Genomic DNA, 57671 nt, shown 5'->3' with positions numbered 1-57671 from the left:
TATTTTTATTTATAAGTATAAGTGCAGGTGAAAATATTGAGGATCCAATAGATAATACACAAAAAAGGATCACACTTGTGGGTAGCTCTCTGTACACCATTTCCAATAAATGTAATTGAGTTTTTATAAATACAGATAGATTTTTATGGAATTTCACAAATACTCTCCTACAAATATATATTTTCTGCAATTAATTTTTCACTTTAACGATTAATTGATTCCATAACACTATCACTAGCAATATAGCCCTTATCAATAACTAAACCACTGTTATTTACTCTCAGATAAAATGGAAAGCTATTTAATTTAAATTCGTTTTGAATAACGTTAAGTTGTATAAAAATCATTCTATCTTTAAGTGGATGTGTTGATAAACTGATGTTATCTTCAGTATATGTTAGTATGATCATTATATCTTTTACTAAATCCAAATTAATTACTTTGAATGCATTTAAAACTTTCGTACATTCATTACATCCTGAGTCCAAAAAAACAAATACTCGAAAACTATCAAATACAGAGTTATTAAACTCATAACTATTCCTTTTAATATCCTCAAAATTCACTTCAGGAAACTGTACTCCAAGATCAAGACCATTTCTTACTTTCTTATATTTGTTGAGTTTATTGATAATTAAAAATAATGAGAACATATGAAATATTGATATAATACTTATAGCTAAAAATAATTGTACAGACACTGACATAGCCCTCGCCCCGAACTTTATTTAGTATATATAGTCTCAATAATAACTCTGAATAATAATAAAGTTATTGTCCAAAATAACGCAAACACAATTACATTAATATAAACAAACATTGTTGTACTAGTTAATGTATGCAAGCTGAAACTATTCCAAAATAATGATGGAACCAAACTAAAAAGCAATATAGTACTTTGTAGAAAACCACCATACCCTGTTTTTGATGGAAATAATTTGCCGAAGCAATAACAGCTTTCATGTTTATTTTCTATCATCGCTTTAAAATTTATTGCAATAAATATAATAATAAGTATTATTGCTATTGTCACAACAATCATATTGCTTCCAAAAATGATAATAATTAGTGCAATAATGATTTCAAGAAAAGGCAGGGTGGCTCCAATTAACCTACTATATCTAATAGTTAGAAATCCCACTTTCTCAAATGAATGAACTGTCTCTTTTAATGCCAAAAGTTTCGATACTCCAGATAAAATAAACAAAAAGCAAACAGCAAAACTAAATACAGAAGAAAATACCATATTATTAACAATCCTCCATTTAACAACACCTAGTTCAAATATCGTATCCATACTACGAAAATCATTAGTTGTATAAGTAGTAAAGACAAATTTTTCAACAGATTTCTGACAGTAACATGCCGGGGAAGATTTAGTGAAAAACAATTGCAATTAGCATCAATTACTTTATTAAAGTTAGAAATAATTACGATAAAATAAAATATCTGAATAAGTATACCCATTATTAAAGTGATATTTTGAAACATTGTGGTCAACAATAATAATGATAGTGCTAGTTCTAAAACAATTATTGTCGGTGTCGCAAAGAAAGATATTTTTTTATTAAACACTTTGAAATTACTGAAATTAACGAAAAATAAATATGGTTGCTTTATTTTCTTAATGCTGCTTTTAAGATAAATTAATCCAAGAACTACACACAAAATTTTTGAGCAGATAGTAATTGTTTGGATCATATCTCTACCTGCCTTGAATACCTAGTTATTTCCTTGATAATTTGCCGATCAGATAGATTTTCAAAAGATAGTACTCTTTTATATATCGACCCATTTACTAAAAATACAATCAGTGGGTATCTTTGTATTTGTAAATTACTTAGAAATTCAGTACTTTGAAAATCCAAATGATACTCACCGTCTCTAGTCAAGGAAACTATGTGACATCTAGATATTTTGATTAATTTCCTAATTATTTTTCTGTATAAATCAATTTCATTCAATAAGAATTGGCTATTGGTCACTACTAGAAATCCACTATAATTCCCCATATGCTCAAGAAACTTTTTCGGATCTATGGTTTGACGAAGATACTCATCATCTTTTTTTAATAGGAAATGCAAACGGAGCAGTACAATTAATAATACAGTACAAATAATAACCAAAAGTATTCCCATAAGCTTCTCTCCTATTTTTTAGTTGAAATTAGCACAAATTTTTAAAGACCCTTTTCAGGGTCTATGGCTACTCGGTAGAACAGTATTACACTATTTATGGGGGAGTATTGTTTATTATTAGAATTATTACTGAATTACATTACTTAACAAGCATCGCCGAACGTGCTGCATTTCGTTGTATATTGACATTGATAGTGATCCATCCCACCCCAATGCCCGATGTATACCATATCTCGTCTTTGAGTTTCATACGATCCAGTTCTGTCAAACGTAAAGCCTTCACTGCCCCAATCGCATTCACCTTTAATTACATTCTCACTTCTTCCATAATCTAGCATAGATGGTTTGACATATTTCATAGATAAAATCCTCCCTATTTTCCCCAAAAATAGTGTAATAATCTTAAACCGATATAATTTTAGTATAGATTGAATACCACATTTCAATTGAAAATAGCGTCCAAAACCCTTCCTTTACATCTAGTCCATTCCTCCATTTAAGCAACTCTTCTCGCCATTTTTCTTCTGTTATCAGATTCATCTTTGTAATAATCCGAGGTTGGCTTAACTCACTAAATATTTGTGGCCAATTGTTCCGCATATTTTTATAAAAATATGCTACATGAGTTGTTTTATTTTCTCTTGTTGTTATTCTCTCTGTAAGTAGGTCTCTCATTGATTTCCTGAGTATATTTTTCTTAGTCTCCAGTGAATAACAAAGTTCTCCTGGAATTTTATAGATGAACTCTACTAACCGTTTATCTAAATACGGATGCTTAATATCCGCTCCATTAATAGCTCCTAAAACCCTGTCGGTATACAAATGAGATTTTGCACTTGAAATTTGAAAGTAAAGATTTTTTTGGTGGTAGTACTTTATGCCTTTCATTCTATTATGCATCTCCGTATAATACTTATTGGTGTCCTCAAACATATACATACTCACAACTTTAGGATTTAGAGCGTATGTCTTTAAATTTTGAATTGCAGAGTTATTCATCCTAATTGACCATTTGGTCATGTATTCTAAGAGTAAACTAACTTGAAACTTTCTTAACATGTCCCTTGCTACATACAACGATCCAGTTAATAAATGGTCCCCTGCATACCCGCTAAGGATGTTATCCATACCTCTATTAACAGATTCTTTTACTAGGGTACTTGTGAAATTATAGGTAATAGAATTCACATTCGGTTCGTATGAAAATGGAATATTTTTATTGAATCCATTAAACATTGAGACTTCATCACAGTTCACAAAGTTACCAGTATCATTATATTGATCTAACAATTCGAGAATATATTCACTTTCATCACATTCTTTTAATTTTTCAAATATTGCACTTACCGATGAGACAATATACTCATTTTTTATATTTTCTGTATTTTTGGACAATGCATATATTGATGTCGAATCCAATCCACCACTTAACATAATAGCGTTACTATTTCCTTTCACTAATCTGTCTTTAACCGCAATATTTAGTATTTCTCTAAACTCTTCCATATACTCATTTTCGTTCTTATATCTAATTACGTCAGTAACATTTGCTAAATCCCAATATTTAGATAAACTTCGAACCCCATCTTTAATCTGTAAGATACAACCACTTGGCACTCTATTAACATTTCGGTATGGAGTATTTACAGAATCAATAATTCCATTCCCATAATAAAATTCTTTGAAATAATCGTTATTCAGTAAATTCATGTTAATGAAATCTTTCATTAAGAAGATATCACTCGCAATAATATATTCCCCATTTTTTTCCATCCAAAATAATGTCTTAATACCTAAAGGATCCCTTACTAAAAATGTTGTTCCACTCGATTTATCTTGAAGAACAAATGAAAATTCTCCAATTAATTCACTAAATATTTTAAATCCAAAAATTTCATAAAGCGTTGCCACTAATTCTTCACTACTTATTTGTATTGATATCTCGCTTGATAATCTAAATTTTTCAATTAGTTGCTTTTTGTTATGTATATCCACCTCTCCAACAATTGCAACTTCATTATTTACAATTGAGTTCCCTGAAATCTCTTTGTTACAAGCAATGTAATATTCAAATCCGTCTTGAGTATTCTCTTTTGCAGTGGAAGTTTTAATCCCGTACTCATATAAAATTCGATTATTAATATCAAATTTTTTATTTTTATTTCTTAGTTCTTTAATTGATAAAAAAACAGTAAACCACTTAATAATAACCACCCTCTCTTATAACACTTGTGCGCAGAATAATATTGTATTTTTTTGTATTTTCATCGTCACAAAATACATTTTTTTCATTAATTTGAAGCCATGCATGCGCTTCAAACGGGAACTTTCTAATTCCAATCACTATTTCTACTGGGAGTGAGTATTTCTTCCTGAGTATCTTAAACCCTAGAAAAGATTTCTGTATGCAATCTGCTTTTCTGGGATACCAAGCACAAACAATATCGATCAAATTAAATAGTTCAAATATTTCCTTTGCTGTATTAGATATTGCTTCTGGGTTTCTCTCTATTGCCTTTAAAGTATACTTTTTAGAATATTTCTTAAAAACTTTGTTAAATCCATCGCGTGATAACTCAAAATCGAAAATAATCATCATTATATATATTTTAAAAAACTTCATGATCATATTAAATTTATACACTTGTTGTAATTACCTCAGCTTTCATTAGATCATTAAGCAATTCATCCAAATCAGTTTCAATTATATGTCTATCTACTTCAAACTCATTAGAAATTTTATCAATTACTTTTGAAATTTCATTACTCTCCACGATCAACTTCCAGATGACCGTCCCCATTTTATCTAATGAATAGAACTTATTCCTAGCCATATTCACCAAGATAATTTCTTCGTCCTCTTCATGCACAATGACATCTTTGTTTAAATAAACCTTCATTTTATACACCCCATATAGTTCGGTAACCACTCTTTATTATTAAATATATATTGACAAAGCGAGATAAAAAATGTAAAATCAAATAAACCGATATACTGAAATAAACCTATTTTCGGAAAATTCGGCCCATAACACTACTAATTGCGCCCGCAAAGCATACATTAGTAGTGTTTTTTATTTTTCATTTACTAGCTCAATATAAACATTACCATTTTTTTCATATTAACACAATACTTTTTTGGTAATTTATGTATATTTCAATAATACTTAAGGTTGTACCTCAATTTGCTACTGATTCTTCCCCCAATAAATGATTCCTAAATAAATTCTTGACTCCTGCAAAATCTTCTTCCCCTTGCCAAAAGAGCAGACGGTAATGTAATGGGTATTGAGGAATTATGCGTCTACCTTTAATTATACTTATACATTATGGTACAAGAGAATTTTTCCTTTTTGTCCGTAGCGAATAAGAAGTATATCATCGTTAGCTAATTATCCAATCATTTCCTTTAAAGATCTACTATTTACAATACTACTAAATAAAAAGAATATTTAAAATAGCCAATTCTATCGAAGTATGTCGAATACACTTAATTTCCAGTCAAATCGTTACAAATCGCTGGTGTATAACTGATATCTATAATACTGAGATGAGAATGAAGTTAGAAGGAATGACAAAACGCCAGATTTCTGAAGAACATGGGATTGAAGATCATGACCGTGTTAAGATCTGGATGCGTAAGTATAAGCAATTTGGTAAGTACGGGCTTATGGATAATAGAGGAAGACGAACGACGTGAAGTGTACATGGACGAAGACAGGCATCATCAAAAGCTTACTCGGGAGAATGAGATACTAAAAAAGTGCTTAGAAATCTTGACACAGAAGGTACAAATAGAAGCAGGTTAAGGTCGTAGAACAGATGGCACCTGGTTATACAGTGCATAGAATTTGCGAGGTATGCAAGTATCTAGAGCTGCCATTATTTGTATTTACATGCATCTCAACTTGACCGTGATCGAATAACCAATGAGCGAATACAAGCTATCTATGATTTAGGTAAGGGGATACACGGGTATCGTAGGATTTAAATGGAACTAGAACGTCTATAATGTGAACTTGTTAACAATAAGCGAGTATATCGACTCATGAAAGAAAATGGCCTCAGAGCCAACATTAGACATAAAAGATTCTATCCTACTACTCATCAAGTCGCCGTTTCCGATGGACACGTTGCAGACAACCTATTAAACCGTGACTTTTACGGCTAAAAAGCCAAACCAGAAATGGGTGACTGGTATTACACAATACCGCGTATTGGAGCAAAGAATATACCTATCCACCATTAAAGATTTGTTTAACACAGAAATTATCGCCTACCATATAAGTTTCAACAACGATAATCCGTTGGCAAAAGCTGCTGACAATGATGTTCCGAAGGCGGATGTGTACGAATTATTTAAATCTGTTATACGACACCTCTTCAACCTTGTGACTGCGGCCCCTCGCATGAATTCCTATCTATCCCCCTTTTGTTCTTTCGGCTCTTTTATTATCAAATCCCATCTTTAATAACGAACTTCTGAAGCAAATTGTGTACGCTAGATACCAAGGTAGACTTATTTAATAAATGATGGTTTCAATCCGTTACTTTTCCACTCACGACTTTTATGTATTCTTTGTCTATTTATTCATTTCGCTACTCCCACTATAAATTAATGTTTTCTTTCATTCACTCCTGTTTTCTTATGTTTTCAACTTCGACTTTCTTAAGAGATGGAGATATCTTGTTGAAATGACATATTTTCCAGAAGAAGCCGGCGGCGGGAATAGAGGTTGGAACCTATTTCCAATATGTGGATACTTCCTTATGATCGCACCTTGGATATCCACACCATTCCCCCTGGCGGTTTACCCTCCCATGTCACACTGGGTCTAAGCCCCTCACATTCCTTCGTTCTACCTTTCAAGGGGTGGACGCCGCTTCTTGCTCCTTTACTAGGTCGTTGCCCTTATGGATTAAAATCTGCGGCTGCTCCGTGCTTCTGTTGTCGTTGTTAAAGCCTAAGCCTTCGGTTAAAGAAATAGCTTGAAGTTTGTATTATGCAGCCATCTGAAGCTGGGACTGGCGTTTCGGCCCTAAAACATCAGTTGCGTTATAACGAATACGCTTTGTGCCTAACGTATGGAGTACCCGAATAAGTTTTCCACACAGTGCTACGATGGATTGTTTCTTTTTGAGCGGATTCTGATTGCGTTTTGTGTAATAGTGGTGCAACGCTTTAAACTCAGCGTTCTTAGCCACCATCGGCAGCACTGCACGGAAGAGCAGCGCTCGAAGCCGGGAGCGTCCGCGTTTGGTGATCGTCGACTTGCCTTTCTTCTTGCCGGAGCTGTTCCTTTGAGATTAAAGCCTGCAAGCCTTATGATTTGCTGACCATGGTCGTATCCCTGCAGATCACCTACCTCAGCAAGAAATCCCGCCAGTGTAACGATGCCAATTACAGGAACGGTTAACATTTCTTCCGTTCCAGGGATTTGCTGCAAAAGTTGTTCCACTTGAGCCATCATCTCTTCGATCTGACGGGCAAACAGCTCGTATTACTCTAGCAAAGTCTTTAACTCTATTTTGGTGGCTGTTAATCCCTCTTTCATGCCGATCGAACTGCGATCGACTTGAACCAACTTCTCTGCACGTTTCATGCCCTACGAAAAAATTGGCTTACCTCCTTAAGCCGACTGCAAAACAAGCGGACACAGAACGTACAGTAAACATCAATTGAAAGGCATGGTTTTTTTAACGAGACTCAAAGCAACCGGAATGACACTGGAAGAAATAAAGCTTTTCCGTAAGCTTTACGAAATGGGTGAAGCCTCACTCCCTCAGAGAGTCTCCACTCTAATCGAACACAAGAATAGAATTCAAAAAGAGATTGACAGATTACTGGAGACACAAAGGATGATTGATTACAAAATCGTTAATTATAAAGAGGTCCTTGTAAATCCGGATTTAAACAAAAAATGGATATCCCCATTTGCCGATGAGAGCTTTCTTATTGAACTCTTCTGCCCTTTAATCAACGGCTGCTAGTCTAATATTTTATTTTTCGGTCTAATACTTTATTTTCTTTGGACATTAATAACATTGTACTTGGCTCCTATTTTAGGATATCGAAAACATCAAGGCTAAATACCCACACATCACGAAGAACAAAGCAGCTGCAAACGAACAGATTGGCTTCTGTTTTCTCCACGCCCAGAATAAACCACCTATTAGTACAATTACCCCAACGACTGCAAGACATACACTTACCGCATTCGGGAGAATTTGCAAGTCTCCTCCTTTTCTCACATCGTGACCACTTATATACGAAAACCATGGTACCGGCGGGCCATCATCAAGAATTGCTTTTAAATTCCCATGGGGAGGCTCTTGCTGCCCCGTGAATGCGGTAACTACGAGCAGTAAAACAATAACAGTGCTTCTAGAGCAAAAAAGATGAAGCCACTCTATTATGGAGTAGCTTCATCTTTTTTTAGATTAATCTGTTACAAACAAATTGAATTTAAGTGGTTTTTCTAACTATCTATTCAAACAGTGCGTTCACTATAAATTCCCGATCAAGCGGTTCATTAATGTTACCTAACAATAATTTATCTTCAAGGATATTTCTTACAACAGAAAATGTGTCATCCGGATTTTGAAGATTCTGGGCTGTCCCCCACCAGTTTCCACCTTTTGTAGAAGCATCATATGCTACAAGATTAGCTAATGAACTAAGATCAATTTTATTAAGTGCCGCTACTCTAATAACGGAATTCTTTAAATTAGCTATTGATTTACCTGCGATTGAATAGCATTGATCAAGAAGTTCTTGACTCTTCCCATCAAAAATGACATCGATTGCAAATTTATTAGCATCCAACTCTTCTTGCTCATCGTTAGTTCGTAATAATGTTTCTGAAATATCCACAACGTCTCTTTCTAATGAGTCTGGTTCTTGTGTTGCATGCCAATACTCGTGAAGTAAATCAAACAACCATTTTGCACTAGAGTTAATTTGTTGCTTAAGCACAATTACATTATTTCCGCTAAATCTCCAGCAAGCGCCATGAAAACCACCTTTTATTTTTAAAGGAATTATGGGAATTCCCAGGTCCCAAATATGGTTTACGCAGGATTCAAGGTTGAATTCCCCATATTTAGTTAGGATGTCTTTTTTAAATTGTACTGGATCCGTTGTTAATAATAATTGAGGAGCCTCAATTGTATTTGAAACAATTCTAGCGATATGAGAAGCATACGACGTGTACGTGTAAACGAGCTCAGTTTTAGCTCCTTTAGGAACTTTGTATCGAACGGAAACTAATTGGTTAGAATTCATTATCCCACCAAATAAAATAGTATCCGATTGATCTCCAAACACTCTTTTTATCACCGTATATAATTTAAGATACCCATCAGTCAAATTATAATTTTCCTTTAACTCTTGAGGCAGTAAACTCACATATAATGATTTAATATTCTTTTTTAAATTAGTTACAATTCGTGCATATTTATTTGATAAAAATTGGATTAACGATTCTGGAACTTCTATTTTCAAGATCCCAACCATACTCGCAATTAGTCTTGGATCAGTATCCGAAAATAAATTTTCTTCATGCTCCATTAATTCTGATTCACTTACCCCTAATAAACTCGCCATTTCATTTTCTGTTATGCCTTTTGCAATTCTATAATTAATTAAAAGCTTTGGAAGATCTGTTGCTTGATTAGCATTTAACGCTGAAACTTCTCCACTTTTCAGCAAAATATACTGTTGGATTTGCATTTGTAAGTTTTCAATTTCACCCTCAACTGCAGTTCGGTATATTGCCTGTTTTTTAGTTGAAAGTTGGCGTATAGTATCATCATTTTCTAGATTTAAGAGCGTTAATTTAAATTGTTCCAATTGCTCGTTTGTTATTTCTAACTCGAAGTCATTTTTTATCATTTTTCTCACCTCAATTCTATTTGTATTATCCCTTTCTGACACTTGGTTTTTTTATCGGTCTGGAAAAAATCAAGATAAACAGTTCCGTTAGGTGCAGCCTTCACAGATGCCGGGAAAAACTCACCCTCAAAATATTTCTTCTGAATAGCTCTTCCCTGAATAGATGCATCCAATAACCTTTCATCGATTGCATCCTCATTGACCTCATCTAAATCATAAAGAGCATCAAAGTCTCCCGGTATTTTCTTATTAGTCACAAAACTGCCATCAACATAAATTTTTGTACACCCTGCATCTTTAAAACACTTTATTGCTCTTTCTAGTCCATTTAATTGAGTTCTTCTTGTATGATTAATACCATATTTATCCTTAAAATCTTCCCATGTTGTGACGTGAATTCCAGGAGGAAGAAGTCCATTAGATGAAAAGTCTGGTATTTGTTTAGTAATTATTTTATTATCAGCCATATTTTATCTCCACTTTAATAAATGGGTTCCTATAATAGTTCTATTTTACTATATGGGACTAATTAAACAATACTCTTCACTAACCATTTTTTGAATATCTCTTTAACTTCATTTCCAAAAAATTGATTAATTCTTCTTTTGTTTCTGTTTGTAGCTGGCGAAAACCATAGATAAGTTTTGATTCATCATTATCTAATATAAACGAGGATACTTCATTTACCTGATCATTAATAAATCCATTAAAATCTAGATAATAATTTTTACACAATATAATAATCGTTTCAAGTGAGGGATTTAGTTTACCTGATTCTATCTCACTTAAGTTTCCCTGCGAAATATTCAACATTTTCGCAAACTGAATTTGAGTAAAATTATGCAACTTTCTTATGTGTTTAATTTGCTCCCCTAAGTTTTTAAGCATTAAGTTCGTCAACTCCAATTATAGCTTACAAATAAACATTACATAAAATTTTGGAATGAATATGCTCTACACCTGCAAAGTCTAACAATCCTGGATCAATAAACAAAAAAGATTGCCGCGGGGCAATCCTTTTCGTTTACAATCATGCATATTTTCGCCGGACCTTCAATCATGCATATCCTTACCAATGCGGCAGAATTATGACTGATTTTACATTAATGACTTATGGGACACCCTCTTTAGCATATGGAGGTGAGGGGAGTCGAACCCCTGTCCGAAAATATCGCCACACAGGCATCTACGGGTGTAGTCACAGTTTTGATGTCACCCGAGCATCGCCCCGTAACCGGCTATGCGTTGGGTCAGCCTGATTGTCTTCCTACGTTCGACCCCAGGCGGAGACCAAACGTCGTATCCCACTATAGTTGAGCCCCTATCCCAGTCACATGGGCGATGCTGAGGAGGAGCACGCTAACAGGTTATTAAGCTGCTAAAGCGTAGTTGTTTTGTGTTTTGCCATTTAATAGGCTTTAGCGTTGTTATAGTGGACGCGTCCCCACTACCCGCAACCCGCGCTCGAACTATCCCCGTCGAATCCAAAAACACCCCCGAATTGTCTTCAACTCCGTCTGTAAGACGAAGGAAGATAAAAGGCATTACTTAGATCAAGGATCGAGCTAATCAGTTGCTTATTCGTTGCTGCTAAATTAGTATACCACAGGTGCATGAAAAGTGAACGACTATGTTCATGGAAGCTTAGGGGCTGCCTACCAGATCTGCCACTTCGTTTATCTGGCGACCTTCTGCTTCTCGCGCAAAGCACGCTGAATATCGCGCTGTGCATCCCGCTTCGCGGCGGTTTCACGTTTGTCGTATTGCTTCTTCCCTTTACCTATACCAAGCAATAATTTAGCGTAGCCATTACGAATATACACTTTCAAAGGAACTAGCGTGTATCCTTCTTGTTTGGCTTGCCCTAACATTTTAGCGATCTGTACCTTTTTCAAAAGCAGTTTGCGCGCTCTTGTAGGATCGGTCGGGTTGCTGCGATTTCCTTGCTCGAACGGACTAATATGCATATTATGCACAAAAGCCTCCCCGTTACGAATGGTGGAAAAGCTATCGCCCAGATTCGCCCTGCCCGCTCGCAAGGATTTGATCTCCGTGCCGGTCAGGACAATTCCGCACTCATACGTTTCTTCAATAAAGTAGTCATGCGACGCCTTCTTGTTCTGGGCGAGCACTTTGCCGTCGGCCTTTTTCGTTGCCACGTGAGATCCTCCTCCCGCACGTGCGTGCTGGTAAATCTAGCTACAATGTGCAACCTATTGTAGCAAGTTCGTGGCGGAAATGCAAGAAGCGGCGACTAAGTCCGCCGCTTCTTGCTGCCGCCACTTCCGCCGTCATCGCTCCGACGGCGACCGCCCTTGGCGAGCGCGTTCACGCCGCTCGCCCAATCACTGCCACCCGCAGCAGGCGATCCGCCTTCGCCACGCTTGCCTCCAGTTCTCGCACCAAAGCCTTCGCTTTGACCTGCCGAGTTTCCACCATCGGCTCTTGCACCGAAGCCCCCGCTTTGGCCTGCGGCACCTCCGCCGCCCTTGCCACGCTTACGCCCGCCTCTCGCGCCGAAGCCTCCGTTTTGGCCTGCGGCGCCGCCGCCTTCGCCACGACCACCTCTGCGACTTCCTTTTTTACCGCTTTCTTGGCCAGCGCCATCTGCGTCAGCGTTCGAGCTCCTGCCTTCGGTCCGCCCAGCACCGACAGCCTCCAATCGAGCGCTCAGATTGTCGCCTTTGAACCGCCCTCTCTCTTCCGCTGTTCTCGAAGCACTGCCGCCTCTGCCCTTCCCACGCTCTTCAGTTGCCCTCGCAGCACTATTGCCTCTGCCACTGCTTGCGCCGTTCCCGCCACCGGTTTTGCCGCCAGCCTTCCCTTTACCGCCAAAGCCACCCTTACCGGGTTTGCCGGATCCGCCGGCTTTTCCGCCACGACTGGCACCGCCATTACGACCGCGATCTCCACCGCCTGTGCCTTTGAACCCTTGCATATTCCCTTTTCTTGCAAAGTTCGGTTTGCTGCTGCGCGCCTTCATATCAACCATTTCAAAATCAATCGTACGCTCATCCATATTTACACGGGCAACGCGAACTTTGGCTTCATCACCAATGCGATATATTTTGGACGTACGCTCGCCAATTAAAGCATGCTGCATCTCGTGATAGTGGTAATAGTCATCGGTTAGATCGCTAAGGCGGATCAAGCCCTCAACCGTATTATCCAGCTCCACGAAAATACCAAAGTTCGTTACGCTGGATATGATGCCTTCAAATTCCTCGCCGACTTTATCTAGCATATACTCGGCCTTCTTCAGAGCTTCAGTCTCACGCTCTGCGTCAACCGCAACACGTTCACGCTCCGAAGATTGACGTGCAATATCATCCATCCGCGACGCAAGATATTCTGTACGCTTATCCGTCAACGAGCCGCTTTCCAGCACTTCGCGAATGACGCGGTGAATGATCAAATCCGGATAACGTCTGATCGGTGACGTAAAGTGAGAATAGAATTCAGCCGCCAGTCCAAAATGGCCCAAGCTTTGCGCATCGTAACGAGCCTGCTTCATCGAACGAAGCATCACTTTGCTGACGACCGTTTCTTCTGGCGTCCCCTTAATTTCTTCCAATAAGGTTTGCAAAGCACGAGGATGAACCGTGTTCCCTTTTCCACGCACCGTATATCCGAAATTCGTAATGAACTCCATGAAATGCATCAGCTTCTCGGCATCGGGGTCCTCATGGATCCGGTACAGGAACGGAACCTTCATCCAATGGAAATGCTCGGCAACGGTTTCATTCGCAGCTAGCATGAACTCTTCGATCATCATTTCAGCGACTGAACGCTCTCTTTTTACAATGTCCGTAGCCTTGCCTTCAGGATCGACAATAATTTTGGACTCCTCAAAGTCAAAATCAATCGCTCCCCGCTTCATCCGTCTGCCGCGCAGCCGTTTAGACAAGTCTTCCATCATCTTAAAGTCGTCCATCAAATAGGCATACCGTTCCACAAGCTCCGGCTCCGCTTCGCCTGTCAACAGCTTTCGCACATTCGTGTACGTCATCCGCTCGCTAGTCCGAATCACACTTGTAAATATATCATGCCTGACCACATTCAATTGCTCATCAAATTCCATCTCGCAGGACATTGTCAGCCGATCCACACGCGGATTCAACGAACAGATCCCGTTCGAAAGGCGGTGTGGCAACATAGGAATCACACGATCCGTCAAATAAACCGAGCAGCCGCGGTTATACGCTTCCTGATCTAACGCAGAGCCTTCCCGCACATAGTAGCTCACATCGGCAATATGAACGCCCAGCACATAGTTGCCATTCTCTAGCAGCTCTACATTGACCGCATCATCCAAGTCCTTAGCATCCTCACCATCGATGGTGACAATTCTTTTATCCCTGAGATCCCGTCGTCCCTGATCCTTGATCTCATCCTCTGTGATGGAATCAGGAGCCGCTTCCGCCTCCAGCACAACTTCCTCCTGGAATGCTTCCGGCAGCTGGAATTTACGTACAATCGCTAAAATATCAACGCCTGGGTCATCCTTATGGCCCAAGATTTCAATGACTTCCCCTTCCGCAGCCGCACGCCCTTCTGGATAGTTAACGAGCTTGACCACGACTTTCTGACCCGTCACCGCACCCATGAAAGCATGCTGAGGAATGAAAATATCCCGCGAAACCCGCTTATCATCCGGGATCACGAACGCATAGGTTTCCTGGCTTTGGAAAATACCAACAATCTGTGTATTGGCTCGGGTAACAACCCGCACAACCTCGCCTTCCATCCGGCCGCCGCCCTGGCTCTTGGAGGTAATCCTTACGAGAATGATATCTCCGTTCATCGCCGTATTCATATCATTCGCATTAATATACACATCCGGGTGCTCTCGATCATCAGGAATCAGAAACCCGAACCCTTTGGCATGCGCCTGCAGCTTGCCTCGCAGTAAGTTCATCCGCTCCGGCACGCCGTAGCGATCGTTGCGTGTGCGCAGAATAAGACCTTCCTGCTCCAAGCCATTCAATATTTTCAGGAAATCTTTGAAATCCATCGCATTCCCAATATTAAAATGCTTTTCAAGCTCCTGGTACGTCATCGGCTTATAAGCCGTTTCTTGCATAAAATTTAGTACTTCTTTCGTTGTTGTCATCCAATCTTCACCTTCTTGTTGTTGTTGAGCCTAGCTTCTATCCGCCGCTGTTGCCGATTCCCTTATCCGATAGTCTTCCACCTTAAGGGACTGGATAAACAACGAAATATCCGCGTAGATTTGCTCTCTCTCGTGATCCAGCAGCAGCCCATGCGACGACTGCGGATAATAATGAATTTCTTTCACTTCGGACCGAGTCTGTTGATGTAGAAATGCAGCACTTTCCTGCCGTACAACGGCGTCCCTCGTTCCTTGTCCGATCCAAATTGGAGCCTCTACTTGAGGCAGAAGACTTTTCACTTGCTTTAATAGTTTACGCAAACTAACGACACAGCGAATCGGCGTTTTGGTATAAGCACATGACTCATCTAACAAAGTGGGGATTTGTTTGGGTTTCTTTTCCAAATACTCGATAAAATGCTGCAGCAACGACGCCAGCACGATCTTTCTCGTTGCCAGAAATATTGGCGTAGCGAGCGATATGACGCCAGTAACATGACGTTCCACCGCTAACTTCAAGGCTAAAAGACCGCCCATCGAGTGTCCCATAACAACGACGCTTTTGCACACCGCGGCAAGCGAGTCGTGGCTCTCCAGCACATGCCCATACCAATCCGTCCATCCGGTTCGTATCATTTCTTCAGGGGTTGTCCCATGTCCGGGGAGTCTTACCGCATTAACGGTATATCCTTCATCCTGCAATTCATATCCAATTCGTCTGAATTCCGAAGGCGAGCCTGTGAATCCATGAACCATCAGAATGCCCATCTCACGGTTCGTTCCGCTGCCTTGCCAAAAGAAAGGGTCTGTCGACTTATATACTCTCTTTTCCATGGCGTCCATCTCCTACCTAGGCTGCAACTGTAACATGCGCGAAGCAATGTCAGTTACCAACCACGTGAATGGCTGTATAAAATGAAAAAACAGCAGGAGTATAGTTCCCCTGCTGCTATCGTTTTATGTGTGTTAGCCCTTCACTACGTATGCTACGACAATTGAAAGAATGAAAAATGCAGCAGCAAGCCCCATTGTTGCACGGGACAGCAATAATTCCAAACCGCGCGCTTTTTGCTTACCGAATAGATGTTCAGCACCGCCAGAAATCGCACCGGACAAGCCTGCGCTTTTACCTTTTTGCAGCAGTACAATCGCAATCAATCCGAGCGAAGCTATGATCAACAAAATTTTCATAAAGATTACCATGTGAGCACCCCAATTGCCTGAACTTTGCCTATACAACTAGCATGAGTATTTTAACACAGTTTGTCCCAAAAAACAAGATAACTCCTGCTACTCCCGATAAGAGGAAGCTGGCGTTTGAGACTTGGAAGCTCTTGCCCCCTTCTTCCGCCCCAGAAAAGCTTGAACGGCCTGCTTAGCGCACCATAACGCGAACAACGTGAAAATAGCCGCCCACACAATTGCAGGAACGCCGGTTTGCAGTGCCAGATTCGTTGCGTCCCCCGCGCTGCGGGAGCTTTGTATCGCATATATCATCAAAGAAAATGGTCCGAATACGGATTCTTCCAAGCAGATGAACGCAATCAGCAGATAATAAAAGTCACGCAACCATTTCGGGGTCAGAGCCAGCACAATAATCGTCAAGACAATAAATCCGATAAGCCAAGTCACGCCGAACATATTGCGTACGAAAAGTATAAGGGAAAGAACGGCTAATACCGTCATAACCTGAAGTCCGATTCTCTGCTGTCCTCTGGCATAGGCCGAGAAGAGGAACCAAGCGAATGAGGATGCTGTGAAATAACCCGCTAAAGATACAGGCAGAATCGCCCAAGACTTCGCCATGGATGAGTAAGTCACGCCACTATGGTTAGCGTAGAGCTCGATATACATCACTTTACCCGATAGTGCCAGCGTCATAACGGCATGACCAAACTCATGAACCATCGTATCGAGATTCCGGAAAAATGAGGAGGGGATCAGCGGCATGTGAGTAAGCACAGCTGAACCTATTATAAATAAAATAGTTTTCAACCAGTTGCTCATAGCCGCGAATCCCCTCTCGGTCGTGTATTTAATTTATCGGAGAGACTTTGAACTCCGTCCAAAGATCCCTATGTCGTGCAGAAGCTTACTTGAAGTTTCTCAAGTTGTAGAACGCTTTTTTACCAGCGTATTGAGCTACAGAGTGAAGCTCGTCTTCGATGCGAAGCAATTGGTTGTACTTCGCTACGCGGTCTGTACGGGATGGAGCACCTGTTTTGATTTGACCAGCATTCGTAGCAACAGCGATGTCAGCGATTGTGCTGTCTTCGCTCTCACCGGAACGGTGGGAAATAACCGCTGTGTAACCAGCGCGTTTAGCCATTTCAATTGCATCGAAAGTTTCAGTCAGTGTACCAATTTGGTTCACTTTAACCAAGATGGAGTTACCGATGTTTTGCTCGATACCTGTGGAAAGACGCTCTGTGTTCGTAACGAACAAATCGTCACCAACCAGTTGAACTTTGCTGCCCAATTTCTCAGTAAGCAATTTCCAACCTTCCCAATCGTCTTCGGAACAGCCGTCTTCCACTGTGATGATTGGGTATTTATCAACCCATGCAGCAAGGAAGTCAACCCACTCAGCGGATGTGAAGGATTTGCCTTCGCCTTCCAACACGTATTTGCCATCTTTGAAGAATTCTGTGGAAGCAACGTCCATACCCAAGAATACGTCAACACCTGGTTTGTAACCGGCTTTTTCGATAGCTGTAAGGATGGTAGTGATGGCTTCTTCGTTGGATGTGAAGTTAGGAGCGAATCCGCCTTCGTCGCCAACTGCTGTGTTCAAGCCTTTATCTTTCAGAACGGATTTCAAGCTGTGGAAGATTTCTGCGCCAATGCGAAGAGCTTCTTTAAACGTAGGTGCTCCAACTGGCAGAACCATGAACTCTTGAACGTCAACGTTGTTGTCCGCATGCGCGCCGCCGTTAATGATGTTCATCATTGGAACTGGAAGAGTTTTCGCGTTGAATCCGCCCAGGTATACATACAAAGGAACATCCAATGCGTCAGCCGCTGCACGAGCAACAGCCATGGATACAGCAAGAATAGCGTTAGCGCCTAATTTTGCTTTGTTAGGCGTACCGTCAAGCTCGATCATTTTGTTGTCGATGCCGACTTGATCAAGAGCGTCTAATCCAATGATTTCTGGAGCGATAATTTCGTTCACGTTGTCAACGGCTTTCAGAACGCCTTTGCCAAGGTAACGGCCTTTGTCACCATCACGAAGCTCAACAGCTTCGTATGCGCCTGTGGAAGCGCCTGAAGGGACGATTGCACGGCCGAAAGCGCCGGATTCCAGGTATACTTCTACCTCTACAGTCGGGTTACCGCGGGAGTCTAGAACTTCGCGTGCGTAAACATCAGAAATAATAGTCATTGTTAGAAAACACTCCTTTTATAATATGTGGTTCGAATATCCTTATGAGGATTATCGTTTAAGGATCGTGGCTCCGGTCATTTGCTCCGGTTGCTGTACTTCCAAGAAGTCTAGCATTGTCGGGGCAATATCTGCCAAAATTCCGCCATCTCTTAGTGTAACAGATTTGTCCGTCACAATGAAAGGCACAGGATTCGTCGTATGCGCCGTGTTGCGTGTCCCATCCGGATTCGTAACAACGTCCGCATTGCCATGATCCGCTGTAATGCAGACCACGCCGCCTTTGGCGATGATAGCATCCACAACTTTGCCTAAGCACTCGTCTGTTGCCTCGATTGCTTTAACGGTTGGCTCCAGAAGTCCGGAGTGACCGACCATGTCTGGATTCGCAAAGTTCAAAATGATCACATCTTGACGCTCCGCTTCAATTTCCTGTACAACGGCATCCGCTAGCTCGTAAGCGCTCATCTCAGGCTTCAAGTCATAAGTAGCAACCTTCGGTGAAGGAATGAGCAGACGGGTTTCACCAGGTAATTCCTTATCACGACCACCGCTGAAGAAGAAGGTTACGTGCGGATATTTCTCTGTCTCGGCTGCGCGAAGCTGCTTCAGATTGTTCTGAGCAAGCACTTCACCGAGCGTGTTATCAAGGTTTTTAGGTTTATACGCTACGAAACCGTCTACGGATTCACTGAACAACGTCAGACAAACGTAGTAGAGGTTTTTCGGAGCTTTGTCCCCACGATCGAAACCTTGGAAATCTTCGTTCGTGAATACTTGAGAAAGCTGGATCGCACGGTCAGGACGGAAGTTGAAAAATACCATCGCGTCGCCTGACTCTACAAGTCCTACAGGTTTTCCATCTTCACCGACGATAACCGTTGGCATGACAAATTCGTCAAAAACAGATTTCTCGTAGGATTCAATGATCGCTTTCATTGGATCGGAGTAGGATGGGCCATCGCCATACACCATGGCGCGGTAGGATTTCTCCGTACGCTCCCAGCGCTTGTCGCGATCCATTGCGTAGTAGCGGCCTTGAACGGTCGCAATCTTGCCTACGCCGACTTCCGAGATCTTGTTCAGCAAGCTTTCCATGTAACTTCTCGCGGAATCAGGCGCTACGTCGCGGCCATCCAGGAACGCGTGGATGTACACATCGTCGAGCTGCTCCTTTTTCGCCAAATCAAGAAGCGCGAATAAATGCTGAATGTGGCTGTGTACGCCGCCATCGGACAGCAAGCCGTACAGATGAAGCTTCTTGCCATTCTCTTTGGCATGACGTACAGCGCCTACCAACGTTTCGTTGTCGTAAAATTCGCCGTCACGAATCGATTTCGAAATCCGAGTCAAATCTTGATACACAGTGCGGCCTGCACCGATGTTCAAGTGTCCTACTTCAGAGTTCCCCATCTGGCCTTCCGGCAAACCTACGGCCTCGCCGCAAGCAGTCAAGGTTGTATGTGGATAGGTCGACCAATAACGGTCGTAGTTTGGTTTTTTCGCATGAGCAACCGCATTTCCCTGCTCTTCCGAGCGCAGTCCGAAGCCATCGAGAATGATGAGTGCTACCGGTTTGGGTCTGGACATGTTACTTCGCCCCCTGGACGAGTTGGATGTAGGAAGCAGGCTCTAAGCTCGCTCCGCCTACAAGCGCGCCGTCGATGTCAGGCTGTGCCATGTACTCGGCAATGTTGTTCGGCTTCACGCTGCCGCCGTATTGGATGCGAACTGCATCTGCTACGGATGTGCCGTATAGACCGCTCACCAGCTGACGGATGTAGCCGATAACATCTTGTGCATCTTCAGCTGTGGAGGATTTACCAGTGCCAATCGCCCAAATAGGCTCATAAGCGATAACGACTTGCGCCGCTTGCTCTGCACTAAGGCCTTGGAAAGCCGCTTCCGTTTGCACTTTGCAAACGTCTTTGGTTTGGCCTGCTTCACGCTCTTCCAACTTCTCGCCAACGCACAGGATCGGAGTCAAGCCGTGTTTGAACGCGGCTGCGACTTTTTTGTTCACGATCTCGTCGGACTCAGCGAAGTAAGCTCTACGCTCGGAGTGACCGATGATAACGTACTCTACACCAAGGTCTTTCAACATCACGCCGCTGATTTCGCCTGTGAATGCGCCATTGTCTTCGAAGTGCAGGTTTTGTGCGCCTACATGAAGGGATGTGCCTTTCGCAGCTTCAACCAGTGCAGGCAGGTTCGTGAACGGAGAGCAGATTACGCTCTCTACACCTTCTACCGTGCTGCCTTTTACTTCGTTCACGAAACTAACGGCTTCGGAAACGGTTTTGAACATTTTCCAGTTACCCGCGATAATGGGTGTTCTGCTCATGGGTGGAACCTCCTAAAAGTTTTTCGCCAGAAAAACTGACTTCGTAAGCATGTGCTCTGTTTTCGCCAGAAAAACTGGCATCGCCGAAACTATTTATCGTTCAAGGCCACTACGCCTGGCAATGCTTTGCCTTCCATGAATTCCAAGGAAGCGCCGCCGCCTGTGGACATATGGTTCATTTGCTCAGCCAAATGGAATTTCTCTGTTGCGGCAGCGGAATCACCACCACCGATAACGGTGTAACCATCCGTCGTTGCACACGCTTGCGCTACTGCAAGCGTACCGTGAGAGAAAGGCTCGATTTCGAATACGCCCATCGGTCCGTTCCAAACAACCAGTTTGGATTTTGCGATAACGTCTGCATAAAGTTCACGCGTTTTCGGTCCGATGTCAATGCCTTCCCAACCAGCAGGAATGCCGTCGATGTCAACGATTTGCACGTTCGCATCAGCACTGAATTTATCAGCCACCACGATATCCACCGGAAGCAGGAAGTTCACACCTTTTTCTTTTGCTTTTTCAATAAAGCTAAGTGCCAAATCAAGCTTCGAATTGTCCAGAAGCGATTTACCGATTTCATAGCCTTGTGCTTTCAAGAATGTATAGGACAGACCTCCGCCAATAAGGACGTTATCTGCAATGTTCAGGAGGTTCTCAATGACAGCAATTTTGTCTTTTACTTTGGATCCGCCAACGATAGCTGTGAAAGGACGCTCTGGGTTGTTCAGCGCTTTGCCTAGAACATCAAGCTCTTTCTCCATCAAAAGGCCGGAAACAGCTGGAATATACGCTGCGATGCCTGCAGTCGAAGCATGTGCACGGTGAGCAGCACCAAAAGCATCATTCACGAACAAGTCAGCCAGATCAGCGAAAGCTTTCGCCAACTCTGGATCATTCTTCTCTTCACCTTCGTTGAAACGAACGTTTTCAAGCAAAAGAACATCGCCATTTTCAAGCGCATCCACTTGTGCTTTCACGATTTCGCCAACGGATTGATCCGCTTTGATTACGTTTTGACCGAGAAGCTCCGCCAATTTCACAGCAACTGGCGTCAAGCGAAGCTCTTCAACAACTTGACCATTAGGACGTCCAAAATGTGCAGCAAGAATGACCTTAGCGCCTTCCTTTACTAAGAACTTAATCGTAGGCAGCGTTTCTCTGATCCGTGTATCGTCTGTAATTTGTCCATTTTCCAAAGGAACGTTGAAATCAACGCGGACAAATACTCTTTTACCAGCTACTTCAACATCGCGAACACTTTTCTTATTCATGGTCAAACGCCTCCTGAACATTTATAGGTAAAATCGCACATAAAGAGGAGAATCGCTTCTCCTCTTTATACAAGTTTGCTAATTATGAATTACAGACCTTTTTTTGCGATGAAAGCTACCAAGTCAACTACACGGTTGGAGTAGCCCCACTCGTTATCGTACCAGGAAACCACTTTCAGCATGTTGTCGCCAACTACCATTGTGGACAAAGCGTCGATTGTGGAGGAAGCTGGATCTCCGTTGAAGTCGCTGGATACAAGCGCATCTTCTGTATAGTTCAGAATGCCTTTAAGAGGGCCTTCGGAAGCTGCTTTCAAAGCTGCGTTTACTTCGTCAACAGTTACGTTAACTTTCAATTCAACAACCAAATCTGTTACGGATACGTTAGGTGTAGGAACACGCATTGCCATACCGTTCAATTTGCCTTTCAATTCTGGCAGAACCAGACCGATTGCTTTTGCTGCGCCAGTGCTTGAAGGAATGATGTTCTCAGCTGCTGCGCGAGCACGGCGAAGATCTTTATGAGGAACGTCAAGTACGGATTGGTCATTTGTGTAAGAGTGAACAGTTGTCATCATACCTTTTACGATACCGAAGCTATCGTTGATAACTTTCGCGAAAGGAGCCAGACAGTTTGTTGTACAAGAAGCATTGGAGATAATTGTGTGAGCTGCTGGATCGTATTTATCTTCGTTAACGCCAAGTACGATTGTGATATCTTCGTCGGAAGCTGGAGCGGAAATGATAACTTTCTTAGCTCCGCCTTTCAAGTGAAGGGCTGCTTTTTCTTTCGCTGTGAAAATACCAGTGGATTCGATAACGATTTCTGCGCCTACAGATGCCCAAGGCAGGTTCCCAGGGTCACGCTCAGCAAAAACCTTGATGGAACGGCCGTTAACGATCAATTCGCCTTCGCCAGCTTCAACTGTAGCGTCTAGTTTACCGTGAGTTGTGTCATATTTGAGCAAGTGAGCCAGTGTTTTAACGTCTGTCAGATCGTTAACTGCAACGATTTGTACGTCAGAGTTGTTCAAAGCTGCGCGAAACACGTTACGACCAATACGTCCGAAACCATTAATACCTACTTTTGTTGTCATAGCCAATTCCTCCTAAGATTAAAAAAATAATATTTCAAGACGAAGTCTAGAAGACTTACGTCATGATGTCTTAGACATGCTTCATGATTTCCAATGCGGCTGCCTCGTCAGTCACCAGCACCTTCTCCTGTCCGTGACGGAGCACAGAAGCGATCGCTTCCCCTTTGCTCTTGCCGCCAGCCACGCCAATCACCACTTCAGTGCGCTGCAGGTCTTCGAGTCGAAGTCCCACCGTCGGCATCTTGTGAACCACATTCCCTTGTCGGTCAAAATAGTACCCGAATGCTTCCGCTAGAGCGCCATCAGCTTGTAGGCTGCGCGTCGTCTCGCTATCGACCTTGCGTCTGCGAGCCATGACCATAGCATCTCCGATTCCGTGTACAACGATGCGACAACTGCGTACAGCTTCCACAACTTCACGAATCTGGGGATCCTGAATGAGCGATTGGTACGCTTCCTCGCCAAGATGATCCGGAACATGCAGTAATCTGTATTTCCCGCCAGTCTTCTTAGCCATAATAGAAGCTATCGTATTCGCCTGCATATCCACGCTTTCGCCAAGCCCTCCGCGTGCCGGTACGAACCAGCTTCCTTTCATGCGAGACGAAATCGCTAAGCTGTTTGCAATCTGCGCCATGGTCGATCCGCCGGTTACAGCGATGATATCGTCTTTGGCTACATACTTGCGAAGCGCCGCCGCTCCCGCTCGTCCGAGTTCTTTCTTCGTAAACGAGGAAACATCGGAGTCTCCAGGGACGACAGTGACTTGTGCAATCCCGAACGCCTGGCGAATGCTCTCTTCCAAGTCCGTCAAGCCAAAAGCCAGCTTAATGATCGGCTCCATCGCTTCCAGCAATTGAAGGCCGGACTCGCTGATCTTCATGCCGGTTGCATCGGTCTCAAGCAAGCCTTGCTCTTTGAGGAAATCGACCTCGCCGCGAAGCACGCGCTCTGTCATATCCAACGAAGAGGCCAACGTCCTTCGGCCTACGACACCGGAAACCAATATATGCCGCAGGATCGAGTAGCGTTTTTTCATAGTGTCCATTAAATCTGGCAAGAGCTGTTTCTGAATGTCAAGAATTTCTCTCATATGACGACGACAACGCTCCTGATCCCGTGTATTGGACGTTTTATGTCCCGGGTATACATTTTACGTCCCACCCGGACGAAAAAAAATTTCCTTACACGCTTATTATAACCAATCTCTTGCCGAGATTCAACAATTGTTCAAACTTTTTCGTCAAATAATACTGAAAAGGCTTACGTCCTTGCTTTTTTCCTACAGCTGTCTTATAATAACCCTTGCTTCGCTTTTTTAATAGCCATGCGCCCGTGGTCCAATGGATATGACGTAGGCCTCCGGAGCCTGAGATAGGGGTTCGATTCCCTTCGGGCGCGTCCACGATGAAGGAAATCAGTTGAAAAACTGATTTTTTTTGCCGTTAGTTTGACCTTTCTTGACCTTTGGACGTTTTTTCGTTATCATACTTGTAGATACTGTTAATAGTATACGCATCAACCATTTGAACCATGTACCCATTGAAGGAGGTAATTCTCATGAGTTTTATCCCTATGGTCGTAGAACAGGACGCGCGCGGTGAAAGAGGGTATGACATCTACTCCCGATTGCTGAAGGACCGCATCATTTTCCTCGGCACTGGCGTTAACGATGTTGTCGCCAATTCCATCATTGCCCAGCTGCTTTTCCTGGCCGCACAAGATCCTGATAAAGATATCAGCCTCTACATCAACAGCCCAGGTGGTTCCATCACAGCCGGTATGGCGATCTTTGACACGATGCAATTCATTAAACCGGACGTATCCACGATTTGCGTCGGCATGGCTGCTTCCATGGGCGCTTTCCTGCTTACTGCAGGCGCCAAAGGCAAGCGCTTTGCGCTCCCGAATAGTGAAGTCATGATCCACCAACCGCTCGGCGGCGCTGAGGGGCAAGCTTCAGACATCGAGATTCGCGCGAAGCGCATTTTGAAGATGAGAGACAACCTGAACACAATCCTTGCGGAACGCACAGGACAAACGTTTGAGCGGATTGAGAAGGACACAGATCGCGATAATTTCATGAGTGCTGCGGAAGCGGCCGAATACGGACTCATCGACAAAGTCATTGAGCGCGTGTAACTAATAAAAACACTGACCTCAGCATTATGCAGAGCGTCAGTGTTTTTATTTTGCCCCAAAACGGCTTACATCCCGACGATCGTATACGCTGCAACTACGTTAGAGACTGTGCTTAAATCCAATGCCACAATTGAGGGTTTGCCGGTGCTACATGCATGAACGGGAACACAAGCGACGTCAGGATAATGGCAGAATACCGGATACATTTCGGCCTCCGCATGCTTCGCAAGAAAACCGAGGAGGTACTGCCGGACCGCCTGTTCCCCATGCACAGCGTTATCGACGGAACTACGATGCCTTATTCCACGGCAACGCCCCTTTTCTCCCCCTGAAGAGGAACTAGGGTGCGTTAAATGAGCGAAAACGTGCCTAGAACCCAGCATTTCCTGCTCATAAGGTACGGTAGTTCCGCGAAACGTCCCTACAACCGAAAACACCGCCTCTTAACGCACCTACGTTCCGCTCATCCGTACAAAAAGACGTTCACTCGCAGATCGAGGTGGTATTTCAATACGCCAAACCGCTGTGGCACTTCCGGATCTTCTACGCCCATCCTGCCAAATGCTCGTGCCACACGATGCGTACGGAATCTCTCCGCTCTGCGAGCTCTTCATACACACATACCTGACGACGTATGTTTCCTACTAAAAAGAGAGCGCCTTAAGCGCCCTCCTGCTCTAAAACACAATTTATTTTTTTTCATCCAACGGATAGAAAATTAGATCGATTGGAAATGCCGAGCCCGCCGGCGGCGTAAACTCGATATCCAACGCGTCTTCCTTGCCTGTCGTGCGCGCAAGCACTTCCATGCCGTCGAACGCCGTGATAACGCCCGAGGCTGGAACCGGGATGATTTCCCCGTTAATTTTGAACGGTCCTTTGAAGACACCGCCTTTGGCCATGATCATAACAGCCATCTTGCGCGGTTTATCAGCATGAATCTTGTACACGACGCCGTAGTTGCCGCCGTTTTCTACATTCTGCTTCCTCATCACGTCATATCCCTTGACGAACGGATCCGTTTTGTTATCCCCAATCGATAGCACGGATGTCTTGTTAAAGGATGTCGCATCTATATCCCATTTGATCTCCGAAACCGGGAACGATCCCCGAACATGGCCCGTGTAACCCAACAAAGGCAGTTCCTGAACCGTAGTCGGCGTCAGCTTCAGATCAGTAACCGCGAACGAAATCTGCAGCTCTCCATCGGTTTCAATATCATAGAACAAGTTCACGCCTTGGCCTGGATAGAAATCCGGCAACTTCGCATACACATACGTTTGGTGTGGAGGTACGGTCAGTTTCTGATCATAAACATTGTTCAGCAAGAAATCTACGGACGCCTCACTGCCAATCAAATTGGCATAGACCGAAGGGTAAACCTCGCCTTTGTTCGTCGTTTGGATCGTAATCGGCTTATCGCTGTTATTGGTTGCGAAAATCGCCATGGTCATTTTCTGCTTCGTGCCATTAATATGATCAGCGTAAAGTCTGCCTTTGCCGTTGATTGTATCTTGGTAGAGAATCCCTCTCTCCGTAAACTCTTCCGGACTATCGCTTACTAACAGCTTACGGTCAGTAACTTCCGTTACTTTCTTAGGCAGAGCGGCCATTTCGTTAAAATGGGACCAAATCGTTCCCCAGTCTGACTTGATGAACCCGCCAACCGGCTTCGTATAGATCGGATACTCTACTTCATTTAGATAAGGCTCATTTGTAACCGTGACAAAGCTTTTGAAAACTTGGCTCACATGTCCATGACGATCAGACACTTGGAGGGTAACCGGATATTTCCCGGCTTTGAAAAATACTTCTTTATTGCCAACCCAGTCGTAGGAAGCAATGCCTTCGGCATCGGGATCATAGCTCAAATCGACATATTTCACAGGCTCTCCAAGTCGGTATGTCGGCTTCGCAGTCGCGAACTTCGCAACAGGCCGGGAGTTGCTGTCTTGATCGATGTAGATGCCTTCAGGTGTCTGAAAATGCACGATTTCTACACGACGCAGCTCCGTGTTATACGTGTATTTCGCACCCATGTAGTCCGCCAACCAGGTCAGCTTCACTAACAGCTTGCCATCTACGATGGCTGCTACCGAATCAAATGGTACATCTACACCATTCGTAGTCACCTTCTTATGATCAGCATCAAGTACGATATCATAGCCTGAAGGCGTCATTTGAATCGTTCGCGTAATATCGCTCCACTCTACTTTGAAACTCATCGTATCCCCGAGGAATTTAGCCGGAACAAACGTGCTGCCATTAATGATGGTAGCCGGAGCATCCAAATGAATCTGCTCCTCATTCACGAAAGCTTCTGACTTGTCGATATACAGTAAAATTAAGGACGAACTTGCTGATACGGCCTGTGCGGCAGGCGCCGTGAACGTACTGGCTATAAAGACGAGAATCGCCAGCAGCAGGGTAATCTCTTTTCTTTGCGATTTCATGCTCTTACTCCTTTGAGGGTTGAATAATATGCGGGCAAGAGTTGGCAGGCAAGAACCGCGACTTTTAAAACGGCAAAAAGCCCTATCCATCTATGACCACGTTTATTAGACGTTCGCCTAGTGAAAAGGTTTCTTATTCGCCAGTTTGTTAACAAATTTGCCACGAATTATCAAAACATTTCCAAATCATAGCATGGAACTTAAAGCTTTTACGTATTTGTCAATCGATTTAGTGTCAGGAAGCGCCTCTATTAGTGTACCCCTCTTCTTATTTAAACGAATCGCCCGAACAATTGGATACGGCACATGCAGCAGTGCGAATAACAGATGCCTGTCTTCGCTGCTTAGCGGCCTTTTACGATCGTAGTAATCAATCCATCGTACCATTTCCTCGCCGTTCCACGAATAATTCCGATGCAGAATATGAGAAAGATCCGTCATTCTTGCCTGTAAGGATGTGTTCTCAAAATCAATAAGATGGATGCTTCCCTTACGATCCAGCACCAAGTTCGGATAATTAAAATCTCCATGTGCAAAAGCACCTAAAGATGCTTCGCGATTCATCGCCTCTACACTCTTAGGTTGATTGAGATATTGGATAGCCTCATCGCAAAGGGCTGTGAATGCGCCGAGCTCCCCTAACTCTTGCTGTTCGCTTAAAGTTAGACGATACCCCTCGATCAGGCTTTGCAAATAGGCATATCGGTCTCTGCCTGCAGGCACGTCTTGGAGCACGATCCCTTCCGCATGACGATGGAAAGCAGCCAAGGTGCGAATCGTTTTCTTCCATTCCGGGCGATCATTAAAGTCAGGTGACCTTCCTTGCACCCAGTTGGTCACCATATACGGCTTCTCTTTCCTTTTCATCCATTGCGCTTGGGTCTTAGACATAACAATTCTTGGGCCATAAGGAAATCCCGTTTCCGCTAAATGAGTCATCACACGAGCAATAAAATCAACCTCCGGTTCAGGAATGTCAAAGCTTTTGCTGCAAAGCAATCGTCCTTCATCCGTAAGTAACCGGTATACATCGCGGATTTTCGTTCTTTTGCTGAGTGTTACAGGGTACGCTTCCTCAATATCCTTGATGATTGACAAGGCCAATTCCCCCCTCATTCGGAATGAGGGCGGGCTGAGAAGCTTCAACCGGAGTTTCTTCCAGTTCCTGCGGCGGCTCTTGCGGCTGTTTCGGAAGCTGCTGCGCCCACGTATCCATCCATTGAATCACGTCTATACGCTGTGACCACGAGTCTTTCAAACCTTGAAAGACCGCTGAGCGCACGCCCCCCCGGCTCTGACGAGCGGCAATCCACGCTTCTCGCGGCAGCCGGAAAAAGGCTGCTATAATCTGTCTTTCTTCCTGAGCAAGCGGACGGATTCGCTCATAGCCGACCAGGAGCGCATTCATGTATGTGGCCGAACAATGCGTAACATTGTTCAAGGTTTTGGCTAGCTCGTAATAGGCCGAGCCTCGTCCTGTAAATTCCCAATCTACCAGGTAGACCTCCTTCTCATTGACGATCACATTCGGGATTGTGACATCGCCGTGCAACAGTGAGGAGCGCTCGCACCGCAGAACACTCTGAATGTCAGGCCGCCGCAATGTGCTCCACGCCTCTTCCGCCAGCCGGATGCATGGATCCCCATACATCTTGAACCATCGGCCGGCCGCATGCTTTTCTTTCCGCACCGCCCGCAAATGGCGCCTGAACAACCGGTACTCCTGCTGAAAGAATCTGATTTTTCGTTTTGTGTAGGAGGGCGACAGCAATGCCTTGCCCCGCGAAATCTGGTGCAACCGACCAAGCGCTTCGCCAAGCCTCACATAATCTTCTTCGTTTCCTTCTAGTTTGGAACCCTCTATCCAGTCTGAGATATAAAAGAGCTGCCCCTTATGTCGGACCCAATGCTTACGATTATTCGTCGTATGCCATTGCGGCATGTTAGTAAAGTGATGCTTCTTTAGCCAAACCATATAGGCATGCACGCGATCGAGCCGCGCCTTCGCCCCCTTAAACGGTTTCAACAAAACATCGCCTTTATCTGTAACAACATGATACGCGGCTTCTTTTCTGTAAAGCGTTCGGCAAGCTTCAATTTTTAAAGAACGCATGCCATATTGCATGACAATCGAGTTAAACCATCGATTCGACTTTGGACGATCCATGGATTGACTGCCTCCCGTCATCAACTTCGTCGCCATCATTATCCTATTAAGTTTATGTAAACTTAGGGCAAAAGGAGATGGTGTCACCGATATTTGGGCGTACCCATTCTCTTCTCTGGGTAAACCAAAAAGAAGCTAAACGTGTAAGATACACATCTAGCTTCTTTTTGGCAGAGCGTCTTATTGTAAACAGCAATGCCTAAGCAATCCACAATATACCACTGAGGAAAGTCGTTTCCGTAATGAAAACTTACCCTTGCTATGAAGGCAAAAAAGCTTCCTCTCCAGGAAGCTTCTGACGAATTATTGGTTCTCCAACTCTTCCTTGCTTACTAATGTGACTAAAGCGTTTACAGCCTGCTCGGCGTCCGATCCTTCTGCACTTATGAAGACTTCGGTCCCTGTACTGATCGCAAGGCTCATAATTCCCATGATGCTTTTCGCATTCACTTTCTTCTCATCTTTTTCAACGAAGATTTCAGATGAAAACTTATTTGCCTCTTGAACAAACAATGCCGCAGGTCTGGCATGAAGTCCTGTTCTCAACTTCACAACGACTGGCCGTCTGGACATGGAACTAATTCCCCCTACTCGAGCTTATATGAACTACTATTGATAACAGTGCAGATACCCTATGTTTTAACATTATAGCATTTTTCACTCAAGTACACTAGAAAAAATGAGAAAAACTTGCGCAAGCGCTGTACGAGTGCTTCAAGATTGCGAATTTCGCAGTTTTTCAGCTAATTCATCAATTTTCCGCAGACGATGATTAACACCGGATTTGCTTACACTTCCCTTAAGCATATCGCCAACTTCTTTTAGATTCATATCGGGATGCTGAAGTCTGATTTCAGCGACCTCTCTGAGCTTTTCGGGCAGACTCTGAAGACCTACTTCACGCTGTAAAAGACGGATATTCTCGATCTGCCTAACTGCTGCCCCGATCGTTTTGTTCAAGTTCGCAGTTTCACAATTCACAATGCGATTCACCGAATTCCGCATGTCCTTCATAATGCGAACGTCTTCAAAACGCAGCAGCGCCTGATGCGCCCCTATGATACTAAGGAACTCGGTAATTTTCTCGCCTTCTTTGATATAAAGCACAAACCCTTTTTTGCGCTCGATGGAGCGAGCATTCAAATCGAATTTGTTCGCGAGTTGGGACAAGGCCCGACAATGTTCCTCATAAATGGAGGCAATCTCCAAATGGTAGGAAGAACCCTCAGGACTGTTCACAGATCCGCCCGCTAAGAAGGCTCCGCGCAAGTAGGCACGCTTACAGCAATTGCCACGAATGATCTCCTTCTCAATACCAGGCGTAAACATGAAGCCCTCGGAGACGATTTTCAGATCGCTCAGCAGCTCCTGAACGCCAACCGGCACCCTAACCATGTATACATTGTTTTTTTTCAAGCGCATTTTCTTGCGTACAAGCAGTTCAATGTGCAACTGGTACGTCTTCTTGAGCAAGGTGTAGATTCTTCTTGCAATAGCGGCATTTTCAGTAGAAATATCGAGAATGACACGTTGATTGGATAACTGCACAGAGCCATTCATCCGAATCAATGCAGAGAGCTCTGCTTTTTCGCAGCAGGCGTCTGTTTCGATTAGGGTTAGTTCTTTTTTGGTTGTTGCCGCAAAGGACAAAGGTCTCACCTCTTCCTTGACATCCAGCTGTCAACGAGCTGATAAATATGGTCACTCAACTTCTCAGCGTCGTGCCGCAGATAGGTACGGAACAACACAAGCCGGTCCGCAATAACCCGGTATCCCCGCTTCGTCACTTCATCTAGATCCAGATGGACGGCCTTCGAGCCCTTCTCCGCATATTTCGCCTGGACTTGGGGAGGAATTTCACCGTTATTCACAATAACATAATCGAACAAATGATGCCCTAAGTGATCATGTATGGCATCCAGGTGATCACCAACCGAATAGTCGTCGGTCTCTCCAGGTTGCGTCATTACATTACAAATAAAAAGCTTGACCGCTTCCGATTTCATAATTTCTTGCGCAACCTGGGGAACCAGCAAATTAGGCAGCAAGCTGGTGTACAAACTCCCCGGACCGCACAGAATTGCATCGGCTTCCCGAATAGCCAGTATCGCTTCGGCAAGAGGCGCCACATTGGGCGGTTCAATGAAAACGCGCTTAATTCTTCCCTCTGCCTTGGGAATTTTGGATTCACCTTCAACTAAAGTGCCATCTTCCATTTCTGCTTTCAGTACGATCGCTTGACTGGAAGCAGGCAGCACTCTGCCTCTGACAGCGAATACGCGATTCATTTCCTGTACAGCTGTGACGAAGTCCCCCGTAATATCTGTAAGTGCTGCCAATATTAGATTCCCCAGACTATGCCCGGCTAATCCCGTTCCCGATTGAAAACGATACTGGAGCATAAGTGCCAAAAGAGGTTCCACATCCGCGAGTGCTGTTAACACGTTGCGGATATCACCGGGAGGAGGCATTTGCAATTCCGTCCTGAGGATGCCCGAGCTGCCCCCATCATCCGCAACGGTAACGATTGCAGTGATATCTACCGGTTTTTCCTTCAGTCCCCTTAGCATGACAGAGAGACCCGTACCACCGCCAATCACGACGATTTTGGGCGTTCGATGCGCATGTTCACGTTTCATTCTTCTTCACCCTCTTCATCGTGAGACTGCCTAACCGCGGTCCCGCTCCGCATCTCGATGGCTTACACGTACCGCTTCCGTCTCGCCGTTGCCGAGCACATTACCGAGATATTCGGTAATCGCGACGGACCTATGCTTGCCTCCTGTGCACCCGATTCCAACGACAACTTGGCTCTTGCCTTCCTTCTTGTACTGCGGCATGAGGAAGTTCAGCATATCAAGCAGCTTCGTAAGGAATTCCTGCGTTTCGGTCCATTTCATCACATAGTCATACACGTCGGCATCTTGACCGGTTTGCGGGCGAAGCTGTTCCACATAGTGTGGATTCGGCAAAAAACGGACATCGAAGATTAAATCGGCATCAATCGGGATCCCGTATTTAAACCCAAAGGAGATTACATTTATAGATATGCGGTCCGATTCCAAATTGGTAAACCGGGAAATAATTCTTTCTTTCAGTTGTACGGGCTTCAACGTGCTTGTATCAATGACTTGCGTTGCCAAGCCCTTCAGCTCCTCAAGCAGCTTCCGCTCTAGGCCAATGCCTTCAAGCGGCGCTCCATTCGGGGCCAACGGGTGACGGCGGCGGCTTTCCTTGTAACGCTGCACGAGAGTAGCATCGGTCGCGTCCAGAAACAATATTTCATAAGTCAGCGTGTAATCTTCTTGAATAGAACGAAGTGATTCTTGAAGCGCCGTGAAAAACTCACGCCCCCGCAAATCAATCACTAAAGCTACTTTGCCGATTTTCCCCATGGACTGTTCAATCAATTCAGCAAACTTAGGAATAAGTACCGGAGGCAAATTATCGACGCAGAAAAATCCGAGATCCTCGAGACTTTGCACAGCGATCGTTTTACCAGCACCCGACATTCCTGTGATAATGACTAATTTCGCTAAAGGGTGGTTCTCTTCCATCGATTGCACCTTCCTTTGACGTGCGTTTCAAGGGGCAAGACGAACAAGCCTCGAGCCATGCACGAACTTCATTTGCAAGCTAACGCAAATTCAAGCCTGCAGCACCAACAACGCCAGCATCGTTACCGAGAATAGCCGGAACGATTTCAACACCGTCTTGGGCTGCTTCAGGCGTGTATTTCTTAAACGTTTCGCGAATCGGGTTGAACAGGATTTCGCCTGCTTTCGAAACGCCGCCACCAATAATGAAACGCTTAGGGTTGATTACGACTGCCATTGCAGCCATCGAACGTCCGAGATAGTACGCAGCACGATTAACGATACGCAGTGCTACTTCATCTCCGGATTTCGCTGCATCGAACACTTGTTTAGCCTCGTCGATCTTCTCGTGCAAAGCAAGCGAAGTGCGTTCTCCCCGCTCTACCGCATCATTCGCCATGCGAATGATACCTGTCGCAGATGAAACGGTTTCCAGACAGCCAACTTGACCGCAGCCGCAAACGATCGCTTCAATATCCGGCACGATTGACATATGACCAAGCTCCCCTGCCATACCGGCGGAGCCTTGATAGATTTTACCATTAATAATAATGCCGCCACCCACGCCTGTTCCCAGCGTGTAGCACACCACATTCGGGATGCCCGCTCCAGCGCCCGCCCAAGCCTCGCCCAGTGCGGCTACGTTAGCATCGTTATCGATTTTGACTGTTTTGCCGAGAAGAGCTTCAAGCGATTTCTTCGCAGGGACATTGCGCCATTGCAAATTAGGCGAGAATTTGACGAAGCCCTCAGGAATATCCATGAATCCTGCAAGCCCTGCACCAATACCAGCCACTTGCTCCCATTCAAACGGAGAATCTTGGACAATTTGGCGCACATACTGGGCAATGCGCTCAAGCACAGCGTCAGGGCCATGCTCCGCGCCAGTAGGTCCTTCATAAGTATGAAGCAGTTTTCCCTGCTCGTCGCAGAGACCGACTTTAATATTGGTTCCACCTAAATCTACACCGATATAAATCTGATTTGACATTGCAAGGTCACCTCTATGAATAATCATAAAATTTTCGGGCACATAAGCTCCTGTACCAACTATAAGACAAGGTTGTATAGAGGTCAAGATTCAACAATAACTCTATATAACTGCAAAAACGTGGAGAGATTAGCCCTCCACGTTCCATCTACGGATTCAGACGAATTACAGCGTCTGGCTCCAATCATGCACAATGTGACCTTCAAGGAATTTCTCTGCTTCCAGCGCAGCTGCACATCCGCTGCCTGCCGCTGTAATCGCTTGGCGATATTTGGTGTCTTGCACGTCACCGCAAGCGAAAACGCCCGGAATGTTCGTTTCTGTCGTGCCTGGTTTCACAACAATGTAACCATGCTCGTCAGTATCGATTTGGCCGCCGAGGAACTTCGTATTCGGCGTATGGCCGATCGCTACGAAAATACCATCGGTTTCAATGATTTCTTCCTGACCCGTCTCATTGTTTTTCACTTTAAGACCGGTTACCCCTTTTTCGCCGGCAACGACTTCAAGCGGTGTATTGTTCAGAGACCATTTCACTTTCTCATTGCCGCGAGCGCGATCCTGCATGATCTTGGAAGCACGCAGCTCATCGCGACGATGTACAAGTCGAACTTCAGAAGCAAAGCGTGTCAAGAAGTTCGCTTCTTCCATCGCGGAATCGCCGCCGCCGACAACGATAATCTTTTTACCACGGAAGAAGAAACCGTCACATGTTGCGCACGTGCTTACGCCGCGGCCAATATTTTCTTTTTCGTTCGTAATGCCAAGCAGTCTGGCCGAAGCGCCCGTGGAGATAATCAGCGTTTCTGTTTCGATCTCGCCAAGACCTTCGACTTGGAGCTTGAATGGACGATTCGTCAGCTCTACGGAGTTGACCCAACCGGTTTTAAACTCCGCACCAAAGCGCTCTGCCTGTTTGCGCATATTTTCCATGAGTTCCGGACCCATGATGCCTTCAGGAAACCCTGGGAAGTTCTCTACTTCGGTAGTAGTGGTCAGCTGACCGCCTGGTTCTGGACCTTCAATGACAAGCGGGCTCAAGTTCGCGCGAGCCAGATAAATGGCTGCTGTTAGACCGGACGGTCCTGTTCCTACAACGACTGATTTGTACATATGGTTTCCCTCCTAGTGGTTGATTCGTTCTCTGTGGGCAGTCAGTGCCGCCTTAGATAATATAGTAAGAAAGCGAGCGTTCTTGGAAGAAAAGCCCTGCCGTCAAATACTCGTGAATTTTTGGAAAATGGCTTCCATTTTCACACGCAGCCCGCAAGCCTCATCGATCAGCTTCACGTTGCGGCTGACAGTCGAAACTGTGACGCCGTAACGGGCAGATACTTCCTGATACGAGATGGCGCGGCGGTGCATTTTGGCGATCAAATATTCCAACGCCGCTGCCCAGCCTTCAGATTTCTGGATTTTTGGCACAGCCGGGTAAATCTTCGTCAAAAACTCAACCCACAAAATTTCCAAGTCATACTGCTGAATCATATCGTAACGTTTATGCATATGTGAAAGTGCGGTTTCCATGACATGCTGCCACTTCGCATCCCAAATTGGCAGCTGAGGAGAATAAGGAGACGCCTCTACCATGATCTCTTTATTTTCGAGAAAGGCAGGCAGCGAATCACGAATTCCCATACTGCGAAGCACGAAAATCGCAACTTTTTTCAAATAGTCGTCTTCCTGACGCTCCATAATAAAAGCTTGCAGAGCATCCCTGACCTCATTGTCGGCAATCAGGCCAAAAGCTTGAATAACCTGAAGCTTCGTATCCATATCCCCATGCCGCAATGCCCAAAAGAAGGACGAGCGCACAAGCGGATCTTTTTTCAATTGTTCGGGAATGCCCTGCGTGGACTTCTCCAACACCCGGAACTGCTCCTCAAACGGCAGGTGATAGTGATAGCTCCAAGTCGGAGGCGTCTCGCTTGTTGTCCGCGTACGAAGCTGCTCCAGATAAAACTTAGAGATCTCCGTGCCGGGATCTAGCTTCTCCACCTGCTTCCACTGACGCTGCGCTTCGGCGTAACGGCCAATATGGCACGCTGCGACAGCTGCGTAATGATAGAGGCACGGATCTGAGCCGCCTTCTCCCGCCTTCAGCAAACGCTTGAACAGGTGATAGGCTTTCTCGTGTTCCCCTAAAATCCCCATCGTCGTGGCAAGCTTGAACACATGATCGTGCTGATAAGGGAATGTCTTGCGCAGCAGATCAACGAGTTCAGCCAGTTCCACTTTATTTCCGAAATGCTGGTGAAAAATAGCCAGATTACAAAGCGCATGCAGATTACCTTGGTCAATCTCCAGCACTTCATGTATGGTCTTCATCGCCTTCTCAAACTGGCCCATATAATAATAGGCTAAGGCGAGATTATTGCGGGCGGCCGTAAAGTCCGCATGCTTCTTGACGATCTTCTCCAGCTGTCTTACCGCCTCGGCAAACTTGCCTTCTTCCAGCAAAGCTCGGGCTTTATCATGCTCGAAGAGCCCTTCTCTACTCTTGATGCTAGTGAGAGGGGCTGGACGCTCGAGTTCGTAGCTCAGCATTTCCATCATTTCTTCGGATTCGTCCATGAACTGTCCGGTTGGGTCATTTTCGAGATATTGGACTAAGGCTCGCTCCGACAGCTCGTAATTCTCCATGTTGGCGTAATTGTTAGCCATATAAAAATAACATTCCGTCATCGTGGGATCGATGACATCAAGAATATGCTGCAAAATTTGGTTCGACTCTTCATAATTGCCCATCTCGGAGAGAACCCCCGCGAGGTTGCAGTGATTCACAGGATTATCCTGCTCATACTCTGCTGCCCGCCGGAAATATTTCAATGCCTTATCATAATGAAACCGATCCAAAGATTGAACCGCTCTCTCGAAAAAGAATGCGGCATCCATGTTAATTGATATGACTTTAGGCTTTGACACTTCGGATACACGCTTAATCTTTTCCATAGCAAGACACCTCCGGCGCAATTTGGATGATACACCTCAAATTATACCATAGATCGCCCGGAAGCCAAAAACATTATCCGAAGTGAACCGGTTGCCCTGTTCTGCAAAGTAAAATCAGTGTTTTAAAAGCCGGCTTTCAAAACCAAGAAGGTTGGACAAAGTCTGAGGAGCGAGGAACGGAGCGTAGAGGTTTTCTACGTGAGTACCGCAGTTCCCAGACTTTGTTCAAGATTCGACGCCGAATCCACTCCCAGAATATGCCTCGTTTTCAAAGTCGTCTTTTAAAACTTCCTTCTTAAACGCCGCCGTATTTGAAGAGGGAGGAGAGGGAACCCCCATCATTAATAATTCGAATCGCATCGGACAACAACGGCGCTACGGAAAGCACCTTGAACTTATCGGAATGATCATCAGGGATAGCAATAGAATCCGTTATGATACATTCCTTAATGTTCGGATGATCCAGGCGTTGCAGCGCTGGTCCGGAAAACACAGGATGCGTCGCACAAATGTAGACGTCGTGCGCTCCTCTTTCTTTGAGGCCTTCTACTACGTTAACAATCGTAGTTCCCGTATCGATTAAATCTTCAATGATAATCGGCGTGCGGCCAGCAACATCACCAATGACATGCGTAATCACGGATTCGTTGTGCGCAGGGCGCTTTTTGATCATCATGGCAAAAGGCGCATCAAGGATGTTCGCCATTTTCTCTGCGGTAGTTGCACGTCCGGCATCTGGAGAAACGATAATCGGGTCAACCAGATTTTTCTTTCTGATACAATCACTGATCACATCAAGAGCTGTCAGATGATCGACAGGAATATTGAAGAAGCCTTGAATGGCAGGCGCATGAAGGTCAATCGTGACAACACGTGTTGCTCCTGCAGCGCTGAACAGGTCGGCTACTAATTTTGCAGAAATAGGCTCACGCGGAGCAGCTTTACGTTCTTGGCGCGAGTAACCATAGTAAGGGATGACAAGGTTGATCGTTCTTGCAGAAGCTCTTTTCGCCGCATCCATCATGACCAAGAGTTCCATCATGTGCTCGTTGATCGGATGGGAGAAAGTTTGTACCAGGAATACGTCACAGTTACGAATCGTTTCTTCGTAAAGGCAGTAAATTTCTCCGCTTTTGAAACGGGATAGTTTGATTTGTCCAAGCGGCTGGCCGAGCTCTTTACAAATACGTTCCGCAAGCTTCGGATTCGAAGATCCGGAAAAAATTTTAACATTGTCGCTATACATGGTTAATGGCTACCTCCGAAGGTTCATTAAATAAATTATTCATGCTTTATTCATTATACATGAAACGTGTCGAATTTAAAAAGTAACCAGATGTCGTTTTCTTGCGGAAAATGTGGCTATTTCGTTAAATCCAATGGATTTTAGCATCTCTCTTGCCTGGTCCAAATATTGGGACAACCGCGCGGGTTGATGCGCATCCGACCCTATCGTCAAAGGGATTCCCACCTTATGGCAATACTCGAGCATGCGCCTGCTTGGAAACATCTCTTCACAGGGCATCCGCAGCCCTGACGCATTAAGCTCAATGGCAAGATCGCACGCCTTGACGGTGTCGAGCGCTGCTTTCTCCAGCTCCCACGGATCGCGATCCGGCTTGTAGCCAAATCGCTTAATCACATCGATATGACCAATATAATCGTACAATCCGGTTTGAGCCGCTTTCTTCACTGCATCGTAGTATTGCGTATACACCTGATAAATATCCTTACCTTCCCAGCCAGCCACTTGCCTGAAATCGGAGATATCCCACTCACCCAGAAAATGAACCGAACCGATGACATAATCCCACGGATACGCTTTGATAATTGCGGCAATCTCCGATTCATAGCCTTCGATATAATCGCCCTCAAGCCCGACGCGGATATCGATTTGATCCTTGTATTTCGCTTTAAGATGAAGGCACTCTTCGACATAGCGGGGCAGCTCATCCATCGGCATGGCCATCTCGGGCCAATAAGTCGCAGGGTCCACATGCAAAAGCGGCATATGATCCGACAGCCCTAATTGCGTGAGCCCGATCTCGATGCCGCGTTTGACGTATTCCTCCAGTTCCCCGGAGGCGTGACCGCAGCGCACATGATGTGTATGATAGTCAATCAACATCGTGATATCACTCCAGGTCTTTGTATTTATTTTTTCACGTGTCTGTTAGCTAGCTCTTTCATAATATCATCTAAAGGCAGTCGGTTGTTGCGCAAAAGCACCATTAAGTGAAAAATAAGATCGCTGGCTTCGTAACGAAGCTCGTCATTATCTTTATTTTTCGCCGCGATGATGACCTCGGCCGTTTCTTCGCCGACTTTCTTCAAAATCTTATCGACCCCTTTTTCGAAAAGGTAGGTCGTATAAGCACCTTCCGGACGCTCCGCGTCGCGAGAAGCAATAACAGCTTCCAGCTCGCCTAGAATCGCAAAACGCTCACCGGACACGGAAGCAGCGGAATCCGCCGAAGCAGGAGCTGAACCCTCCGTTTCCAACGGAATGTTCGTTGTGAAACAACTGTAAGTCCCATTATGGCAAGCGGGTCCTACTTGATCGACAAGCACGAGCAGCGTATCCGCATCGCAGTCGTAGCGAAGTGCCTTGACCTTTTGCGTGTGGCCGGAAGTAGCGCCCTTGTTCCACAGTTCCTGACGGGAACGGCTCCAGAACCACGTGTCTCCGGTTTGAAGCGTGCGTTGCAGCGACTCACTGTTCATGTAAGCGAGCATAAGTACTTCTTTGCTAACGGCATCCTGCACAACAGCAGGAACCAGGCCATGTGTATCGTATTTAATCGTATCTATTGCGAATGTCATCGAATTTCCACTCCTTTGCCTTTAAGGTCGTCTTTGACCCCTTGAATCGTTAACTCTTTATAGTGAAAAATCGTGGCGGCCAGTCCAGCGTCGGCTTTTCCTTCGGTGAAAACATCGTAGAAATGCTCTGCTTTCCCCGCTCCGCCGGAAGCAATCACAGGTATCGACAACAGCTCAGATACAGCGCGCGTCAGCTTTAGGTCAAAACCGTCTTTTGTACCGTCCGCATCCATGCTGGTCAGCAAGATTTCTCCTGCGCCTAGCTGCTCCATCCGCTTTGCCCACTCCAACGTCTTGATCCCTGTAGCATTGCGCCCTCCGTGGGTAAACACTTCCCACTCGCCCCATTCTGCGTTGAACTTCGCATCAATCGCGACGACTACGCACTGGGAACCAAACTTGCGAGCCCCGTCAGATACAAGCTGCGGATTGCGAACAGCCGCTGTGTTAATCCCAATCTTGTCTGCGCCGGCGCGAAGCAGCCGTTTCATATCGTCTACACTGGATATACCGCCGCCCACTGTAAATGGAATTGTAATTTCGCCGGCTGTTTGGCGGACGACTTCAACCATCGTCGCCCGGCCTTCGACTGAAGCTGAAATGTCTAGAAACACCAGCTCATCGGCGCCTTCTTTATCATAAATCGCAGCAAGCTCTACAGGATCGCCTGCATCGCGCAAGTTAACGAAATTAACGCCTTTGACCACCCTGCCGTCTTTGACGTCTAGGCAAGGTATAATTCTTTTGGCTAACATGATGGGCACCTCCATCTGGGTTATCGTGCATGTTTCAATAGATTTGACTTAACGGGAAACTTGTTTCACAGCTTCTCTCAGGTCAATGCTGCCTGTGTACAACGCTTTGCCTACAATCGCTCCGCCTACGCCGCCCTCCGCATGCTCAGCAAGGCGCACCAAATCATCCATCTGGCTCACACCGCCGGACGCGATAACTGTTTGCCCTGAGATCTTGGCCAGCTGCGCAATAGCTTGGGTATTCGGGCCTTCCATCATGCCATCACGGGAAATATCCGTGAAAATGAACGTTTTGGCGCCGCGCTCTGCCAGCTCGACTGCGAGGTCTTCGGCTTTCACCTGCGACGTTTCCAACCAACCGCGCGTAGCGACATAACCGTCACGCGCATCGATGCCGATCGCAATTTTCTCACCATGTTTGGCAAGCAGGCTGTATACGAATTCGCGATTTTCAATGGCTGCCGTGCCAATAATGACACGCGATACGCCTAATGAAAGCATATGATCAACATCCTGCTCTGTACGCAGTCCGCCGCCGATTTGCACTGGCACCTTCACGGATTGCGCGATTTGCCCGATCAGCTTGTCATTGACCGGATGGCCCGCTTTGGCTCCGTCCAAGTCAACCAGATGAATCCATGACGCGCCTTGCGCTTCCCAAGCCTGAGCAACCTCCAGTGGATTCGTGTTATATACCGTCTCTTGGTTGTAATCCCCTTGCACCAGACGAACACATTTCCCATCGCGAATATCAATCGCCGGGTAAATTATAAATGATGACATAAGTTCTGATTCCGCTCCCTTACTTGCACATTTTCAAAAAGTTATTAAGCAGCTGCATACCGATATCGCCACTTTTTTCCGGGTGAAACTGCATGCCGTACACGTTATCTTTGCCGACGATAGCCGTCACTGGCTGATGATAGTCCGTCACCGCAAGCAGGTCGCTCGCGCGTTCTGGCTTGGCATGATACGAGTGCACGAAGTACACGTGCCCTTCCTCAATGCCGCGGAAAATCGGGCTATCGCCTTGCTTGTAGCTCAAGCGATTCCAACCCATATGCGGCACCTTGTAATCGCCGCGGAAGCGAACAACCGCGCCGGGCAGCAGCCCTAGCCCCTCATGATTGCCATGCTCCTCGCTACTAGAAAACAGCAGCTGCATGCCAAGGCAAATGCCCAGCAGAGGCTTGCCGGATTCCGCATAGCGGAGAACCACATCCTGCAGTCCCGACTCGCGCAGATGCTCCATCGCATCGCCGAAAGCGCCGACGCCAGGCAAAATCGCCCCGTCTGCAGCCAGGATCTGTTCTGCGTCACCCGTCACAACCGCCTCATAACCGAGACGCTCAACGGCTTTGCTCACACTGTGTAAATTGCCCATGCCATAGTCAATAATCGCAATCATCCTAGAGCACCCCCTTCGTCGAAGGAACCCCCTGCACGCGAGGATCAATCGATGTCGCTTCATCCAGCGCACGGCCCAAAGCTTTGAATACCGCTTCGATCATATGATGCGTATTATGGCCGTAGTGTACGATTACATGCAGCGTAATGCGCGCTTCCAACGCCAGCTTCCACAAAAACTCATGCACCAGCTGCGTGTCGAAGCTGCCCACGTTTTGGGACGGATACTGCGCACGGTACTCAAAATGCGGACGATTGCTGATATCGATCACAACTTGAGCTAACGCCTCATCCATCGGAACGAACACGCTGGCATACCGTTTGATGCCCTTTTTATCGCCAAGCGCTTCACGAAGTGTCTGTCCGAGACAGATCCCGATATCTTCCACCGTATGATGGTCGTCGATTTCAATATCGCCTTTGGCTACAACGTTCAGATTGAACTGCCCATGCTTCGTGAAAAGATCGAGCATATGATTCAGGAAGGGTACATCCGTTTGAATTTCGGAAATCCCCGTTCCATCGACTTGAAATGCAAGAGCAATATCGGTTTCATTCGTTTTACGGGCAACGCTCGCCGTGCGGACTGCCGCCTGATTTTGTTCAGCCATCTATTTCAACTTCCCTTCCTTCTTAAGTCTGATCTCAACCGCTCTGGCGTGGCCTTCCAGCCCTTCGTTGCGGGCCAGTGTCATAATCATCTCACCATTCGCGATCAGAGCTTCCTTGCTATAGTGAATAACGCTTGATTTTTTCGTAAAATCGTCCACGTTCAGCGGCGATGAGAACCGCGCCGTGCCGTTCGTCGGCAGTACGTGATTCGGCCCGGCGAAATAATCGCCCACCGGTTCCGTACTGTAGGCGCCAAGGAATATGGCTCCTGCATTCTCAATCCGCGGCAGCAGGTTGAAAGGCTCCTGAACAAGCAGCTCACAATGTTCAGGCGCCAAACGGTTAACGACTTCAACCCCCTCGTCCAAGCTATCCACGAGGAGTATCGCTCCTTTGGTAGCTGTCGACACAGAGGCGATTGCTTTCTTCGGCAGCACATCCAGCTGACGCCAGAGCTCCAGCTTCACTGATTCAGCCAGCTCCTGCGAAGGTGTCACCAGGATCGACGGTGACATCTCGTCATGCTCGGCCTGCGCAAGCAGATCGGCCGCAATATATGCCGGGTCCGCGTGCTCATCCGCCAGCACAACGATGTCGGTCGGCCCGGCGATCATGTCGATGTCGACGACGCCGAACACGAAGCGCTTCGCTAGCGCGACGTAGATGTTGCCGGGCCCGACGATCTTGTCGACCGGCGGGATCGATTCCGTGCCGTAGGCCAGCGCGGCCACGGCCTGCGCCCCGCCTACGCGGTAAATCTCTTTCACACCCGCTTCGGCTGCCGCCACAAGGATGTGCGGGTTAATGCCTTCCTCGCCCGCGGTGGCCGGAGGCGTCACCATCGCGATCTCCGGCACCCCTGCGACAATCGCAGGGATGGCGTTCATAAGCACGGAGGAAGGGTAAGCCGCCTTCCCTCCGGGCACGTACAATCCGACCCGCTTCAGCGGTCGGATGACTTGGCCCAGCAGGCTGCCATCCGGCTGCAGGTCCATCCATGAATTGCGTTTCTGCTTCTCATGAAACGCACGAATGTTGGCGGCGGCCTGTCGCAGCGCCGCCAGGAATGCGGCGTCCACCTGCGTGTACGCCGCCTGTATTTCTTCGTCGCTGACGCGAAGCTCAGCGACGGTTACGCGGTCGAACCGCTGCGCCATCTCGCGCAGCGCGGCATCTCCGTCCTGCCGCACCTCATCGATGATGCGGCGGACGGCTTCATTTTGCTCCGGTGAGCCGTACTCGACCTCGCGCTTCAATTGAAATTCCGAGGCGGGAATGATCCGCATCTTCATCATCCTTTCTTCCTAGTTTATGTTGAACTAATGATTCTCTTGTCCGTAAGCTCTATTGGTTAAAACAGAAGGACTGCGTTAAACCTCTGAAGCGGAACGTCAGTTCCTTATTAATAGGAAAACGGCTGGAAATGTGAAATTACAGAACGTAAGTTCGTTGTTTGAGGGGAATTGGTCTTTTGAATGTCTAAACCATTGAAATAAGAAGTACCCTAGTTCCCGCTGCTCAGCCAATTAGACGGTTTTGGGAAAATAACGCACCCTAGTTCCTCCTAAGAATCCCCCGATTGTATATTGTAGAGCCGTATTCAATAGCTTGTAGGTGCTCAAGTGAAAGCAGTCGGCAATCGGCATTGAGTACGAAGAGTATCATTCGTTCAACCGTTCTAGCCTAATCGTTTGCTCATTTCCAAGTCATTCACTCTACATTCACCGTTTCATGCGGCTAAACCTTCGTCTGTACCGGCAATACGGCCTGCAGCATATCGCATAAACGCTGAATCGATTCATTCTTCATCCGGTAGCTGACCCGATTGGCAATCAATCGGCTCGTAATTTGAAAAATTTCCTCTTGCTCCACAAGTCCGTTCTCGACAAGCGTCTGGCCGGTTTCGACCATATCCACGATACGGTCTGCAAGGCCAATTAGCGGCGCCAGCTCGATCGAACCGTTCAGCTTGATAACTTCAACCTGCTGCCCTTGCTCACGGAAATATTGCGAAGCGACATTCGGATACTTCGTCGCCACTCGCGGATTGATGACCGGCTTCCAATCCGGAAGTCCGATAACGGACATCCGGCAACGTGCGATGCCCAAATCCAACAGCTCGTAAACGTTGCGATTCTCCTCCATCAGCACATCTTTACCAACAACGCCGATATCGGCAACACCGTACTCCACGTATGTCGGGACATCGACTGGCTTGGCAAGAATAAACTCCATTCTCGCTTCCGGAACTGGAATGATCAGGCGGCGCCCTTCTTCCAAATCCTCTGGAATCGGCAATCCTGCCTTATGAAACAGCTTTGCTGCTTGTTTATATATACGGCCTTTCGGCATTGCTACCTTCAATATATCGTCCATCCTGCCCTGCCTCCTTCAAGCAACACTTAAATTCGACCCCGATTAGGGAATCATCGTGATCATATCGCTATACAAAGCTCCACGATATTCATACTGCCCGTCTGCCAGCTGCTGAACATCGTTAGACCATCCCGCAGGATCAGTCACCAGCTGAGTAATTACTGCTGCATCTTCACGGTTACGCATTTCATTAGCCAGCTTCAAAGCTTCCTCCCGATGTTCCTCATCATACGCGATAAGGACCCGCTCAGGCTGCATTACTGCCTCTTTGCCGATCACTTCTAGTATGCGATTCGTCTTCAAAGCAAAACCCGTAGCCGGCGACGGACGTCCAAACTGGCTCAACAAATTGTCATATCGACCGCCACTGCACACAGGGAATCCAAGATCTGCCGCATACCCTTCAAAGGTCATTCCCGTATAATAAGAGAAATCCCCGATCATCGTTAAATCGATGACGACCTGATCGCTAACGCCGTAAGCTTTCAACACATCCCACACTTCACATAGATGTCGAATCGCGTCCTGCGCAATTGGGTGCTGAGATACCATACGAGCTTGCTCGCAGATCTCATCGCCACCTCTAAGCCTTAACACACCAATGAGTTCCCGTTCCACTTCAGGCGTCAACGCCAACGATTTAATCGCTTCGCGATAACCGACATAGTCGCGGTTAAGCAAATGCTCTTTAAGCGCCAATTGAGCGTCTGCGCGGCCTTCCAGCGTTTCTTGAAAGAGCCCGTTCAGGAAACCTACGTGCCCGAGCGCGATTTTGAACGTATCTACACCTGCGGCTTGCAGCGATGCGATGGCTAACGCTACGACTTCTGCATCCGCCTCGGAAGAAGCATCGCCAATGAGTTCAACGCCCGTTTGGAAAAACTCGGAATCCCGTCCCGCCTCTTCCTCAATCGCCCGAAACACATTCGAATGATAGGACAAACGCAGAGGAAATGCGTGTTCTTTCAGTAACGATGAAGCAACACGCGCAATCGGCGCAGTCAGTTCGGATCGTAATACAAGCGTTTTTCCCTTACGATCCAGCAGTTTGAACAGCTTTTTATCTTCTGTAGAGCTAGCCACTCCAACGGTATCGTAATATTCCAGTGTGGGCGTAATAATCTGGCTGTACCCCCAGCGTTCCATACACGCCAATACGCGGAACTCGATGTTCCTCAATTTCCCTACCGCTTCAGGCAAGTAATCCTTAACGCCAATCGGCTTTTCAAATACTTTCGGCTTAGACACTGTTTCACCTCAACATCTTTAAATTCTTCTATACTTGCATGTTATAATATCTCGCAGACGCTTTAGTTCACTACCGTGCTACCATACTACCAAAATAAAGGATAGGGTAATTCTAACATGGAACCCTATGACCGTCAATCTCCAGTTCCCTTATCTCCTGCCAGCCACCTATGCACAAAGAAAAGAGCTGTACTGCATGCCAGCGTACAACTCTTGCTTTTACTTATCAGTATGTCCTTCACGAATGACCTGAAGTGGGTTGCCTGCGACAAAACTGTGAGGGGCTACATCTTTATGCACGACTGTGCCCGCTCCAACTATCGCGTAATCACCGATTGTTACGCCAGGCAGAATGATTGTATTCGCACCTACCATGACGTTTGATCCAATATGGACTTCACCGAGCCGATATTCTTTCGTTAAGTATTCATGTGCTAGAATCGTCGTATTATACCCAATAATGCTGTTATTTCCCACATGAATTTTCTCCGGAAAAAATACATCCACCATGACCATTAAGGCAAAAGCCGTATGCTCTCCAACCTTCATTCCAAGCACATTGCGATAAATCCAGTTCTTCACGCGCAGCGAAGGCGAGTAGCGGCTTATTTGGATAAACACAAAATTACGTATCGCCTTCCACTTGCTGACCGTGTGATAAATTTGCCACAATGCATTCGGTCCGTCGACCGGATACTTATCGGTTCTTCTCAATTCCCATCCACTTCCGGTGCCAATCCTACAATCGGCAGCAGCTCCAGCATATCGTCAATGATATGATCCGGTTGATAATCCTCTAAATAAGAACGGCCTTTCCATGACCAGGATACGCCGACAGAGGTAACCCCGGCATTTTGCGCCGCTTGAATATCATAATGGCTATCCCCAACCATCACCGCTTCTTCCTTTTTCCCGCCTAACGTTTCAAGAGCCGCCAGAATACCTTCCGGATTCGGCTTAGCCTCCTTCACATCTTCAACCGTCACAATCGTGCTCACGAATGGGTCTAGTCCGCATAATTTCAAGCCCATCAGCGTCGTTTGGCGAATTTTGCTTGTCACAATTCCTATTTTTAAACCCTTTTTATGCAGCGCAGCCATCACCTGGTGCACATGAGGGAATTCTTTGACCAGCTCATCATGCTTGGATAGATTAAAGGTCCGGTACTTCTGAATCAGATGCTCCACTTCCGTTTGGCCAGAAAATAGCTTCATCTGTTCAACTAGCGAACGTCCCATATTGGGGATGATGATCTCTCTGGTTAGCGGATTTGACGTCTGGTCCTCAAACGTGTGCAAAAAGGATTGCACGATCAGCTCATTGGTATCCACAATGGTTCCGTCTAAATCAAACAGTACGGTTTGAATCATAATCTGCTCCTTTATCTAACTCGTCATGTGCATTCGAATTGGCCTTAGGCGGCTTACTTGAAACAATCGGATCTGAGTAATGATCGCTGGCATATCCCTTTTTCCTTCTCACAATGATCACTATAATGGCGGCAATCACAATAAGCAGAGCCAGCAGCTGTGATATTCTCACATTTCCTCCGTACGTCAGTGCCCCTTGCTCAAAGACAAGCTTCATTGGCGACCAAAGCGCATTCATCAGCGACGCTAGCCAAGCAGGACCCGTGATATCCAGACTGTCCGTACGCAGCGCCTCGATAAAGAAGCGTCCAATGGAATACCAGATAAAGTAGCTAAAAAAGAGCTCTCCGGCACGCAAGAAAGGTCTGCGTCTCAACCACAATAAAACCAGTAACCCCGCTACATTCCATAGTGATTCATAAAGAAACGTCGGATGATAATAAATACCGTCAATATTCATTTGGTTGACAATAAAATTCGGCAAGTGCAGCGTATTTCTTAAAAATGATTCTTCAACAGGCCCGCCATGCGCTTCCTGATTCATGAAGTTGCCCCATCGGCCAATGGCTTGACCGACAATCAAACCAGGGGCACAAATATCTACGATTCTCCAGAAGGGGTAGCCTTTGGCTCTAAAATAAAAGTACCCTCCGATGATAGCGCCAATCAGCGCTCCATATATGGCAATGCCACCGTGCCAAATCATAAAAATTTCTGCTAAATTGTCTTTATAATCGGACCACTGAAAAGCCACATAATAAATTCGGGCTCCAATGATAGCGGAAGGCACGCCAATCAACAATAAATCCATGAAAAAGTCCGGCACAATGCGGAAACGTTTCCCTTCTTTTATAACAAGAAGCAATCCTATTAAAGCTGCCATACCTAAAATAATCCCATACCAACGTACCTCTATAGGACCAATGGCAAATGCAATCTTATTGATCATCGTTTAGCCTTGCCTCCTTCTTTTAATGAAACACCGGCCCCGCGACCATGCCAGCCTGATCAATCCGAATCCTCGAAATCTTCAGACAATGATTCCGTTAGCTTATTCGTAAATTGAAGCGCTGCATTATACCCCATCCGCTTCAGTCGATAATTCATCGCAGCTACCTCAACGATGACAGCCAAGTTTCGGCCCGGTCTAACGGGAATGGTCACAAGCGGCAGATCCGTATCGATAATCCGCGTCAGTTCTTCATCGAGCCCCAGTCGGTCATACTGTTTGTCTTGCTGCCAATTCTCTAACTTAACGACTACAGAAATTTTCTTAACATTGCGGATCGCACCAGCTCCGAACAGCGTCATGACATTGATAATACCAACACCGCGAATTTCTAGCAAATGACGAATCAGCTCCGGGGCGTTACCTGTCAGTACTTTATCTCCGTTCTGGCGGATTTCTACCGCGTCGTCCGCGATCAAGCGATGGCCTCTTTTCACAAGCTCAAGCGCAGTTTCACTTTTCCCGATGCCGCTGCTGCCCGTGATCAGCATTCCGATCCCGTAAACATCTACAAGAACGCCATGAATCGTTGTGCTTGGCGCCAACTTATTCTCCAGGAAGCCCGTCAAACGACTTGCGAAGATCGTCGTGGATACCTTGCTTCGTAGAACTGGGAGGTCACGCTTTGTCGCTTCCTCCAGCAGTTCTACTGGAACCTCCAACCCTCTGGTCACGATAATACAAGGAGTTTCCTCTGGCGCGCACAATTGCTCAACGCGATTACGCCGAACACCAGTTGTCAGCATTTCCATGAAGGTGATCTCTGTCTTACCTAGCATCTGGATTCGTTCCCGCGGATGATAGTTGAAGTATCCCGCCATCTCCAAACCCGGACGATACAAGTCACCAGTTGTTATGGGACGTTTGAGCCCTGATTCACCTGCAAGAACTTCCATATGAAATTGGTCTACCAATTCGGAAACCTTCACTTTTTTCGCCATCGACATATCTCCTCTGAGTTTTGCTTGAGCAACATCAACTTCGCCAGCAGCCTCTAATTTTACCCAATAGTTTCATCGTAATGGAATCCCTTATTGAAATCAACTACAGATGATTTAAGTATTCGTTTAAACATATAAAAAGCCAGCCGATAACGGCTGGCCTATCTATTTGAAACATTTATATTAGTTAGCCAAGACGGACAGGGAAGACTCTTTGTCGAAGAAATGAACTTTGTTCATATCCAAAGCCAATTTCACGTTTGTGCCCTCTTTAATTCCGGAACGACCATCTACACGTGCGATTACAGTGTTAGCGCCGATTCCGTTCAGGTACAAGTACATTTCGTGACCAAGGTTCTCAGTCAACTCCACGTTTACATTGAAAACAGTGTTAGGAGATGCTTCCAAGAATACAGGCTCTTCGTGGATATCTTCTGGACGAACACCCAGAATCACTTCTTTACCTACGAAACCTTTGTCTTTCAGCACTTGTGCTTTACCGGCCGGAACTTCAACATTTACGGAAGCCGATTTGAAGAATATGGAGCCGCCCTCTTGCGTCAATGTACCGTTCAGGAAGTTCATGGATGGGGATCCGATGAAACCTGCTACGAACATGTTAACAGGGTGGTTGTAGATCTCTTCAGGCGTAGCTGCTTGTTGAATGATACCTTTATCCATAACAACGATACGATCGCCCATTGTCATAGCTTCTGTTTGGTCATGCGTTACATAAATAGTTGTTACGCCAAGACGTTTAGTCAACTTCGTGATTTCTGCGCGCATTTGTACGCGAAGTTTCGCATCCAAGTTGGAAAGCGGCTCATCCATCAAGAAAACTTGTGGTTCACGGACAATCGCACGACCCAAGGCAACACGTTGACGTTGACCACCGGAAAGAGCCTTCGGCTTACGATCCAGCAAGTGAACAATATCCAAGATTTTCGCTGCTTCACGAACGCGAGCATCGATATCTGCTTTTTTGAATTTACGAAGTTTCAAACCGAATGCCATGTTTTGATACACGGTCATATGCGGGTAAAGGGCATAGGATTGGAATACCATCGCGATGTCGCGGTCTTTAGGAGCCACGTCATTAACAAGGCGGTCGCCGATGAAAAGTTCGCCTTCTGTAATTTCTTCTAATCCTGCGATCATACGAAGAGTAGTGGATTTTCCGCAACCGGATGCTCCAACCAATACAACAAACTCTTTATCTTCGATTTCAAGATGAAAATCTTTTACAGTGGATTCTTCTGCACCGGAATATCTTTTTACGATATGATTTAAACGTACGCCTGCCATGGTTCATTCCCCCTACGATTTATCAATAATTCGTTATGTCCATCAATTCGGTTCAATTAATATATTCATCTTACCCCACATACCCCAGACTGACTATGCACAATACCTACAAAAAAATCACTTTCTTTTCGTTACTTTGTACAATAGCAAAGCTAGCCTTACCAAAACCGCATGATTGAAGGTTCTAACATCCAATCCCGTCTCCTGTTTGAACTTGTCCAAACGGTATAAGAGCGTGTTTCGATGAATGTATAGCTTCTTAGCCGTCTCGCTGACATTGCAATCCAATGTAAAAAAATGCTCCAGCGTTGTCACGGTTTCCGAATCAAGCGCATAGTCGGTGCCGCGCAGCACCTGTTCTAAGAACTCTGTTTTTTCCTCCTCCTGAACGAGGTGAAGCAGCTTCTCCAGACGGAGCTCCCAAGGAAGATGAATAAAACTGCCCACATGGAAAGAACGCCCCAACATAATCGTCTCACGCAGCTGGAGAATCGCGGCAAATAACGATTTAGCCGGTTTTACCGGAAAATCAATCGCTAGATGACATTCGCCAACCCATTCATTAGCCAGCATCTCGTATAAACCGGATCCCAGAGCGTCAAGTATTTGCTCGACACTCTCCTCCTCGTCGCCCTCACGTTCTTCGCTTCCGCTTGTTAACAATCCTTCGGGAGCAAGAATAAGCCATTCTTTATCCAGCAAAGGGATTAATATAATTTCCGCCTCGAAGAAAGACTCCAGCAACTTCTTCAACTCGGCATACGAAACACTTTGATTTTGCGAATAGTCCCCGTATAGCAGCAATGGGATTTTCGTGGAATAGAGAGAGGACTGTGAAGCCAATGCATCTGGCAGCTCGGCATGAGAAGCCCCACGCTCCATTTGTTGCAGCAACCATTCTCTCAGTTGATGCGCCTTTCTTTCATCCTCGGACAGATACGAGCCCCATTGCTTGCGCTCCCGGGTTTGTTTGGTCTCCAGCATCAGCTCTACGAGCTTACGCTCCGAGTCCGTTAACCGTACTTCAGTCACTTGCAGAATGTGAATGCCCTTGGCGTCTTTATCCAAGTAAAACAGCACTTCCTGACCACGGATCACACTTCGGCTGAAGCTGGCTTGTGTCTCTTTTTGCTCCTCCACCAATCGATTCCATTCCGCTTCGGGCAGCAAATTCATGTGAACAGGCGTCTGTAAAACCGCTTCCAAACGCTCTTTTGTACGTTCCCAATCCATGTGTTCCTCTCCCTACACCATAATCAAACTACTTTTCTCTATCTCTACATTGTAACATATGTAACCACCGTGATGTGAATGAACCCATACGTCCTCGAAAGGGATGAGTCCATTTTTTATTCCTGCATTACTCATAAACTGAACCAATTTGGAAATAATTAGAGCAACCATCTATTTGAGGAGGATGCTGCATTTACACCGTTCCTTATGGCAAATCGAGCATAACCTTTAAGCTTCCTCCCGGTACAGAGGCGGATTGGATAAGCTACCACCGCTCCGCGCCCGCAGCGCACGATTGTATTGAGAAAGCGCTAGCTCATCCTATCGGAAGCGATTCACTGGAGGAAGCTGCCAAGGGCTGCAAGAATGCCGTCATCTTAATCAGTGACTCCACTCGATTATGCCCAAGCTATAAGTTCCTTGACGCCCTGCTGCAACGGTTGCATACAGCCGGAATTGCGGATAGCCAAATCCGAATTATTGTCGCCCTGGGCGTGCACCGCAAACAAACGGAAGAAGAACTGATCGAATTAGTTAGCGATACTATTTACAGGCGCGTACAGGTTTTGAACCATTCCTCCTTATCTGAGGATTGCGTACACCTTGGTACAACTCGTCTCGGAACTCCGATTGAAATCAATAAGCACGTGGTTGAAGCTGATTTTCGCATTGTGACAGGGAATCTGGAGCCTCATGCGTTAGTTGGCGTCTCGGGGGGCGTGAAGGCACTGTTTCCTGGTACTGCTTCTGCTCCCGCCATAGAACACAACCATAGCTTATCGCAGAAATATCCTGCGACGCCCGGCATTGCTGAGCATCCAATTCGTGCGGATATGGAAGAAGTACTGGAGGTTCTCCCCGTGCATTTCCTTCTTAACGTCCTTGTCGATCATGGACGCAAGCTGTTGGGCGCGGTAGCAGGAGATGTTATCGCCGCTCATCGCGCTGGGCAGGAGTTGATTCAGCGTACTTTCCTTGTTGAAGTTCCTCACCTATACGATATGATCATCGTCTCTCCCGGCGGGCATCCAAAAGACAGACAGCTATATCAAACCATCAAAGCGCTGAAAAATGCGTCTGCCATTACAAAACCCGGCGGCACCATCCTTCTAATAGCTAGGTGCGAGGAACATTATGGAAATGGTATATTTCAACATTGGGTCGAAACCATTCAAGATCGCACCGTGATGACGCAGAAACTACATCAGAAATTCGTACTGGGCGCTCACAAAATTGAGCATATTGATCAAATCCTTAAGCAGCACAAGGTTTGCCTGCTATCCGAGCTTCCACCAGCTACTGCGCAATTAATTGGCTTTCACCCTGTACCCGAGCTTCATTCATTTCTTCATGAGCGTATTGCGTCTTCCATGAAAATTGCTGTTATGCCTTATGGGGGATTAACGTTTCCTCGGTTACGTCATTCTTGATCCATTTTCACACATTGGCAGGAGGTTAAGGATATGATATGGAACCATTGGTCATTAGATCGCAGCGTGATACTTTATGTCGGCTTAGCTTATATCTTCATTTGGATACAAGTGACGATGTCTCATTACAGACAAAACTTTCATAACAAAGCCATGTGGGGACCTGTTATTTTAGCTCCCCTAATTTGCATTTCATCGATCCTTTGTGTATTGCTTAACCAAAACGGCTGGCTTCTTACAAGCCAAATTTCATACTGGCTCGGTTCTCTTGCAGGGCTGGCCGGTTTCTTCTTCCACACCAGAGGGGTAGGCAAACGTGTCGGTGGCTATGCACTGCGTAATTTCCTTATAGGTCCTCCCATCATACTGCCATTACTTTTCTCAGCCATAAGCATTCTGGGTTTAATTGCTGTCTACGGAGGGTGAACGCCGATGAAAAAACATTCCCAATATCCAACTTATGACGTTATGAAGGAGCAAGAAGAATGGGATGACCATACTCGATCCATCGTAAAAGGTCGCATAACGCGTGATCATCTCTACCACTTCCTTACTCCAGTTGAAGCCGAATGCTTGCGTACGTGGTGTTCACTGCTAATGGACGATGATCGCGGGGAAATTATCCAATACGTGATAGGTCATATTGACCAAATTGCAGTCGATAACAAGGGAGAAAGCCAGCGAAAAATCGGAGTTCCACCTTTGGAAATTCTTCTCCGCCAGGGATTGAAGGCTATCGACGAATCGGGATGGATAGCAGCTAGCCAACCTTTCTCTCAACTAGACGAAAGTGCTCAGCGCCAAATCATGCTGCATATCAGCGAAGGCACACTTCCTGCTACCGAGGCGTGGCAAGGAATTCCGCAGAAGGATCTATTCCAAAAGCTTCTCACCCTAACCGTAGAGGCCTATTATTCCCATCCCCAAGTATGGTCTGAGATTGGTTTTGGCGGTCCTGCTTATCCCCGCGGCTACGTAAGAGCCGATCTCGGTCAGCAGGATCCTTGGGAGGCGGTGGCACAGCCATGAAATGGCGGCATGAACACGATGAGGTTGATATTGTTATTGTCGGGGCAGGTGCGGCAGGTGGCGTATTGGCTAAAGAATTAAGCGAGGCGGGCATGCAGGTTGTCGTACTTGACGCTGGTCCCTGGAGGGACCCGCAGAAGGATTTTGCCAGTGACGAGCTTGCTATGAAGAGCTTGGCTTGGGAAGATACCCGAATGGTTGCCGGTACGGATCCCTTAACCATGGGGCACAATAATTCCGGCAGAGGAATCGGCGGAGGTACACAGCATTTTACCGGCGTTTTTTTGCGTTTTCATGAATCTGATTTCAAAACAAAATCCATTGACGGTGTCGGTGAAGACTGGCCAATACACTATAAAGATCTTGAACCCTACTATAGTAAAATCGAGAAAGAAATAGCCGTCTCGGGACCTAAGTATTTCCCATGGGGCAACTTCAAGGGACCTTACCCTTATCCAGAAAGAGACCCGCTTAGTCCTAATGCCTACCTGTTCCAAAAAGGCTGTGAAAGTCTCGGAATCCAATCCGTGGTAACGCCACTAGCTATTCTCTCCGCTCCTTTCGAAGGTCGCCCGCCATGCATCAATCGCGGCTTCTGTAACCAAGGGTGTATGCCGAATGCCAAATTCAGCACGCTAATTGTTCATATTCCCAAGGCGGTGAAGGCGGGAGCCGAGGTTCTGCCTGGTTGTATGGTTACACAAATTGAAATGGGCAACGATGGCAGAGCTTCCGGTGTTCTCTTTGTTCATGAAGGCATCACCTATCGCCAACGTGCCAAAAAGATTATCCTATCCGCGCATATCATCGAGACTCCACGCCTCCTGCTTCACTCAGCCACAGCCCAATTTCCCGATGGTTTAGCGAATAGCAGCGGCTGGGTTGGCCGGGCCATCATGACCCATAGCAGCCACGATGTGTACGCCAAATTTGACCAAGAGGTACGCTTGTATAAAGGTTCTCCCGTGCTTGCTTCCACACAGGACTTCTACGAAACCGACCTTCGTCGAGGTTACGCCCGAGGATATACCGTTCACGCTCATGGATCAAGGCCTGTCAGTATGGCTGAAGGGATAGCCAAATCCAATCAAGGGCCAATATGGGGAGATAAGCTGCGCCGTGCAATGCTGGACTATAATTTCTACGGTCGTCTCACCATGGTCGGCGAGGTGCTTCCTGAGTGGCATAATCACGTTGCTCTATCCGACGAAAAAGACGTCAATGGCATGCCCCGAGCAGCCGTCACCTTCAGCTACGGCGATAACGATCGCAAGCTCATCCATCACGCCGTAGACAATATGAAACTCATCCTGAAAGCTGCCGGTGGCAACGTCGAATATATCGTTCCCGATACCGCTCATTTAATGGGGGGTTGCAGGATGGGGAGCAACCCCGCCACATCAGTCGTCAACTCTTACGGACAATGTCACGACATTCCTAATTTGTTCATTTGCGACGCAAGCATCTTTGTAACGTCCAGTGGAGGAAACCCAACTAACACCGTAATGGCTCTGGCTGCAAGAACGGCTGATTACATCATTGACCTTGCAACCTCTCATGAGTTAGACAATAAATTGTACACTTCACGATAACTCATTTACAATAAGAGATAAAGAATAATACTTCTTGTTAACAAAGGAGATGATTTTCCGATGGCTATTGCTGAATTCACCATTATTCCCATAGGTACAGCAACAACAAGCTTAAGCAGCTATGTAGCCGATCTTCACAAAGAATTGGAAAAACACACCGATATTTCTTTTACAATGACACCGATGGGCACTATCCTTGAGGGTCCTTTAGACCGATTGCTGGCTGTTATCCGCGCTGTGCATGAAGTACCTTTCAACAATGGCGCACAGCGGGTCTCCACCTCCATCAAAATCGATGACCGACGGGATAAAGAAGCCTCCATGTCGCAAAAAATGAAATCTGTTGCTGAAAAATTGAATTAAAAAAGCATCCTGCGTGGACAGGATGCTTTTTTCTATAAATAAACAAAAAAAACCTTTCGCAGGTTTTTTACTTTTTAAAGAAGTGAGCCATGTAGGACTCGAACCTACGACACCCTGATTAAAAGTCAGGTGCTCTACCAACTGAGCTAATGGCTCTTAAGGAAAATGGAGGCTGATGGATTCGAACCACCGAACTCGGAGAGAGCAGATTTACAGTCTGCCGTGTTTATCCACTTCACTAAGCCTCCAGATCAGAGATACCTGTGCTGCATGCTTGCAACACAACCATCTCAATGGCTCGGGACGGAATCGAACCGCCGACACGAGGATTTTCAGTCCTCTGCTCTACCGACTGAGCTACCGAGCCTTATGTATGTAACTTTAGGTTGTCCATTTCAGGCAAAAAAATAATAGATGGCGGAGCTGACGGGATTCGAACCCGCGGTCTCCTGCGTGACAGGCAGGCATGTTAGGCCTCTACACCACAGCTCCGTATTAGGTATTTATCGGGGCCCCCGAAAAGTAATCGGAAACTCCATCATTGAATACACTTCACTTTTTGGGGTAAAGTGATGCCGTCGAGAGGACTTGAACCCCCAACCTACTGATTACAAGTCAGTTGCTCTACCAGTTGA

General features: G+C 45.8%; 56 protein-coding genes, 5 tRNA genes, 1 other RNA gene and 2 pseudogenes (1 of these 64 running past the window's edge). 9 read left to right on the top strand and 55 right to left on the bottom strand.

What is annotated here, in order from left to right; translation table 11 throughout:
- The 9 genes from ABRS97_RS24485 to ABRS97_RS24445 form a co-directional block, all read right to left on the bottom strand.
- A protein-coding gene (locus ABRS97_RS24485) for an ABC transporter ATP-binding protein (RefSeq protein ID WP_367818358.1) crosses the window boundary here: on the bottom strand, window positions 1-157 show its 5' end (the start). It extends 1667 nt beyond the left edge of the window; 157 of the gene's 1824 nt are visible here — the first part of the coding sequence; the start codon lies at window positions 155-157; its stop codon lies beyond the left edge, outside the window.
- 46 nt (window positions 158-203) lie between these two features.
- Window positions 204-701 (bottom strand): hypothetical protein, encoded by a 498-nt coding sequence (locus tag ABRS97_RS24480; protein ID WP_367818356.1) that lies wholly within the window; start codon window positions 699-701, stop codon window positions 204-206.
- A 23-nt stretch (window positions 702-724) separates the two neighbouring features.
- Complete coding sequence (locus ABRS97_RS24475) at window positions 725-1297, bottom strand: MauE/DoxX family redox-associated membrane protein (RefSeq protein ID WP_367818355.1); 573 nt, start codon at window positions 1295-1297, stop codon at window positions 725-727.
- Window positions 1276-1701, bottom strand: a complete 426-nt coding sequence (locus ABRS97_RS24470) for a MauE/DoxX family redox-associated membrane protein (RefSeq protein WP_367818353.1) — start codon at window positions 1699-1701, stop codon at window positions 1276-1278. The genes ABRS97_RS24475 and ABRS97_RS24470 overlap by 22 nt, the downstream gene beginning before the upstream one ends.
- Window positions 1698-2138 (bottom strand): hypothetical protein, encoded by a 441-nt coding sequence (locus ABRS97_RS24465; protein ID WP_367818352.1) that lies wholly within the window; start codon window positions 2136-2138, stop codon window positions 1698-1700. The genes ABRS97_RS24470 and ABRS97_RS24465 overlap by 4 nt, the downstream gene beginning before the upstream one ends.
- A gap of 143 nt (window positions 2139-2281) precedes the next feature.
- Window positions 2282-2497, bottom strand: coding sequence for a hypothetical protein (locus ABRS97_RS24460; RefSeq protein ID WP_367818350.1), 216 nt, complete (start codon window positions 2495-2497; stop codon window positions 2282-2284).
- 43 nt (window positions 2498-2540) lie between these two features.
- The gene (locus ABRS97_RS24455) at window positions 2541-4352 is read right to left on the bottom strand and encodes an asparagine synthase-related protein (RefSeq protein WP_367818348.1); all 1812 of its coding nucleotides are present in this window, start codon (window positions 4350-4352) and stop codon (window positions 2541-2543) included.
- Window positions 4339-4767, bottom strand: a complete 429-nt coding sequence (locus ABRS97_RS24450; protein WP_367818347.1) for a lasso peptide biosynthesis B2 protein — start codon at window positions 4765-4767, stop codon at window positions 4339-4341. Before ABRS97_RS24450 ends, ABRS97_RS24455 begins: the two co-directional genes overlap by 14 nt.
- Window positions 4768-4774: 7 nt before the next feature.
- Window positions 4775-5038, bottom strand: coding sequence for a PqqD family protein (locus ABRS97_RS24445; protein ID WP_367818345.1), 264 nt, complete (start codon window positions 5036-5038; stop codon window positions 4775-4777).
- Between the two features lie 1127 nt (window positions 5039-6165).
- Here ABRS97_RS24445 and ABRS97_RS24435 point away from each other — a divergent pair.
- Window positions 6166-6309 (top strand): annotated as a pseudogene (locus tag ABRS97_RS24435) (hypothetical protein); the annotation flags it as partial.
- An 830-nt stretch (window positions 6310-7139) separates the two neighbouring features.
- On the opposite strand, the pseudogene ABRS97_RS24430 reads toward ABRS97_RS24435, so the two are convergent.
- Window positions 7140-7744: pseudogene (locus ABRS97_RS24430) on the bottom strand (transposase); the annotation flags it as partial.
- 82 nt (window positions 7745-7826) lie between these two features.
- On the opposite strand from ABRS97_RS24430, the gene ABRS97_RS24425 reads away from it, so the two are divergent.
- The gene (locus ABRS97_RS24425; protein ID WP_367818387.1) at window positions 7827-8129 is read left to right on the top strand and encodes a MerR family DNA-binding protein; all 303 of its coding nucleotides are present in this window, start codon (window positions 7827-7829) and stop codon (window positions 8127-8129) included.
- Window positions 8130-8625: 496 nt separating this feature from the next.
- Here the strand turns inward: ABRS97_RS24425 and ABRS97_RS24420 are convergent, their stop codons facing one another.
- From ABRS97_RS24420 to ABRS97_RS24350, 15 genes are all read right to left on the bottom strand, one after another.
- On the bottom strand, window positions 8626-10032 hold the full coding sequence (locus tag ABRS97_RS24420) for a hypothetical protein (protein ID WP_367818342.1): 1407 nt from the start codon (window positions 10030-10032) through the stop codon (window positions 8626-8628).
- A gap of 5 nt (window positions 10033-10037) precedes the next feature.
- Entirely contained in the window at window positions 10038-10499 is a 462-nt protein-coding gene (locus ABRS97_RS24415; RefSeq protein ID WP_367818340.1) for a DUF6932 family protein, read from the bottom strand.
- Window positions 10500-10578: 79 nt separating this feature from the next.
- Window positions 10579-10920 carry a helix-turn-helix domain-containing protein gene (locus tag ABRS97_RS24410; RefSeq protein WP_367818338.1) on the bottom strand — a complete coding sequence of 114 codons (342 nt, stop codon included), beginning with the start codon at window positions 10918-10920 and terminating at the stop codon, window positions 10579-10581.
- 244 nt (window positions 10921-11164) lie between these two features.
- Window positions 11165-11530: a transfer-messenger RNA gene (gene ssrA / locus ABRS97_RS24405) on the bottom strand.
- Between the two features lie 178 nt (window positions 11531-11708).
- Window positions 11709-12191, bottom strand: a complete 483-nt coding sequence (smpB, locus tag ABRS97_RS24400; protein WP_367818336.1) for an SsrA-binding protein SmpB — start codon at window positions 12189-12191, stop codon at window positions 11709-11711.
- A 95-nt stretch (window positions 12192-12286) separates the two neighbouring features.
- Window positions 12287-15145 (bottom strand): ribonuclease R, encoded by a 2859-nt coding sequence (rnr, locus tag ABRS97_RS24395; RefSeq protein WP_367818334.1) that lies wholly within the window; start codon window positions 15143-15145, stop codon window positions 12287-12289.
- Between the two features lie 30 nt (window positions 15146-15175).
- Window positions 15176-15979: an alpha/beta hydrolase gene (locus ABRS97_RS24390; protein WP_367818332.1), complete on the bottom strand. Its 804-nt coding sequence runs from the start codon at window positions 15977-15979 to the stop codon at window positions 15176-15178.
- A gap of 132 nt (window positions 15980-16111) precedes the next feature.
- Window positions 16112-16348: a preprotein translocase subunit SecG gene (gene secG, locus ABRS97_RS24385; RefSeq protein ID WP_367818331.1), complete on the bottom strand. Its 237-nt coding sequence runs from the start codon at window positions 16346-16348 to the stop codon at window positions 16112-16114.
- A gap of 87 nt (window positions 16349-16435) precedes the next feature.
- Entirely contained in the window at window positions 16436-17152 is a 717-nt protein-coding gene (locus tag ABRS97_RS24380) for a M50 family metallopeptidase (protein ID WP_367818329.1), read from the bottom strand.
- An 85-nt stretch (window positions 17153-17237) separates the two neighbouring features.
- Window positions 17238-18530, bottom strand: coding sequence for a phosphopyruvate hydratase (eno, locus tag ABRS97_RS24375; RefSeq protein WP_367818327.1), 1293 nt, complete (start codon window positions 18528-18530; stop codon window positions 17238-17240).
- 51 nt (window positions 18531-18581) lie between these two features.
- Complete coding sequence (gene gpmI, locus ABRS97_RS24370; protein ID WP_367818326.1) at window positions 18582-20120, bottom strand: 2,3-bisphosphoglycerate-independent phosphoglycerate mutase; 1539 nt, start codon at window positions 20118-20120, stop codon at window positions 18582-18584.
- Window position 20121: 1 nt separating this feature from the next.
- The gene (gene tpiA / locus ABRS97_RS24365; RefSeq protein WP_367818325.1) at window positions 20122-20874 is read right to left on the bottom strand and encodes a triose-phosphate isomerase; all 753 of its coding nucleotides are present in this window, start codon (window positions 20872-20874) and stop codon (window positions 20122-20124) included.
- Between the two features lie 89 nt (window positions 20875-20963).
- Entirely contained in the window at window positions 20964-22145 is a 1182-nt protein-coding gene (locus ABRS97_RS24360; RefSeq protein WP_367818323.1) for a phosphoglycerate kinase, read from the bottom strand.
- A gap of 89 nt (window positions 22146-22234) precedes the next feature.
- Window positions 22235-23242, bottom strand: coding sequence for a type I glyceraldehyde-3-phosphate dehydrogenase (gene gap / locus ABRS97_RS24355; RefSeq protein WP_367818321.1), 1008 nt, complete (start codon window positions 23240-23242; stop codon window positions 22235-22237).
- Between the two features lie 70 nt (window positions 23243-23312).
- Window positions 23313-24335 (bottom strand): sugar-binding transcriptional regulator, encoded by a 1023-nt coding sequence (locus ABRS97_RS24350; protein WP_367818320.1) that lies wholly within the window; start codon window positions 24333-24335, stop codon window positions 23313-23315.
- A gap of 236 nt (window positions 24336-24571) precedes the next feature.
- On the opposite strand from ABRS97_RS24350, the gene ABRS97_RS24345 reads away from it, so the two are divergent.
- Together ABRS97_RS24345 and clpP are read left to right on the top strand one after the other, a co-directional pair.
- A tRNA-Arg gene (locus ABRS97_RS24345) sits at window positions 24572-24643 on the top strand.
- Window positions 24644-24802: 159 nt separating this feature from the next.
- Window positions 24803-25384, top strand: a complete 582-nt coding sequence (gene clpP, locus ABRS97_RS24340) for an ATP-dependent Clp endopeptidase proteolytic subunit ClpP (RefSeq protein ID WP_367818319.1) — start codon at window positions 24803-24805, stop codon at window positions 25382-25384.
- 689 nt (window positions 25385-26073) lie between these two features.
- Here clpP and ABRS97_RS24335 read toward each other — a convergent pair.
- The 26 genes from ABRS97_RS24335 to ABRS97_RS24210 all read right to left on the bottom strand — a co-directional run bounded on the left by ABRS97_RS24335 (window position 26074) and on the right by ABRS97_RS24210 (window position 52622).
- Complete coding sequence (locus ABRS97_RS24335) at window positions 26074-27837, bottom strand: copper amine oxidase N-terminal domain-containing protein (RefSeq protein ID WP_367818317.1); 1764 nt, start codon at window positions 27835-27837, stop codon at window positions 26074-26076.
- Window positions 27838-28023: 186 nt separating this feature from the next.
- Window positions 28024-28935: a phosphotransferase gene (locus tag ABRS97_RS24330; protein WP_367818315.1), complete on the bottom strand. Its 912-nt coding sequence runs from the start codon at window positions 28933-28935 to the stop codon at window positions 28024-28026.
- Window positions 28913-30004: a phosphotransferase gene (locus ABRS97_RS24325; protein WP_367818314.1), complete on the bottom strand. Its 1092-nt coding sequence runs from the start codon at window positions 30002-30004 to the stop codon at window positions 28913-28915. Before ABRS97_RS24325 ends, ABRS97_RS24330 begins: the two co-directional genes overlap by 23 nt.
- Before the next feature lie 303 nt (window positions 30005-30307).
- Window positions 30308-30577 (bottom strand): HPr family phosphocarrier protein, encoded by a 270-nt coding sequence (locus ABRS97_RS24320; protein WP_028555561.1) that lies wholly within the window; start codon window positions 30575-30577, stop codon window positions 30308-30310.
- A gap of 141 nt (window positions 30578-30718) precedes the next feature.
- Window positions 30719-31654 (bottom strand): DNA-binding protein WhiA, encoded by a 936-nt coding sequence (gene whiA, locus ABRS97_RS24315; protein ID WP_367818312.1) that lies wholly within the window; start codon window positions 31652-31654, stop codon window positions 30719-30721.
- 5 nt (window positions 31655-31659) lie between these two features.
- The gene (locus tag ABRS97_RS24310; protein WP_367818311.1) at window positions 31660-32643 is read right to left on the bottom strand and encodes a gluconeogenesis factor YvcK family protein; all 984 of its coding nucleotides are present in this window, start codon (window positions 32641-32643) and stop codon (window positions 31660-31662) included.
- Window positions 32644-32673: 30 nt separating this feature from the next.
- A complete protein-coding gene (gene rapZ, locus ABRS97_RS24305; protein WP_367818309.1) occupies window positions 32674-33561 on the bottom strand; it encodes an RNase adapter RapZ in 888 nt (295 codons plus the stop codon).
- Between the two features lie 79 nt (window positions 33562-33640).
- Entirely contained in the window at window positions 33641-34591 is a 951-nt protein-coding gene (locus ABRS97_RS24300; RefSeq protein ID WP_367818307.1) for an ROK family glucokinase, read from the bottom strand.
- Window positions 34592-34756: 165 nt separating this feature from the next.
- Window positions 34757-35704, bottom strand: coding sequence for a thioredoxin-disulfide reductase (trxB, locus tag ABRS97_RS24295; RefSeq protein ID WP_367818305.1), 948 nt, complete (start codon window positions 35702-35704; stop codon window positions 34757-34759).
- A gap of 102 nt (window positions 35705-35806) precedes the next feature.
- Window positions 35807-37543 carry a tetratricopeptide repeat protein gene (locus ABRS97_RS24290; RefSeq protein ID WP_367818303.1) on the bottom strand — a complete coding sequence of 579 codons (1737 nt, stop codon included), beginning with the start codon at window positions 37541-37543 and terminating at the stop codon, window positions 35807-35809.
- Between the two features lie 295 nt (window positions 37544-37838).
- A complete protein-coding gene (locus ABRS97_RS24285; protein WP_367818302.1) occupies window positions 37839-38789 on the bottom strand; it encodes a ribose-phosphate diphosphokinase in 951 nt (316 codons plus the stop codon).
- 75 nt (window positions 38790-38864) lie between these two features.
- Complete coding sequence (hisJ, locus tag ABRS97_RS24280) at window positions 38865-39671, bottom strand: histidinol-phosphatase HisJ (protein WP_367818301.1); 807 nt, start codon at window positions 39669-39671, stop codon at window positions 38865-38867.
- A 26-nt stretch (window positions 39672-39697) separates the two neighbouring features.
- Window positions 39698-40366: a bifunctional phosphoribosyl-AMP cyclohydrolase/phosphoribosyl-ATP diphosphatase HisIE gene (hisIE, locus tag ABRS97_RS24275; RefSeq protein WP_367818299.1), complete on the bottom strand. Its 669-nt coding sequence runs from the start codon at window positions 40364-40366 to the stop codon at window positions 39698-39700.
- Entirely contained in the window at window positions 40363-41121 is a 759-nt protein-coding gene (hisF, locus tag ABRS97_RS24270) for an imidazole glycerol phosphate synthase subunit HisF (protein WP_367818297.1), read from the bottom strand. The genes hisIE and hisF overlap by 4 nt, the downstream gene beginning before the upstream one ends.
- Before the next feature lie 48 nt (window positions 41122-41169).
- Window positions 41170-41904, bottom strand: a complete 735-nt coding sequence (hisA, locus tag ABRS97_RS24265; RefSeq protein WP_367818296.1) for a 1-(5-phosphoribosyl)-5-[(5-phosphoribosylamino)methylideneamino]imidazole-4-carboxamide isomerase — start codon at window positions 41902-41904, stop codon at window positions 41170-41172.
- A 19-nt stretch (window positions 41905-41923) separates the two neighbouring features.
- Window positions 41924-42529 carry an imidazole glycerol phosphate synthase subunit HisH gene (gene hisH, locus ABRS97_RS24260; protein ID WP_367818295.1) on the bottom strand — a complete coding sequence of 202 codons (606 nt, stop codon included), beginning with the start codon at window positions 42527-42529 and terminating at the stop codon, window positions 41924-41926.
- Between the two features lies 1 nt (window position 42530).
- A complete protein-coding gene (gene hisB / locus ABRS97_RS24255) occupies window positions 42531-43139 on the bottom strand; it encodes an imidazoleglycerol-phosphate dehydratase HisB (RefSeq protein WP_367818293.1) in 609 nt (202 codons plus the stop codon).
- Window positions 43140-44426 (bottom strand): histidinol dehydrogenase, encoded by a 1287-nt coding sequence (hisD, locus tag ABRS97_RS24250; RefSeq protein ID WP_367818385.1) that lies wholly within the window; start codon window positions 44424-44426, stop codon window positions 43140-43142.
- A gap of 451 nt (window positions 44427-44877) precedes the next feature.
- The gene (gene hisG, locus ABRS97_RS24245) at window positions 44878-45516 is read right to left on the bottom strand and encodes an ATP phosphoribosyltransferase (RefSeq protein ID WP_367818292.1); all 639 of its coding nucleotides are present in this window, start codon (window positions 45514-45516) and stop codon (window positions 44878-44880) included.
- 42 nt (window positions 45517-45558) lie between these two features.
- Window positions 45559-46764 carry an ATP phosphoribosyltransferase regulatory subunit gene (locus ABRS97_RS24240; protein WP_367818290.1) on the bottom strand — a complete coding sequence of 402 codons (1206 nt, stop codon included), beginning with the start codon at window positions 46762-46764 and terminating at the stop codon, window positions 45559-45561.
- A 219-nt stretch (window positions 46765-46983) separates the two neighbouring features.
- Entirely contained in the window at window positions 46984-47478 is a 495-nt protein-coding gene (locus ABRS97_RS24235) for an acyltransferase (protein ID WP_367818289.1), read from the bottom strand.
- Window positions 47475-48134 carry a pyrophosphatase PpaX gene (ppaX, locus tag ABRS97_RS24230; RefSeq protein ID WP_367818287.1) on the bottom strand — a complete coding sequence of 220 codons (660 nt, stop codon included), beginning with the start codon at window positions 48132-48134 and terminating at the stop codon, window positions 47475-47477. The genes ABRS97_RS24235 and ppaX overlap by 4 nt, the downstream gene beginning before the upstream one ends.
- The gene (gene lgt / locus ABRS97_RS24225; protein WP_367818285.1) at window positions 48112-49083 is read right to left on the bottom strand and encodes a prolipoprotein diacylglyceryl transferase; all 972 of its coding nucleotides are present in this window, start codon (window positions 49081-49083) and stop codon (window positions 48112-48114) included. Before lgt ends, ppaX begins: the two co-directional genes overlap by 23 nt.
- Window positions 49084-49142: 59 nt before the next feature.
- The gene (gene hprK, locus ABRS97_RS24220) at window positions 49143-50084 is read right to left on the bottom strand and encodes an HPr(Ser) kinase/phosphatase (protein ID WP_367818283.1); all 942 of its coding nucleotides are present in this window, start codon (window positions 50082-50084) and stop codon (window positions 49143-49145) included.
- Between the two features lie 183 nt (window positions 50085-50267).
- A complete protein-coding gene (locus ABRS97_RS24215; RefSeq protein WP_367818281.1) occupies window positions 50268-51389 on the bottom strand; it encodes an ABC transporter ATP-binding protein in 1122 nt (373 codons plus the stop codon).
- Between the two features lie 117 nt (window positions 51390-51506).
- A complete protein-coding gene (locus ABRS97_RS24210) occupies window positions 51507-52622 on the bottom strand; it encodes a PucR family transcriptional regulator (protein WP_367818279.1) in 1116 nt (371 codons plus the stop codon).
- Between the two features lie 191 nt (window positions 52623-52813).
- Between ABRS97_RS24210 and ABRS97_RS24205 the strand changes: the two genes are divergently transcribed.
- From ABRS97_RS24205 to ABRS97_RS24185, 5 genes are read left to right on the top strand one after another with little or no spacing between them, the layout of a single operon-like run.
- Window positions 52814-54052 carry a nickel-dependent lactate racemase family protein gene (locus ABRS97_RS24205; protein ID WP_367818383.1) on the top strand — a complete coding sequence of 413 codons (1239 nt, stop codon included), beginning with the start codon at window positions 52814-52816 and terminating at the stop codon, window positions 54050-54052.
- A gap of 33 nt (window positions 54053-54085) precedes the next feature.
- The gene (locus ABRS97_RS24200; protein WP_367818277.1) at window positions 54086-54478 is read left to right on the top strand and encodes a hypothetical protein; all 393 of its coding nucleotides are present in this window, start codon (window positions 54086-54088) and stop codon (window positions 54476-54478) included.
- Between the two features lie 6 nt (window positions 54479-54484).
- A complete protein-coding gene (locus ABRS97_RS24195) occupies window positions 54485-55081 on the top strand; it encodes a gluconate 2-dehydrogenase subunit 3 family protein (protein WP_367818276.1) in 597 nt (198 codons plus the stop codon).
- The gene (locus ABRS97_RS24190; protein ID WP_367818274.1) at window positions 55078-56673 is read left to right on the top strand and encodes a GMC family oxidoreductase; all 1596 of its coding nucleotides are present in this window, start codon (window positions 55078-55080) and stop codon (window positions 56671-56673) included. The genes ABRS97_RS24195 and ABRS97_RS24190 overlap by 4 nt, the downstream gene beginning before the upstream one ends.
- Before the next feature lie 60 nt (window positions 56674-56733).
- A complete protein-coding gene (locus tag ABRS97_RS24185) occupies window positions 56734-57036 on the top strand; it encodes an MTH1187 family thiamine-binding protein (RefSeq protein ID WP_367818272.1) in 303 nt (100 codons plus the stop codon).
- 83 nt (window positions 57037-57119) lie between these two features.
- Here ABRS97_RS24185 and ABRS97_RS24180 read toward each other — a convergent pair.
- The 4 genes from ABRS97_RS24180 to ABRS97_RS24165 form a co-directional block, all read right to left on the bottom strand.
- Window positions 57120-57192, bottom strand: a tRNA-Lys gene (locus ABRS97_RS24180).
- A gap of 10 nt (window positions 57193-57202) precedes the next feature.
- Window positions 57203-57284 (bottom strand) — tRNA-Tyr (locus ABRS97_RS24175).
- A gap of 46 nt (window positions 57285-57330) precedes the next feature.
- Window positions 57331-57403 (bottom strand) — tRNA-Phe (locus ABRS97_RS24170).
- A gap of 48 nt (window positions 57404-57451) precedes the next feature.
- Window positions 57452-57528 (bottom strand) — tRNA-Asp (locus tag ABRS97_RS24165).
- Window positions 57529-57671 lie beyond the last annotated feature (143 nt).

The organism is Paenibacillus tabacirhizosphaerae, from assembly GCF_040812395.1.
GTDB lineage: Bacteria > Bacillota > Bacilli > Paenibacillales > NBRC-103111 > Paenibacillus_E.
This window is presented reverse-complemented; position numbering and strand designations above follow the sequence as displayed.

Coding starts and splice junctions, on each gene's coding strand:
- ABRS97_RS24475 (WP_367818355.1), bottom strand. CDS start 1,297: ATGGATACGATATTTGAACTAGGTGTTGTTAAATGGAGGATTGTTAAT.
- ABRS97_RS24470 (WP_367818353.1), bottom strand. CDS start 1,701: ATGATCCAAACAATTACTATCTGCTCAAAAATTTTGTGTGTAGTTCTT.
- ABRS97_RS24465 (WP_367818352.1), bottom strand. CDS start 2,138: ATGGGAATACTTTTGGTTATTATTTGTACTGTATTATTAATTGTACTG.
- ABRS97_RS24460 (WP_367818350.1), bottom strand. CDS start 2,497: ATGAAATATGTCAAACCATCTATGCTAGATTATGGAAGAAGTGAGAAT.
- ABRS97_RS24450 (WP_367818347.1), bottom strand. CDS start 4,767: ATGATCATGAAGTTTTTTAAAATATATATAATGATGATTATTTTCGAT.
- ABRS97_RS24445 (WP_367818345.1), bottom strand. CDS start 5,038: ATGAAGGTTTATTTAAACAAAGATGTCATTGTGCATGAAGAGGACGAA.
- ABRS97_RS24425 (WP_367818387.1), top strand. CDS start 7,827: ATGGTTTTTTTAACGAGACTCAAAGCAACCGGAATGACACTGGAAGAA.
- ABRS97_RS24420 (WP_367818342.1), bottom strand. CDS start 10,032: ATGATAAAAAATGACTTCGAGTTAGAAATAACAAACGAGCAATTGGAA.
- ABRS97_RS24415 (WP_367818340.1), bottom strand. CDS start 10,499: ATGGCTGATAATAAAATAATTACTAAACAAATACCAGACTTTTCATCT.
- ABRS97_RS24410 (WP_367818338.1), bottom strand. CDS start 10,920: ATGCTTAAAAACTTAGGGGAGCAAATTAAACACATAAGAAAGTTGCAT.
- rnr (WP_367818334.1), bottom strand. CDS start 15,145: ATGACAACAACGAAAGAAGTACTAAATTTTATGCAAGAAACGGCTTAT.
- ABRS97_RS24390 (WP_367818332.1), bottom strand. CDS start 15,979: ATGGAAAAGAGAGTATATAAGTCGACAGACCCTTTCTTTTGGCAAGGC.
- secG (WP_367818331.1), bottom strand. CDS start 16,348: ATGGTAATCTTTATGAAAATTTTGTTGATCATAGCTTCGCTCGGATTG.
- ABRS97_RS24380 (WP_367818329.1), bottom strand. CDS start 17,152: ATGAGCAACTGGTTGAAAACTATTTTATTTATAATAGGTTCAGCTGTG.
- eno (WP_367818327.1), bottom strand. CDS start 18,530: ATGACTATTATTTCTGATGTTTACGCACGCGAAGTTCTAGACTCCCGC.
- gpmI (WP_367818326.1), bottom strand. CDS start 20,120: ATGTCCAGACCCAAACCGGTAGCACTCATCATTCTCGATGGCTTCGGA.
- tpiA (WP_367818325.1), bottom strand. CDS start 20,874: ATGAGCAGAACACCCATTATCGCGGGTAACTGGAAAATGTTCAAAACC.
- ABRS97_RS24360 (WP_367818323.1), bottom strand. CDS start 22,145: ATGAATAAGAAAAGTGTTCGCGATGTTGAAGTAGCTGGTAAAAGAGTA.
- gap (WP_367818321.1), bottom strand. CDS start 23,242: ATGACAACAAAAGTAGGTATTAATGGTTTCGGACGTATTGGTCGTAAC.
- ABRS97_RS24350 (WP_367818320.1), bottom strand. CDS start 24,335: ATGAGAGAAATTCTTGACATTCAGAAACAGCTCTTGCCAGATTTAATG.
- clpP (WP_367818319.1), top strand. CDS start 24,803: ATGAGTTTTATCCCTATGGTCGTAGAACAGGACGCGCGCGGTGAAAGA.
- ABRS97_RS24335 (WP_367818317.1), bottom strand. CDS start 27,837: ATGAAATCGCAAAGAAAAGAGATTACCCTGCTGCTGGCGATTCTCGTC.
- ABRS97_RS24325 (WP_367818314.1), bottom strand. CDS start 30,004: ATGGATCGTCCAAAGTCGAATCGATGGTTTAACTCGATTGTCATGCAA.
- ABRS97_RS24320 (WP_028555561.1), bottom strand. CDS start 30,577: ATGTCCAGACGGCCAGTCGTTGTGAAGTTGAGAACAGGACTTCATGCC.
- ABRS97_RS24310 (WP_367818311.1), bottom strand. CDS start 32,643: ATGAAACGTGAACATGCGCATCGAACGCCCAAAATCGTCGTGATTGGC.
- rapZ (WP_367818309.1), bottom strand. CDS start 33,561: ATGGAAGAGAACCACCCTTTAGCGAAATTAGTCATTATCACAGGAATG.
- ABRS97_RS24300 (WP_367818307.1), bottom strand. CDS start 34,591: ATGTCAAATCAGATTTATATCGGTGTAGATTTAGGTGGAACCAATATT.
- trxB (WP_367818305.1), bottom strand. CDS start 35,704: ATGTACAAATCAGTCGTTGTAGGAACAGGACCGTCCGGTCTAACAGCA.
- ABRS97_RS24290 (WP_367818303.1), bottom strand. CDS start 37,543: ATGGAAAAGATTAAGCGTGTATCCGAAGTGTCAAAGCCTAAAGTCATA.
- ABRS97_RS24285 (WP_367818302.1), bottom strand. CDS start 38,789: ATGTATAGCGACAATGTTAAAATTTTTTCCGGATCTTCGAATCCGAAG.
- hisJ (WP_367818301.1), bottom strand. CDS start 39,671: ATGTTGATTGACTATCATACACATCATGTGCGCTGCGGTCACGCCTCC.
- hisIE (WP_367818299.1), bottom strand. CDS start 40,366: ATGACATTCGCAATAGATACGATTAAATACGATACACATGGCCTGGTT.
- hisF (WP_367818297.1), bottom strand. CDS start 41,121: ATGTTAGCCAAAAGAATTATACCTTGCCTAGACGTCAAAGACGGCAGG.
- hisA (WP_367818296.1), bottom strand. CDS start 41,904: ATGTCATCATTTATAATTTACCCGGCGATTGATATTCGCGATGGGAAA.
- hisH (WP_367818295.1), bottom strand. CDS start 42,529: ATGATTGCGATTATTGACTATGGCATGGGCAATTTACACAGTGTGAGC.
- hisB (WP_367818293.1), bottom strand. CDS start 43,139: ATGGCTGAACAAAATCAGGCGGCAGTCCGCACGGCGAGCGTTGCCCGT.
- hisD (WP_367818385.1), bottom strand. CDS start 44,426: ATGCGGATCATTCCCGCCTCGGAATTTCAATTGAAGCGCGAGGTCGAG.
- hisG (WP_367818292.1), bottom strand. CDS start 45,516: ATGGACGATATATTGAAGGTAGCAATGCCGAAAGGCCGTATATATAAA.
- ppaX (WP_367818287.1), bottom strand. CDS start 48,134: ATGATTCAAACCGTACTGTTTGATTTAGACGGAACCATTGTGGATACC.
- lgt (WP_367818285.1), bottom strand. CDS start 49,083: ATGATCAATAAGATTGCATTTGCCATTGGTCCTATAGAGGTACGTTGG.
- hprK (WP_367818283.1), bottom strand. CDS start 50,084: ATGGCGAAAAAAGTGAAGGTTTCCGAATTGGTAGACCAATTTCATATG.
- ABRS97_RS24215 (WP_367818281.1), bottom strand. CDS start 51,389: ATGGCAGGCGTACGTTTAAATCATATCGTAAAAAGATATTCCGGTGCA.
- ABRS97_RS24210 (WP_367818279.1), bottom strand. CDS start 52,622: ATGGATTGGGAACGTACAAAAGAGCGTTTGGAAGCGGTTTTACAGACG.
- ABRS97_RS24200 (WP_367818277.1), top strand. CDS start 54,086: ATGATATGGAACCATTGGTCATTAGATCGCAGCGTGATACTTTATGTC.
- ABRS97_RS24195 (WP_367818276.1), top strand. CDS start 54,485: ATGAAAAAACATTCCCAATATCCAACTTATGACGTTATGAAGGAGCAA.
- ABRS97_RS24190 (WP_367818274.1), top strand. CDS start 55,078: ATGAAATGGCGGCATGAACACGATGAGGTTGATATTGTTATTGTCGGG.
- ABRS97_RS24185 (WP_367818272.1), top strand. CDS start 56,734: ATGGCTATTGCTGAATTCACCATTATTCCCATAGGTACAGCAACAACA.